Below are 55,301 nucleotides of genomic sequence, written 5' to 3'. Positions count from 1 at the left end.
TGGGTGGCGTCCGCCGTCCACTTCCAGGCCGAGGAGGTCGGGTCCTCGTTGTTCCAGTCCTGCCAGTAACCCTCGATCTGCTTGAAGCCGGGGATGTTCGCCGACGCGACCATCGACTCGCCGCCGACCGTGTTCCAGCTGCACCCGCCCAGGTTGTAGCGGGCGATGTTCAGGCCGAGTCCGGGCAGCGAAGTGCCGTTGTAGGTCGTCGACTTGGTGGTGAAGAAGAGGTCGGCGAAGTCGTCCCGCGCGCCGAACACGTTGGCCCACCAGGCCAGGGAGGTGCCCCAGCCCTCCCACGTGCCGTACGACGTCCCCGGGCTGACCGCGATCGTGGCGTCCGCGCGGGCGGTGCCGGTGGCCAGTGCGCTGCCGAGGAGGGTGCCTCCTGCGGCTGTCAGCAGCGTTCTGCGTCGGATCATTGCTACTCCGAACTCCGAGGGGCGACGCGGCGTCCCACCGGCGTCGTAGCCCGTCCCGTTCTTGCCACGTCGAAGCATCGGGTGTGGCCGGTGGGGTTGTCGAGAGTTCTGACATCCCTTTCTAAAACCAGTGGAAGAAGTGCGGGCATCTCGGACGTGCGGTGCCCGAGGGCCTGTACGCCCGCCTGCCTCTGGTGACTTGGCGGCGCGGCCCCTATCGTGCGGCCGCATGCGGTCCCGCATCGTGCATCACGGAACCCGCCGCCGACGCGCCCGGCGCCGCCGCGTGCTGTGGACCGGCGGCGAGGTCCTGGTGACCGTCGGGGTCGTCCTCATGCTGCTCGTCGTCCATCAGCTGTGGTGGACCAACCGCGAGGCCCGGGAGGGCGCGCGGCGGAAGGTCGAGGCGCTGGAGCGGCAGTGGGGGCAGGAGGGCGACGGCACGGCCCGCGACCCCGCGACGGGTGAGGGCGATGCCCCGGACGACGGCGGCACCGGCACCGGCGCCGACGAGGGCGGGTCCACCGCGGCGGGGTCGAGCGGCCGCTCCGGCAACTCCACCCGCTCGCAGCCGAGTTGGACGCAGGCCTACGCCATCCTCACCGTCCCCCGTCTCCACCTCCGCGTCCCCGTGGCCGAGGGTGTCGGCAAGCAGAGCGTGCTCAACAAGGGGTACGTCGGCCACTACCCCGGCACCGGACAGCCGGGCCAGGTCGGCAACTTCGCGCTCGCCGGACACCGCAACACCCATGGCGAGCCCTTCCGGTACGTCAACCGTCTGGGGCCCGGGGACACCGTCGAGGTCGAGACCCGGAGCGCGGTCTACACGTACGCCGTGGACCGGACCCTGCGCCAGACCTCGGCCCGCGACTCAGGAGTGATCCGCCCGGTCCCGCGCTCGACGGTCCATCCCTCCTACGGCTACACCGCGCCCGGTCGGTTCATCACCCTCACCACATGCACCCCCGAGTACACGTCCCGGTACCGGCTGGTGGTGTGGGGCACCTTGGTCTCGACCCGGGTGCGTTGACGGCGGCCCAGGCGGCCGCGTTCACGTGGTCACCCGTCGCCAACGCCTCCCCGTCACCGACGCCTCCCCGTCACCGAGGTCACCGGTCCCGCAGCGCCACCACGCTCGCCGCCGCCACCAGCGCCAGGCCCGCCGAGACGAGCATGGCGAGGTCCGCGCCGTGGGCCAATCCGCTCCCCGACGAGGTGGCGATCGCGATCGTCAGGGCGACTCCGGCACAGGAACCGATGTACCGGAACGTCTGCTGGGCCCCCGAGCCCATCGCCGCCCGGGCCGCCGGGACGGACTCCACCGCGAGCAGCGGGAGCGCCGCGTTCAGCAGGCCGCTGCCGACGCCGGCGATCACCAGGCCGGGCAGCAGCCGTACCCAGGAGCCCGCGTCGAGCGAGCCCAGCATGGTCAGGACGCCGGCCGCGTGCAGCAGGAAGCCGAGGGCGAGCTGCCACCGCGGCGGTACCCGGCCCGCCAGCCGCCTGACCTGGAGCGCCACCGCGAAGGACAGGCCGGACCAGAGCAGGAAGAGCCAGGCGGTGTCCATCGCGGACAGGCCCACGGTCTGCTGGAGGAGGGCCGGAAGGAAGCTGAACAGGCCGATGACCGCGAGACCGGTGAACAGGCCGGACGAGGACGAGGCGAGGAAAAGGCGGTGGCGGAGCAGGCCCAGGTCGATCATCGGGGTCGCCGACCGCCGCTCGACCACGGCGAACAGGGCCAGCAGGACGGCGAAGGCCAGCAACAGCAGGGCCACCGGCGCCCGTAGCCAGCCGTCCCGGCCCAGCGTGAGCGCCGCGACCAGGGCGACCAGAGCGAGCCCGAAGGTCACGGCTCCGGGGAGGTCGGGGCGCCCGCCGCGCGGGGCCCGGGACTCCGACAACAGGCGGGCGGACAGGGCGGCCACGAGGACGGCGGCGGCGCCGAGAACGCCGTACGACACTCTCCAGCTCGGCATCGCGCCGCTCAGCAGCGGGCCGACCGCGATGCCGCCGCTCACGAACGCGCCCCAGACGCCGGTCGCGTGCAGCTGGCCCCGCGGTGAGGGGAACGCGTGCACGATCAGGCCGAGGCTGCTCGCCAGGAGTGCCGCGCTGGCCGCGCCCTGGGCGATCCGGGCCAGGGTGAACAGCCAGGTGGAGGAGGTCAGCGCGCCGAGGGCCGTGGTCAGGCCGAGGGCCAGGGTGCCCGCGACGAAGATCCGGCGGCGGCCGTAGTCGTCGGCGAGGGAGCCGGCGACCAGCAGGAGGGCGGCCAGGCCGAGCGGGGTGCCGTTGAGGAGCCAGGCCTGGGCGGAGAGCGGGGTGTGCAGGTCGGCGGCGACGTCGGGGAGCGTGACCATCGGCGCGGTGTACGTCATCAGGGCCACGGCGGTCGCGGCACTGGTCAGCGCGAGGGTGGCGCGGGGGCGGGACGAGGACTCCGGGGCCGGGGCGGGCGGCGCCGGCTGCTTCACCGCTGTGCGAGTTCGTTCATTGAACCTTGGCATGCGGACGACCGTAGCAGAGTAGGTTCGGTCATTGAACCCAGTCGGGGTAAATGGTTACAGTGGGCGTCATGGCACTGGGCAAGGACTACGTGACGCAGCAATGCTCGATCGCCCGCGCACTGGAGATCGTCGGCGAACGCTGGACCCTGCTCGTCGTCCGCGACGCCCTCTACGGCGTCCGCCGCTACAACGACTTCCTGGTCCACCTCGGCATTCCGCGCGCGGTCCTGGCCGCCCGCCTCCAGATGCTCACCGAGGAGGGCATCCTCGAGAAGCGCCGGTACCAGGAGTCGCCGCCGCGCGACGAGTACGTCCCCACCGACCGCGGCGCCGCCCTGTGGCCGACCCTGCGCGCCCTCAGCCGCTGGGGCCGCGAGCACCACGGCGACAGCGCGCTCCTCGTCTTCCAGCACGCCGACTGCGGCACCGACCTCGGCCCGTACGGCGAATGCCCGGCCTGCGGGACCGCCGTACCGGTCGAGGACGTCCTCATGCTTCCGGGCCCCGGCCTCGACCCCGACCCCGTGAACCCGGTCAGCCGGGCCCTGCGCAAGCCGAAGAGGCTCATGGAGCCGCTCGTGGTCGATCAGGTATAACCGGAGGAGGGCGCGTGCCGCCGCCGACCGAGGCGGCACGGAAGAGGCCGTGGCCGTGCCGGGAGAGGGGGAGTCGCCGTGAACCGCAGCTGGACCGCAGCGCGTCCCACCGTGAGCCGCGGCTGGACCGCAGCGCGTCCCACCGTGAGCCGCGGCTGGACCCCAGCGCGTCCCGCCGCCGTGCTGCTGCTCCTCGTCCTCGACCTCCTGCTGCTCGACACCGGCAGCCTCTCCGCCGCCGTCGCGCTCGCCGCGACCGCCGCGGCCGGCTCCGCCTTCGCCGCCTGCTCGCTGCTCGCCTCGCGCTGCGCGCCCGCCGTGCCGCCCACCCGGGTCCGTACGGCCATCCGCGACCGGGACCGCCGTACGGCCTTCCTCCCGCAGCGCGACCCCGACGCCAAGGGCCGCCCCCGCCCCCGAGCCCCCGGTCACGCCCTCCGGACGACCACCGCGTAGGGCTTCACCTCCACTGCAGTGCACCCCGCGCGGGTCGTCATGCCGCCTTCACCGCTTCCGGCACGACGAGACCCTCGGAGGGCTCACCCATGTCTGTCTTCGCCGACCTGGTCCAGCACCTGGCCGACCTGCTCCACCCTCTCTTCGGCGCCACCGCGGCCGCCGCCGCGATCGTCCTGTTCACCGCGTTCGTACGACTGCTCGTGCACCCCCTGTCCCGCGCCGCAGCCCGCGGTCAGAAGGCCCGCACCAGGCTCCAGCCGAAGATCGCCGAGCTGCGCAAGAAGCACAAGGACAGTCCCGACCAGCTCCAGAAGGCCGTGCTGGAACTGCACGCCGAGGAAAAGGTCTCACCGCTCTCCGGCTGTCTGCCCGGCCTCCTCCAGATGCCTGCCTTCTTCCTGCTGTACCACCTCTTCTCCAACACCACGATCGGCGGCCGCACCAACGCGCTGCTGGGCCACGAACTCTTCGCCGCGCCGCTCGGCGGACGCTGGGCGGACGCGCTCGGCGACGGCGGGGTGTTCGGGGGAGCGGGGCTCGTCTACGTCTGCCTGTTCGTGTTCGTGATCCTGGTGGCCACCTTCAACTACCGCCGTACCAAGCGGATGATGGCCGCGAATCAGGTCGTGCCGGTGACCGACGGGCAGCCGGTGCCCGGCACCGCCGCGGTGAGCCGGCTCATGCCGTACATGTCCTTCTTCACCCTCTTCACCGTGGCGGTGGTGCCGCTCGCGGCCGCGCTGTACGTGGTGACCAGCTCGACGTGGGCGGCGGTGGAGCGGGCGGTGCTGTATCGCTGAGCGGTGCGGTGGATCTCCGGTCGGTCCAGTCCGTGTCCAGCCCAGTCCAGTCCGTGTCCAGTCCAGTCCGTGAACCAGGTATTGCGGACTGGACGGCGACCTTGGACGATCGACCAGTCATCCGATGGCTGCACCCGTCGGAGGGCGCCCCGCGATCGAGGGAGAAAGTCATCATGAAGCTGCTGCGAGTCGGAACGGCGGGAACGGAGACGCCCGCGCTGCTCGACGCCGACGGGGTCCTGCGGGACCTGTCCGGTGTCGTGGACGACATCGACGGGACGCTGCTCGCCGACGACGCGGCACTCGGCCGGGTCCGCGCGGCCGCGGAGTCCGGGGAACTCCCGGAGCTCGACGCGACCGGACTGCGGGTCGGGCCGCCGCTCGCCCGGATCGGGAAGATCGTCTGCATCGGGCTCAACTACCACGACCACGCCCGCGAGACCGGCGCCGAGCCGCCCACCGAGCCGGTGATCTTCTTCAAGGCCGCGGACACGGTGGTCGGGCCGTACGACACCGTCCTGGTGCCCCGGAAGTCGGAGAAGACCGACTGGGAGGTCGAGCTGGCGGTCGTCATCGGGCGTACGGCCCGCTACCTGGACTCCGCTGAGGAGGCGCTCGCCCATGTCGCCGGGTACGCGGTCGCGCACGACGTGTCCGAGCGGGAGTTCCAGATCGAGCGCGGCGGGACCTGGGACAAGGGGAAGAACTGCGAGACGTTCAACCCCTTGGGCCCGTGGCTGGTGACGGCGGACGAGGTGGGCGATCCCCAGGACCTCGCGCTGAAGCTGTGGGTCAACGGCGACTTGAAGCAGAACGGCACGACCGCGAACCAGATCTTCCCCGTGGGTGAAGTGGTGCGTTACGTCAGCCAGTTCATGACCCTGTACCCCGGTGACGTCATCAACACCGGTACGCCGGCGGGCGTCGCGCTGGGAGAGCCCGAGCCCAAGCCGTACCTGCGGGCGGGGGATGTCGTGGAGCTGGAGATCTCGGGGCTGGGGCGTCAGCGGCAAGAGTTCAAGGATGCCTAAGGGGCGGTGAACGGCGGTTGTTCGGCGCGTGCGGCCCCGTCGTGGCTTGTCCCGCATGAAAACCTCAGGCCAGCAAGGATGCGAGCCTGCGCCAGGCCTCCCGCGGAAGGCTGTAGCGCGGCCCTCCGTCCACCACCTGGAGCGCCACATGGTCCGCGCCCGCCGCGAGGTACTCGTGGATGCGGGCGCGGATCCCGTCCTCGGAGCCCCACGCGAAGACCCCGTCGACCAGACGGTCGCTGCCGCCGTCCTTCAGGTCGTCCTCCGTGAAGCCGTTGCGCAGGAAGTTGTTGGTGTAGTTGGGCAGGCCTAGGTAGACGGCCAGGGAGTCGCGGGCCAGGGCGCGGGCGCGGGTCGGGTCGCTCTCCAGCACCACCTTCAGCTCCGGGGCCAACAGGGGCTGCTCGCCGAGGAGTTCGCGGGACTTCGCGGTCTGCTCCGCGGTGACCAGGTACGGGATGGAGCCGGCTGAACGGTTCCGGGCGAGCTCGATGGTCCTGGGGCCCAGGGCGGCCAGGACCCGGGCCCCGGCCGGGACTCCCGCCGCGTCCAGGGCGTCCAGGTAGGCGACCAGCGCCGAGTACGGACGGCGGTACTGCTCCGCCAACTTGGCGTGGCTGACGCCCAGGCCCAGGGTGAAGCGGCCGGGGTGGGCGGTGTTCAGCTCGGTGAAGCTCGCGGCGGCGGCCTTGGGTTCGTGGTCCCAGATGCTCTGGACGCTGGTGCCGACGACCAGCCGGGAGGTCGCTTCGAGGAGCGGGGCGGCGTTGGCGGCGGAGCTGCTGCCGCCGAGCCAGATCGCGCCGAACCCGAGTTCCTCCAACTCGGCGGCGGCCTCCATGCGTTCACCGTGGAGGGCCGGGTCCTCCCCGCGCAGACCGCCGCCGTTCCAGATGCCGTACGTTCCGATGGTCTTCTTCATGGCAGGTGCCAACGTGGGAGGGCCCGGCGATAATCCCCGCTCGGGCGACCGCTCGGCCGACGCTCGGCCAGCCCCTTGCCGCTAGCGGTCCTTGCCCAGGAACTCCTCCAGCGCCTCCACGACGAAACGGTGGTCCTGGAGCTGGGGCAGCCCCGACACCGTGACCGTGCCGACGACGCCCACGCCCTCGACCGTGACGGGGAACGAGCCGCCGTGGGCCGCGTACACGTCGGGGTCCAGGCGCGAGGACTCCTCGAAGGTGCTGCCCTTGGCGCGGAAGCGGGCGCCGACCAGGTAGGAGGCGGAGCCGTAGCGCTCCACGACCCGGCGCTTGCGGTCGATCCAGGCGTCGTTGTCCGGGGTGGAGCCCGGCAGGGCCGCGTGGAAGAGCTGCTGGCCGCCGCGGTGGATGTCGATGGCCACCGGTGCCTGCCGCTCCCGGGCCATGTCGACCAGGAGCGAGCCCAGCGCCCACGCGTCCTCGTGGGTGAACTGCCGGAAGACCAGGCGCCGTTCCTGCGCCTCCAGCTCCTCCAGGGGAGGGGTGAGTTCCGGGTGGAACTTCGGGGTCAACTCGGTGTTGTGGGTCACAGCTCCACCGCCACTCCGTCGCGGGCCGAACGGCGCGCCGCCTCCAGTACGTCGAGGGCGGCGGCCGCCTCCAGCGCGGTTACCGGGTTGGTGCCGCCCTCGGAAAGGGCCCTGGCCACGGCCGCATAGTAAGCCGGGTAGTCGCCGGGCAGGGTGGGGACGGGGCTGCCGCCGCCGGTCACGGGGGATTCACCGGCACCGAGCCGGCCCCACAGCGACTCGGGCTCGCGGCCCCACTCGGCCGACGTCCCGGGTCGCTCGCCCTCCCTGAGTGCCGCCTCCTGCGGGTCGAGGCCGTACTTCACATAGCCGGCCTTCGAGCCCAGCACCCGGAAACGGGGGCCGAGTTGGGCGGTGGTGGCGGAGACGTAGAGGTGGCTGCGGACCCCGCTCGCGTGGGTGACCGCGAGGAACGTGTCGTCGTCGATGGAGGCGCCCGGGCGGCGGATGTCCGTCTCGGCGTAGACGGTGGCGGCGGGGCCGAAGAGGGTGAGCGCCTGGTCGACGACATGGCTGCCGAGGTCGTAGAGCAGACCTCCGATCTCTGCGGGGTCGCCGGACTCCCGCCAGCCGCCCTTGGGCTGCGGCCGCCAGCGCTCGAAACGGGACTCGAAGCGCCATACGTCGCCGAGTTCGCCCTCGTCGAGCAGCTTGCGCAGGGTCAGGAAGTCGTTGTCCCAGCGGCGGTTCTGGAAGACGGAGAGCAGCAGGCCGCGCTCCTCGGCGAGGGCGGCGAGCTCGCGGGCCTCGGCCGCCGTGCCCGCGACCGGCTTGTCGACCACGACGGGCAGGCCGGCCTTCAGGGCGGTCGTGGCGAGCGGCACGTGCGTCCTGTTGGGCGATGCGATGACGATCAGGTCCAGGTCGGCGGCGCGGGCGAAGAGCTCGTCGGTGTCGGCGACGGTACGGACGTCCGGGTGCTCGGCGCGGGCCTGTTCCTGCCGCTCGGGGTTCGAGGTGACCACCGTGTCGAGAACGAGGCCCTCGGTGGCGGCGATCAGCGGGGCATGGAAGACGGAACCCGCGAGGCCGTAGCCGACGAGGCCCACGCGGAGGTCAGCAGCAGTCATACCACCCACTTTCGCAACGCTGTTGCCAAAGTGCAAGCGCGGAGGAGAATGGACGACGTGAGCGGGATGAGCGGAGAGCGGACGGGTGGTGGGGTGCGGGTCGCCGGTGAGGGGGCGCGGAAGCTGGGCGAGGCCCGGAAGGCGGGCGAGGTCCGGGCGGCGGTCGGTGCGGGTGGCGCGGGTGTCAATCTGCCGGCTCTGCGCAGCCACAACACCGCGCTTGTGCTGGACCTGCTGCGGCGGGCCGGCGTCGAGGGGATCAGCCGGCTGGAGCTCGCCGAACGCACAAGGCTGACCCCCCAGGCCGTCAGCAAGATCACCGGGCGGTTGCGGGACGCGGGGCTCGCGGCCGAGGCGGGACGCCGGGCCTCGACGGGCGGCAAGCCGCGGACCGTACTGCGCCTGGTACCGGAGGCGGGCCACGCGGTCGGCGTCCACCTGGACCGAGACGCCCTGCGCCTGGTGCTGGTGGACCTCGCGGGCACGGTGGTGGGGGAGCGGTGCACCGAACTGGACCTCGGCGCGGGCACTGAGGCGGTGGTCGCGGCGGTCGCGGGGGAGGTGGAGGCGCTGGTGGACGGGTGGGCCCGGGGCGGCGGGGGGCCTCTCCTCGGAGTCGGCGTGGCCCTCCCCGGACCCCTCGATCACACCCGGGGCGTGCTGCATCGGGTCACCGGGTTCGCCGAGTGGGACGGGTTTCCGCTGCGGGACGCGCTCGGGGAGCGGCTCGGGGTGCCGGTGGCCGTGGACAAGGACACCAACGCCGCGGCGCTGGGGCTCGCCGTCGCCGGGGAGCGGGGCTCGTTCGCGTATCTGCATCTCGGTACCGGCCTCGGCGCAGGACTCGTGATCGACGGAGTCGTGCGGCGGGGCGCGAGGACCGCGGCCGGGGAGTTCGGGCACCAGGTCGTCCAGCTCGACGGCCCGCCCTGCGACTGCGGCGACCGCGGCTGTGTCGAGGCGCTCTGCCTCACGGCGGTGTCCCGCGGCGACCTCGCCGAGGCGGCCCGCGTCCTCGGCATCGCGGCCGGCAACCTCGTCGCCCTGCTCGACATCGACGTGGTCCTGCTGGGCGGCCGTACCGTCACCGGCGCCCCCGAGGTGTTCCTACGGGGCGTCGAAGCCGTCCTCGACGAGCGCGCCCGGCGCGCGGGCGAGCCGCCGGTCCCCGTGCGGACCGTGCCCGGAGACATCGCCGAGGGCGCGGCCCAGCTGGTCCTGGCCCCCCTCTTCGGCCGGGCGGACGCCTGAGGGCGGGCCCGGTCGGCCGATCGGGCGGTCTGCGGGGACCGTTCGAGGGCACCCGCCGGAATGGTGCCGCGCAGAGGCGATCCCGTCCGGCATGGTCATGTGTTCATGCGACTGTCCACTTCCGCCCACCTCGGTCTCGCGGCGGCAGCCGCCCTCCTCCTGCCCACGCCCCCCGCGCCCGCGGACCCCGGATCCGGCCGCGGCGACTTCCCGATCACCACCCGTGTCCACGGCGGCCCCGACACCTACGTGGCCGGCGGCGGCTTCGGCACCTGGTACCTGGACCTCACCAACACCACCGCCCGCACCTGGAGCGACATCCACCCCGTCGTCGTCCTCGTCGACGACCGCCGCGCGCTGCGACCCGCCCAGCCCCGGATGGAGTTCTACGACGGCGAGCGCGCCCACCCCGTCCGCTTCGAGAAGACCGACGCCGAGGAACTCGTCGGCGCCTTCGACGACGGCTTCCCCGGCTTCACCGTCGCCCCCGGCAAGACCCTCACGGTGCGGATCCGCCTGGCCCTCACCGCAGACACCGCTCCCGACGACGTCACCGTCAACGCGGCCGTCGTCCAGCGCCACGACGACGACGGCGACTGGGTGGGCCAGTCCAACGACTACCGCTTCGGCGTCGAGAGCGAAGCCGGGGACGCCGAGACCCCCGGGACCGGAACCGCGACCGGCGACGCGCGGCTCCCCTTCGCCGACGAACTCGCCCGCACCGGCCTCGGCTCCGTCACCGGCGTCGCCCTCGCCGCCACCGTGGCGCTCCTGGCCACCGGCGGCGCGATCCTGCTTACCCGCAGACGCCGGTGACGGTCGGCACGGCGGCCACGGCGGCCATCGCGGACACGGCGGTCAGATGCGGTCGACCAGGTCCGCGATGGAGTCCACGACCTTCGTCGGCCGGTACGGGTAGCGGTCGATGTCCCCCTTGCCCGTCAGCCCGGTCAGCACGAGGAAGGTCTCCATGCCCGCCTCCAGACCGGCCAGGACGTCCGTGTCCATCCGGTCGCCGATCATCGCGCTGGTCTCCGAGTGCGCGCCGATGGTGTTCAGCGCGGTCCGCATCATCAGCGGGTTGGGCTTGCCGATGAAGTACGGCTCCTTGCCGGTCGCCTTGGTGATCAGCGCGGCCACGGACCCGGTCGCCGGAAGCGCGCCCTCGGGGGAGGGCCCGGTGTTGTCGGGGTTGGTGGCGATGAACCGGGCCCCGTCGTTGATCAGCCGGATGGCCTTGGTCAGCGCCTCGAAGGAGTACGTCCGGGTCTCCCCGAGAATCACGAAGTCGGGGTCGGAATCGGTGAGGACGTATCCGGTGTCGTGCAGTGCCGTGGTCAGGCCCGCCTCCCCGATCACGTACGCGGTCCCGCCGGGGTGCTGGTTGTCCAGGAAGCTGGCGGTGGCCAGGGCGGAGGTCCAGATGTTCTCCGTCGGCACGTCGAGGCCGATCCGGCTCAGCCGGGCGTGCAGATCACGCGCGGTGTAGATCGAGTTGTTCGTCAGCACCAGGAACGGCCGACCCGAGTCCCGCAGCTTCTTGATGAAGGCGTCCGCGCCGGGCACCGGGATGCCCTCGTGCATCAGCACCCCGTCCATGTCGGTGAGCCACGATTCGATGGGCTTGCGCTCTGTCATGGGCGGGGACTCCTGCGTGCGGTGAACGGGTGAGACGACCATGCTATGCAGCCGCCCCGCGACGGCAACGAACGTCCTCCGGCGTCTCGCTCCCCGGTCACCGCCCGACCGTCCCGGATCCCTCGTTTCCGCTGCTCCGAGGCGTCGGCCGTCCCCCATCCGGAGCAGTGACCGGGCACCCCGGGATGCGGGCCAGGCCGCCCCGCGGGACGCTCCAGACATCTGGAGGTTCACGATGGGTTCCCTACGTCTCACTCTCTGTGGCGCGGCCCTGGCCGTCGCCGCCCTCACCCCGGTCGCCCAGGCGGCGGACGGCGGCAGCGTCTCGGTCACCCCCTCGACCCCCGCCCCCGGCGCCGACCTCGCCCTGCGGGTGAAGGGCTGCGCGGGGAAGACGGCGACCGCCGTCTCGGCCGCGTTCGTCGCCGACGCCCGGCTGACCGGGTCGGGCGGCAGCCTCGCCGGCGAGACCCGGGTCCGCTCCTCGATCAAGCCCGGCGCCTACGACGTGAAGATCACCTGCGTCGACTTCGAGGTGAAGGGCCGCATCACGGTCGTAGCGGCGAAGGGAGGGGGCACCGCCCCCTCGGCCACGGCACCGGCGTCCCCCGCCGCCCCCGTCGACGCGGGCGGCGGCTGGAGCGCCACCCACCTCTCCGCCATGCAGCCCCGCGCCACCGGACCCGGCACCGGGCACGCGGTGACCGGGCTGGTGCTCGCCGGGGTCGCGGCGGTGGCCGTCGTGCTGCGGAGCACCCGCCGGAGCCGCAGGGCGGACTGACCGGCGATGTCCGACCGACGCACCGAACGCTTCGCCGACCAGGGCGACACCCCCGGACGGGTCCGCGGCTCCGGCTCCGGCCGGCTGCTGACCGGTGTGGCCTGGGCGATGCTGCTGCTCGGCCTGTGGTTGTGGGGGCGCGAGGTGACCGACGTACCGCCCGGTCTGACCGCGCTCGCCAGCGGTGACGTGGCCGGGGTCGGCCGCCCGCCCGGATCCGCCGACCTGCCGCCCGCCGCGAAGCCCCTGAAGGGGGCGCGGCCCCAGCGCCTGGACATCCCGGACCTGGGCGTGCAGGCACCGGTGGTGGCCCGCGGCCTCGACGCGCGGGGCGCCCTCGAACCACCGCCCTTCGACCAGCCCGGGATCGTCGGCTGGTACGGGGCCGGGGCGAAACCGGGGGCCGCCGGGACCGCCCTGATGGTGGGGCACGTCGACACCGAGACCCGGCCCGCCGTCTTCTACAAGCTCAGCACCCTCGAGCCCGGCGAGAGGATCCGGGTGGTCCGCGACGACGGCCGCGTCGCCGAGTTCACCGTCGACGACGTCCAGGTCATCACCCGGGACGACTTCGACGCCCACCGGGCCTACGGCCCCCGCGAGCCGGGCCGCGCCGAACTGCGCCTGATCACCTGCGGCGGCACCTTCGACCGGGCCAGCCGCAGCTACACGGCGAACGTGGTCGTCTCGGCGTATCTGACCGGCACCGGCCCCTAGGAATCGGGGCCGGGCGGAACCCGGCCCGGTCGGCGACCCGCTCCCCCGAAGTCGCCGACCGGGCTGGTCCTCGACCGCGCGCGCTCGGGCTGCGGGAGTAACCCGGCGACGGCGCGGGAGGCCTGCGAGGCGCGGTGGGTGCTGACTGCGGCCAGGGGCTGGGGCCGAATCACTACCGAAAGACTCTAGAACGGATGAGCGCCCGGGCCTAGAGCCCGGTCGACGGCAGGCCCTGGCCCTCCGTCCGCACCCTGGTGGCTCCCGGACAAGGTTCGGACGACCCCGTGGGCGGCGCCGCCCGATGTGTCACGATTGAGACTTGCCACAGTGCACCCAGGGGGGAATTGGATGTACGTCAGCAGGCGGGCCAGGACGGCCACCCGCGCAGGGGCCGGTGCGGCGGTGCTGGGGGCGGCACTGCTGCTGGCCGCGTGTTCCACGTCGGACGGCGGGCAGGAGGGGGACGAGGGCGACAAGCCCGGTGCGGGCATCACCCAGCAGCCCAAGGAGGCCGACCCGTTCTGGGTCAACCCGGACGGCAACGCGGCCAGGCAGGTCGCCGCGTACGAGAAGAGCGGCAAGGGCGCCGAGGCCGAGCAGATCCGCAAGATCGCCCAGCAGCCCACCGGCGAGTGGGTCGGCGTGGAGCAACCCGAGCAGGAGGCACGCGGCTTCACCGAGGCCGCGGACAAGGCGGGCCGCAGAGCCCTGCTGGTCCTCTACAACATCCCGCACCGCGACTGCGGCCAGTACTCCCAGGGCGGCGCCGCCGACGGCAACGCCTACCGGGCCTGGATCGACGGCGTGGCGGCGGGCATCGGCGACCGCGCGGCCACGGTGATCCTCGAACCGGACGCCGTACTGCACCTGGTCGACGGCTGCACGAAGGACGAGTTCCACGAGGAGCGCTACAACCTCCTCAGCGGGGCCGTCGAGAAGCTCAAGTCCCTGAAGAACACGAAGGTCTACCTGGACGCGGGCAACGCGGGCTGGGGCCACCCCGACCAGATCTACGAGCCCCTCAAGCGGGCGGGCATCGCCAAGGCCGACGGCTTCTCGGTGAACGTCTCCAACTTCTACTCCACCGAGGACTCCATCGCCTACGGCAAGCAGCTCTCCTCGAAGGTCGGCGACAAGCACTTCGTCATCGACACCAGCCGCAACGGCAACGGCCCGTACAAGTCCGGTGACGAGAAGGAGCGTTGGTGCAACCCACCGGGCAGGGCCCTGGGGGAGACACCGACGATCAAGACGGCGGACCCGCTGGTCGACGCCTACTTGTGGGTCAAGCGCCCAGGAGAGTCGGACGGCGAGTGCAAGGGCGGCCCGAAGGCGGGGGAGTGGTGGTCGACCTACGCATTGACACTGGCGCGAGCTTCAACACCCTAGGGGCGCGGGGCTGTATCGATGTGCGGCTCCGCCGCGTGGGCGCGACCAGCCACAACGCTCCCGCACCCGAATGACAAAGGTGCGGGAGCGTTCCTTGGCTTTACGGCACCCGAACCCACTGAGCCTTGGACGGCGTCCCCTGATCGTCATCGACGAACAGCATGTACCACCCCGACTGCACCAGGTTCCTGTTCTGAGGCATCGTCACCTTCACCTTGTCCCCCGACACGGTGAACTTCATTTCGACGGACCGCTGATCCACATCCGTCACATGAGTCGACGCACTTGGCCGGATCAACCGCACCTTCTTGATCACAGAAGCCTGCGGAGAGGTGAACGTCCCGGACGCACCCCGCGCGATCGTCTGCGGCCCCCCGGACAGCGAAGGACGCGAATCCCGGTACAGATAAGGCGGCGTGTAGATCTCGATCCGCTGCTCGAACACCCCCGGCTTCGTGTTCGCCGCATCCCCGTACAGGGAGTCCGAGCCGAAGAACATCACCCGCCCGTCCGGCAGCAGCAGCGACCCGGAGTGGTAGTTCCGCCCCACGAGGGGATCGGCCACCGACTCGAACGTGTTCGTGTCCGGGTGGTACAGCCGTGCCTGGAGGATGTTGGAGTTCCCGCGCCCGCGGTAGTCCTCCGACCCCCCGGACACCAGCACGCTGTCGTCGGGAAGGATCGACGCCTGCGGATACCGCGTCCCCTTCTCCAGCGCCGGCCCGTCGACGAAGCGCGGGCTGTCCGCCTTCAGGTCGACGATCCGCGTCCGGTTGCTGGACTGCGCGGACTCACCGACCCCGCCCCCGCCGATCACCATGAACTTCTCGTCCTGGGCCGGAGGCAGCAGAACCGTGCCGGAGGTCTCCATCTCCTTGGCGTCGCTGAGCCCCGGGATCTTCGTGAAGCTGTTGCCGGCCACGTCCCAGATCCCGGGGTCACGGCCCACGTTGTCCGGCCCGTACCCTGCGTTCGACCCCGAGTAGAAGATCTTGCCGTTCTGCATGAGGAACAGCGCTGGGTAGGTCGGGAACTGCCGGATCTTCGACGTGTACGTCCACTTCTTCGTCTTCGGGTCGAAGACCTCGTTCTTGCCCGGCACCAGCTGACCGATGTCGTCGAGCCCGGAGACGCTGAGGATCCTCCCGTCGCTCAGGGTGGTGAGCGTCGGGTACCAGCGGGCCTCCTTCATCGGGTCGACCTTGATGTACTTCTCGGCGACCGGGTCGAACTCGAAGGCGTCCCGGATCCCCTGGAAGTCCTTCTTGTCGAGGGCCAGTTTCTGCGCGATGCCGTAGGTGTTGCGCGCGTCCGCCCCGGTCAGCCCGTGGATCCGGTAGTTGTCCTGGGTGCCGGTCTCGTACTTGCGCCCGCTCTTCTGCGCCTCGACGTAGATCCGCCCGAGCCCGGGGTCGTTGCGCAGGAACTTCCCGGTCTTCCTGTCGAAGACCTTCGTGGCCCGCTCGACGACGACCGGGTCCTTGGAGACGAAGGTCTTGCCGCCCTCCTTGCCGGTGAATCTGGTGCCCGCGGGCAGGGTGATCGGCTTGTCCGGGTTCTCGTTGTGGACGATCATCAGGCCGCCGGCCTTCGTCACGTCCCCCTTGAGCTTCTCGTAGCGCTTGGTGCCACCGGCGATCAGCAGATTGCCGTTCGCGAGCTGGGTGTGCCCGGTGCAGAACAGGTCGCTCGGCGTCGGCACCTTCTTGATCGTGCCCTTGACCGGGTCCCAGATCCGGGTGTCGAACCTCTTCGCGTCGAAGTTGTCCTGGTTGTTGCCGGACCCCGCCACCAGCAGCACCTTGCCGGTGCGCAGCAGCGCCGCGTGGATGGTGTTCTGCCGGTACTCCTTCGGGAACTCGACGATCTCCCACTTGCCGTTCGCGGCTTTGTACTCGGGCTTGTTGATTTGGTACTGGTGGTATTTCGCCGTCCCGAAGCGGTACAGCCACGGGCCGTTCATCCCGGCCAGCGCCAAGACCACCGCCGTACCGATCGCGAGACGACGGGCGCGGCGGCGGCCTGCACGGTCGTTCATTCCTTACGTCCCCCGAATCCACCGAGGGCGATCTGCATCGTCTGGTCCTTGCCCTCGTCCTGCGTGTGCGTCTCCGCCCAGCTCGGCTTCTGCGCCGGAGCGTGCGGGGCGGCGGGCCGTGGCTGCGCTTGCGCCTGCGGCTGGTGGTACGGCGTCCGCGCCTCGGCGTGTGCCGGCAGCTGGGCCGGGACCACTGTCTGCGGCGGTGATGCGGCGGACCTCTTGCGGGTCTGCCGCAGCATGTGCCGCCAGGTGAGGATCGGTGTCGCCGTGATCAGCATGGCGAAGGTGGCCCAGATGATCATCGCGGGGTGCGAGTGCCCCAGGGCGACGCCGGCGCCGATCGAGCCGCCGAAGATCGCGATGAAGTACCAGTGGTAGCGGAAGGTGCCGAACCACCGGTCGGGGCTGGCCGAGTCGCCCTTGGGCGTGACCACGAACTTGCTCTTGCGTCGCAGCACCGCGTCGACCAGCGCCTTCGCGTACAGCGGGGCGGACAGCGCCGACATCACCATGCCCGCGACGCCGCCGGATCCCTCGGGCTCGTGCGGGGAGACGTTGTGGCGGCGGTTCCAGATGTACAGGCCGATCTGGAGCGCGGAGGCGTTGCCGTAGAGCATCAGCCACACGGTGGGGTCGATGTTCACACCCGAGGCGCCCAGGCCCAGGAACAGCGCGCAGCTCAGGGCGGCGAGGATCCAGTTGAGGGCGGACATCGGGTAGAAGATGATCATCATCGTGTAGTTGAAGAGCTTGGTCGGCGGCAGCGAGTACCAGCCCTTCCAGTACTGCTTGAGGATCGTCTCGTACGTCCCTCGCGACCAGCGCATCTGCTGGGTGAAGAAGTCCGTCCAGGCACTCGGGCCCTCACCGACCGCGAGCACGTCCGGGGTGTAGACCGAGCGCCACTTCCTCCCGGTGGCCGGGTTCTTGTGGCGGTGCATCTCGAACCCGGTCGCCATGTCCTCGGTGATCGAGTCGTACAGCCCGCCGATCTGCTTGAGCGCGCTGATCCGTACGGCGTTGGAGGTGCCCACGAACATGGGGGCGCCGTACTTGTTGCCGGCCCGCTGGATCAGGGCGTGGAAGAGGAACTGCTGGGACTCGGCGGCCTTGGTGACGAAGTTGTCGTAGTTGCCGTAGACCTGCGGGCCGATCACGAAGCCGACGTCCGGGTCGCGGAAGAAGCCGAGCATCCGCTCCAGGTAGTTGGGCAGCGGCACGTGGTCGGTGTCGACCGAGGCGAAGAAGTCGTACTGGTCGCCGTGCGCGTCCAGCCAGGCGTTGTAGTTGCCGTGCTTGGTCCTGGCCCGGTGCGCGCCCTTGGGCTGGTTCCACTTCTCGACGCCCTTGCGGGAGAAGTGGTGCACACCGAGGCGCGCGCAGACCTCCTTGACCGCCGGGTCGTCGCCCTCGTCCAGGAGCCAGACGTGCATGAGGCCGCGGTGGCGGATCCTGACCGCGGCTTCCAGGGTCTTCGTCACCATCTCCAGCGGCTCCTTGCCGGGCACGAAGGAGGTGAGGAAGGCGACTCTGGTGCCGGTCTCGGGGACCACCGGGATCGGGTCCCGGGCGACCAATGTGGCGTGCGCGTTGGACAGGACGTTCATGCAGCGGAAGAACTCGATCAGGCCGATCGAGACGAGCATGACGATGTCCAGGGCCGGCAGCCACGAGAAGGCCGGGTAGTCGCGCTCGGTCCAGTGTTCGGGCTGGAGCAGCCAGCCCAGCAGGACCAGGGAGAGCAGCGGGGCCGCGGCGAGCATCAGTGCGACTCTGATGCGGTGCGGCTCCTGTGAGATCAGCGAGCGGTACTGGACCCTGTAGGGCTTGCCCGGGTCGGGCTGGGTGAGAGGACCTGCCAGTCTGCTGTAGTGCTCGTAGTCGTACTTCGGAAGCGTCCTCTCCATGTGGCGCGGAGCGCCGGTCCGATGCGAAGGCAGCCTGAACTGAGTGGTTTCGGACGGGTCGAAGTTCTGCCGGGCGCCCGTCGGCGTCGACGTCATGAGTCATCCCCCCACACGCGGACGGGGCCGCGTGTTGTCGTTTCCTTACGGCTGGTCCGGTCCCCCTCGACCTTCACAGACGTATCAGTGGTGTGCCGCAGTCACCACAATCCTCACCATGTCAGACATGTGAAAGCGGCCTTCCGGTTGCAGACGCCCCCTCCGGCATCCTCGGCAGCGGGGCCCCTTTCCCCGCAACTCTGGCAACCGTCTCCTTGCCCCCCAACTGCCGCGTATACGCAGCATCTTGAAATCCAGGGTTCTACGGTGCTCATCATGATCGCAAGATGCGAAACGCGGTGTTTACCGGTCATACGTGTTCATTGTTGCGCCTCTCGCACAAGAAGACCCACGCTTTGAGAAAGGGCCCACCGGGACCGCCACACCACGAGGAACGGTCGAATATGCGTGCGCCCCGACGCGAGATTCCCGACAACGCCGAAGGCCCCCCGTTTCCACGGAGGGCCTTCGATCATGCGTGCGCCGCCAGGGACTCGAACCCCGGACCCGCTGATGCTGCATCTCCCGGGGGATGACCCCCGGACCCCCAGCCGCCTGCAGTGGACGCAAAAAATGAAGACCCCCCGCTCTCGCGAAAGGCCTTCACTGTCGGTGCGCCGCCAGGGACTCGAACCCCGGACCCGCTGATTAAGAGTCAGCTGCTCTAACCAACTGAGCTAGCGGCGCCTGCTGACCTGCACGACTCTACCGGATGCCGGAGGGTGCTGCGGACCGGGGCGCAGGGGGGCCGTACATCATTCGGACCGTCAGCATGCGTGTCCGGGCGACAGTTGAGAAACTGGCGAACGTGCACAGTTGCGGACATTTCGACCTTCAGGGTGAGGGGCGTCGCATGGAGACTCCGGTGTTCGAGGAGATCGATCCCGAGAACGACTGCGACTGCCCCGGATGCGTCCACTGGCGCCGCGTCCTCCCCCGCCCGGCCGGCGGTCACCCCGCCGCCGCCCGAACCGTGATCCTCGCCGCCACGGCCGCCACCGCCGCCACCGCCTTCGGCGCCCTGCACGCGGCTCCCGCCTTCGCCGCCCCCCAGGCCCCCACCCGCCCCGGCGCCCCCAGGGCCGACGAGCCCGACACCCCCCAGGGCGACAAGGCCCCCCTGCACGGCCCCGGCGCCAAACCCGCCCCCATGGGGACACCCACCACCACCCGCGCCGACATCATCCGGCGGGCCAAGCAGTGGGTCGCCGCCCGGGTGCCGTACAGCATGTCCGAGTACTGGGGCGACGGTTACCGCCAGGACTGTTCCGGCTTCGTCTCCATGGCCTGGAGCCTGCCGCGCAACGAATGGACGGGCAGCCTCGCCCAGTACGGCGTCCGGATCGCCAAGGACGACCTCCAGCCCGGCGACATCCTGCTCTTCCACAACCCGTCCAACCCCGAGAACGGCTCCCACGTCGTCATCTTCGGCGGCTGGACCGACTACACGCACACCTACTACCTCGCCTACGAGGAGACCCGCCCCTACGCCCGCAAGCAGGCCACCCCCTACGCCTACTGGAGCAACTCCGACCGGTACGTCGCCTACCGGTACAAGGGTCTCGCGGCCGGCACCCCGGGCACCGAGCCGGACGGCGCCACCCCGGACGGCACGAACCCGGACCCCGCCAAGCCGCAGACCCCGGACACCGCGCCCTACCCCGGCGCCGCGTACTTCGGTCCCGGCGCCAACAACAAGTACGTCACCCAGCTCGGCCGCATGCTCGTGGCGCGCGGTGCCGCGGGCTTCTACACCTCAGGACCCGGTCCCCGCTGGTCGGACGCGGACCGCAGGGCCACCCAGGCCTTCCAGCAGGCGCAGGGCTGGCGGGGCGGGGACGCGGACGGGCTGCCGGGCGCCCAGACCTGGACCCTGCTGGTGACCGGCGGCGGCAAGGACATCGGGGCGAACGGCCAGACCGGGGCTGCGGGACCGCCCGCACCCTCCTCGCACGGGGTCCCCGGCTATCCGGGCCGCGCGATGTTCCGGCCCGGCGCCTCCAACAAGTACGTCACCCAGCTCGGCCGACAGCTCGTGAAGAAAGGATTCGGCAAGTACTACACGACCGGCCCGGGACCGCGCTGGGGCGAGCCGGACCGGCGAGGAGTGGAGGCCTTCCAGCGCGCCCAGGGCTGGCGCGGCGGCGCGGCGGACGGCTACCCGGGCCCGGAGACCTGGCGCCGGCTCTTCTCGTAGGGCCCGGCCCACTCCTCAGCAGTTGGCATCACCCGTCCGTCCCCCTTGTTGTGACGCATCTGGCGCGGAGGCTGGAGGCACTCATGAGTACGACCACTTCACACACCCCCGAGTCCGAGGGACCGTCCCGGCCGGCCCGGCTCATCCAGAACGAGGTGACCACCGAGATCCCGGTCCACCTGCTGTTCCGCGACGACCCGGACCCGGTGTCGGTCCCCCTCAAGCCCGCCGTGGTGGCCCGTAGACAGGGCACCGGCGAGCAGCCCCGTCTGCGCAGGACCGCCCAGGCCGCCCCGCGCTCCGCCCCCGACGTAGACCCTGAACTGGCCGAGCGGCCCGCGCGGGTGCTGCCGGGCGCGGCGGGCGTCCTCGCCGGCGTCTGCGGTCTGGCCGGGTGCGCGGTCACCTCGTGGTGGGCGGGAGTCGTACCGCCGCTGGTGCTGGAGGCGCTGCGGCTGCCGTCGTACACGACCGCGGGCCTCGGCCCGGTGCAGTGGGCCGCCTATGCGGGCGCCGGTGCCCTCGGGCTCTTCGGCTTCGGCGGGCTGGCCCGGGGCCGGACCGGACGGGCCTGGGTGCTCGGGCTGTTCGGCCGCTACCGGGGGACCGTCCGGCGCACCGGGCTGATGTGGGTCAACCCGCTGCTGCTGCGCCGCCGGGTCGACGTACGGCTGCGGCACTGGCGCAGCGAGCCGATGGCGGCGGCCGACGCGAGCGGGGTCGGGCTCAGGGTCGTGGTCCTCGTGGTGTGGCGGGTGCGGGACACCGCGCGGGCCACGCTCGGCGTCGACGACCACGAGACCTATCTGCGCGAGTGCGTCGAGGCCGCGCTCGCCCGGATCCCGGTGGAGGCGCCGGGCTCGGGACGCGGTTCGGCAGACGCGGCGGGGGAGGCGCTGACCCGGCTGGTGGCCGCGGAGACCGCCGCGGTCGGCGTGCAGGTGTTCTCGGTGCAGCCGCTGCGCATCGAGTACGCCCCGGAGGTCGCCGCCGCGATGCACCGCCGCCGGATCGCCGCGCTGGACGCCCAGCACCGGGCGACCGTGCTGACGTCGGTCGTGGACTCGGTGGAGGACACGGTGACCCGGCTGACCATGCGCGGCCTGGTCGAACTGGACGACTACGAACGCAAGGCGCTCGTGAAGGACCTGACGGTCGCGTTCTCCTCGGGGTGTATGGACACGGTCAACACACGGTAATACGCTGCTACTTGGTCTAGACCTGCAAGCTCAGAACTTCCCCACGTTCCCAGGAGCAGCAGCATGCGCAGAAGGACCAAGTGGTACGCCACCGCGCTCGGCCTCACCACCGCCGGCACCCTCGTCCTCTCCACCGGAGGTGCCAGCGGCCACGGCTACACCGACCTCCCCATCAGCAGGCAGAAGCTCTGCCAGAACGGCACCGTGACGAACTGCGGCGACATCCAGTGGGAGCCGCAGAGCGTCGAGGGCCCCAAGGGCTTCCCGGCCGGCGGACCCGCCGACGGCCAGATCTGCAACGGCGGCGTCAGCCGCTTCAGCCAGCTCAGCGCACCGAGGACCCCGTCGGGCGCCGCCTGGCCGGCGACCAGGGTCACGGGCGGGCAGAGCTACACGTTCCGCTGGCAGTTCACGGCCATGCACGCCACGACCGACTTCAAGTACTACGTCACCAAGGCGGGCTGGAACCAGAACCACAACCTCGCCCGCTCCGACCTCAACCTCACCCCGTTCCTGACCGTCCCCTACAACGGCCAGCGACCCCCCTCCACCCTCTCGCACAGCGGCACCCTGCCGTCCGGGCTCAGCGGACGGCACGTGATCGTCGCGGTGTGGACGATCGCCGACACGACCAACGCGTTCTACGCCTGCTCGGACGTCACGTTCTGAGCATCGCTTGAGACAGTCCAGGCTTCCCCCGGGGTAGGTTCCCCCACACGATCAAGCGATCGGTGCCTGACCTCGGGGGATCCGTCATGAGCGCCTTCTTCTATGCCATTCCCGTCCTGATCATGGCCGTGGCCCTTTCCGGTGCGTACCTCATGGTGCGGCGCTGGCTGCGGATGCGCAGAGCCTTGAGGAGCGGGCTCACCGCCGAGGCGCGGTGCCTGCGGGTGTACGCCGTGGCGCGCGGAGGCGGCGACAGCCGGGTGCGCACGAGCCTGCGGCATGTATACGAGTTCAGGACCCGCGACGGCCGGGTGGTCCGCTTCGAGGAGGAGGGCGGCCCGGGCGCCGTACTCGAGGGCGATGTCGTCACCGCGCACTACGCCGAGGGCCCCCGTATCGTGGCCACGGCCCGTCCCGGCGGCGGGCAGGGCTGCGCCGCCTTCGCAGTGGTGGCCTTCGCCGGGGTGGTCGTCCTGTTCTGTGCCGGCTTCATGGCCGCCTTCGCCGCGATGCCCTAGCCCTCCACATCTGACGCTCCGTCAACTACCGTGCGCCCTCATGGACCCCAGGAGGCATACGGTCGCGGAGCTCGTCGTCGGACGGTGGGGGGACCACCGGCCCGGACTGTGGTTCGAGGGGCGGGAGTACACCCACCACGAGGTGGCGGCCGGTGCCGCCGCGCGGTCGGCGCTCCTCGCCGACCTGCTGCCGGGGCCCGGCGCCCACATCGGCGTCCTGCTCGACAACACCCCTGAATACCCGATGTGGTTGAGCGCGGCCGCCCTCGCCCGGGCCGCCGTCGCCGGCATCAACCCCACCCGCCGGGGCCCCGAACTCGCCCGCGACATCCTGCACACCGAGTGCCGCCTGCTCGTCACCGAGCCCTCCCAACTCCCGTTGCTGCGCGGCCTCGACCTGCCCGGCGTCCGTCTCCTGGTGACCGGCTCCGAGGAGTACGACAGCCTGCTCGCGCCCTACGCCGGTGCCGAACCAGACGCCTCCCGCGCCGCCCCCGAGGACCGGCTCCTCCTCTACTTCACCTCCGGCTCCACCGGCGCTCCCAAGGCCGCGCTCTGCTCCCAGGGCCGGCTGGCCGCCGCCGGGCGTTCCCTGGCCGACCAGTTCCGGCTCGGCCCCGACGGGGTGCACTACGTCTGCATGCCGATGTTCCACGGCAACGCGGTGATCGCCGACTGGGCGCCCGCGCTGGCGACCGGTGCCGGGGTCGCGCTCAGGCGGCGGTTCTCGGCATCGGGGTTCCTGGTGGACGTGCGCGCGTACCGGGCGACGTACTTCACCTATGTCGGCCGGGCCGTCCAGTACGTCCTCGCCACCGAGCCGCGCGAGGACGACCGGGACAACCCGCTGCGGCTCGGCTTCGGCACCGAGGCAGGGGCGGTGGACGCGGCTGCCTTCGAGCGGCGGTTCGGGGTGCGGCTGGTGGAGGGGTACGGCTCCTCCGAGGGCGGCGCGGCGATCCAGTGGGCGCCGGGGACGCCCCGGGGCGCGGTCGGCCGGGCGGGGCCCGGGCTCGTCGTACTGGATCAGGAGACGGGCCGGGAGCGACCGCCCGCACGCTTCGACGCGGCCGGGCGGCTGCTGAACGGGGACGAGGCGATAGGGGAGCTGGTGAACCGGGCGCCGAACCCCTTCGAGGGGTACTGGCGCAACCCCGAGGCGGATGCCGAGCGGCGCCGGGACGGCTGGTACTGGACCGGCGACCTCTTCTACCGGGACGCCGAGGGCTACCTGTACTTCGCGGGCCGCACCGACGACAGGCTGCGCGTCGACAGTGAGAACCTGGCCGCCGCGATGATCGAGAACATCCTCGCGCGGTACGAGGGGGCGGAGGCGGTCGCCGTGTACGCGGTGCCGGATCCGGTGACCGGGGACCAGGTGATGGCGACGATCGCCGGAACCTTCGACCCCGTCGCCTTCGCGGCCTTCCTGGCGGCCCAGCCGGACCTCGGCACGAAGATGGCCCCGCGGTACGTGCGGGTCGTGGACCACATGCCGGTCACCGCCACAAACAAGATCAACCGAGCCCAGCTCAGGAGAGAGGGCCTGAACTGCAAGGACCCCGTCTGGACCAGGGAAAACGCCGAAGGGCCCTTCGCTCCCACGAAAGGCCCTTCACCGGTGCGCCGCCAGGGACTCGAACCCCGGACCCGCTGATGCTGTATCTCCTGGGGGATAACCCCCAGACCCCCAGCCGCTGCTGACGGCACCCGAAAACACGCCGAAGGGCCTCTCGCTCCCACGAAAGGCCCTTCACCGGTGCGCCGCCAGGGACTCGAACCCCGGACCCGCTGATTAAGAGTCAGCTGCTCTAACCAACTGAGCTAGCGGCGCATGACTCTCGCCGACCACCTCTCGGCGGCTGGCAACAGAGAAAATACTACCCGGTCGGAAGGGGTGCTTCTGACCACCGGCGAGTGAGCCGACCTAGGGGCGCGGGGAACTGCGCGACCAGCCCCCACCGACCCGCAGTCGACTGACGACCTTCCGTGCTGCTCCTAGATCGCCAGCGACAAGAGAACCGGCGCCGCCCCCCGATTCAACCGCTCCGTGGCCCGCCGCAGGCGATGCGCCTGCTCGACCGGCAGCGACAGCGCGAGGCATCCCACCATCGACCCCGCCGTGATCGGCACCGCCGCGCAGACCGTGCCCACCGCGTACTCCTGGAGATCGAGGTGGGGAACCGTCGGGGGCTGGGTCTCCAGACGGGAGAGCAGCAGCTTGTCGCTGGTGATCGTGCGGGACGTGAGCCGGGTCATCCGGTGCCGGGAGAGATGGTCCCGCCGGCCGTTGTGGTCGAGCTGGCTCAGCAGGCTCTTGCCCACCGCCGTCGCATGCGCGGAGGAGCGGAAGTCCACCCACTCGTTGACCGCCGGGGTCGCGGGCCCGTCGGCGTACTGGTCGACGGAGATCTCACCGTCGACGTACCGGCTGATGTAGACCGCCGCGCCGATCGAGTCGCGCAGCTCGTCGAGGGTGCGCTGGAGCTGGTCGCGCAGCCCCTCTTCGCGGTCCCGGACGGAGGTCAGCCTGGTCAGGGCGTCCCCCGTCACATACGCGCCGTCCGCCACCTGCTCGACGTACCCCTCACGGCGCAGCATCCTCAGGAGCGCGGTCAGTCGCTCCGGGTCGAGGCCGGTCGTGCGGGCGAGTTCGGTGTCGGTGACTCCGGCGGTGTGCCGTGCCACGGTCTCCAGGACGCGCAGTGCGTCCTGGGCCGAGTGGTACGGCGCGGTCGGTTCGTGCTTCAGCGCCACGGTGTTCCCCCTGCGCTCGCTCGGTCGCACTACTACTGGGCCGTAATCCAGACAGCGATCCCCTCCACGATAGCCGCCAAAAGGCTTGTAGTGAGCGGCTGTTGACGAGATTCCGTCCCCGGGTCGGCCCCCTCAGCAGGGGCGCTGGCTCGGTGGCATATGCCAGAGACATGACCCGGGTCCGGGACCTCGAAGGTTGAACTCTGTTCACTTCCTGCGGTCAGAGAACCGCGCTGAGAAATTCCCGGGTGCGGTCCTGCTCGGGCTCGCTGAACATCTTCTCCGGCGGCCCCGACTCGATGATCCGGCCCGCGTCGAACATCAGGACCTGGTCGGAGATGTCCCGGGCGAAGCCCATCTCGTGGGTCACACAGAGCATCGTGATGTCGGTGGTGCGGGCGATGTCCCGCAGCACGTCGAGGACACCCGCCACCAGCTCCGGGTCCAGCGCCGAGGTCACCTCGTCGAGCAGCAGCACCCGCGGCCGCATGGCCAGCGCCCGTGCGATCGCCACCCGCTGCTGCTGCCCGCCGGACAGCTGGGTCGGCCGTGCCCCGGCCTTGTCGGCGAGCCCCACCAGGTCGAGCAGCTCACGCGCGCGTGCCTCCGCCTCGTCCTTGGACATGCCGAGGACGGTGACGGGCGCCTCGGTGATGTTCCTGAGGACCGACATGTTCGGGAACAGGTTGAACTGCTGGAAGACCATCCCGATCTTCTTGCGCACCTCGCGCAGCTGCTTCTCCGGCGCCGGGAACAGCTTCTCCCCGTCGACGCTGACCGTCCCCTCGTCGGGCTTGGTCAGGGTCATCAGCATCCGCAGGATCGTGGTCTTGCCGGAGCCGGAGGGGCCGATCAGCGTCACGTGCTTGCCGGAGTCGACCGAGAAGTTCAGCCGGTCCAGGACGGTGTTCGACCCGAAGCGCTTGGTGACGTCCTCGAAGCGGATCAGCTCGCTGCCGTCCACCGGCGGGTTGGTGTGGGCGTCGGGCTCTTTCATCAGGGGAGTGTCAGCGGACAAGACGTCGCTCCAGGGATCGCAGGAGAAGGGAGGCCAGATAGGAGATGACGATGAAGGCCACGCCGATCACGGTCAGCGGCTCGGTGAACTGGAAGTGCTCCTGCGCGAACAGCCGCGCCTCGCCGAGCATCTCCAGGACCGTGATCACCATCAGCATCGGGGTGTCCTTGAGCATCGAGATCACGTAGTTGCCGAGGGCCGGCACGACCCGGCGGATCGCCTGCGGCAGGATCACCACCTGCCAGGTCCTGATCCTCGGCAGGTTCAGCGCCGTCGCCGCCTCCCACTGGCCGGCGGGCACCGCCTCGATACCGGCCCGGTAGACCTGCATCGTGTACGTCGAGTAGTGCAGCCCGATCCCGATGACACCGGTGGCCAGCGCGGACAGGGTCACGCCCCACTCGGGCAGCACGTAGAAGAGGAAGAACAGCTGCACCAGCAGCGGGGTGTTGCGCACGAACTCCGTGACCACCCCGACCGGCCAGCGCACGAACCGCGAGGGCGCGCGCATCAGCAGCGCCCACACCAGGCCCAGCACGAAGGAGATCAGCGAGCCGAGCGCGAGGGCCTGAAGGGTGACCAGCAGACCGTCCCAGAACTGCGGCATGAAGTCGCTTACGGCACTCCAGTCCCACGTCATGCGACACGACCTCCTACGCCCGTGGTCCGGCCCCGCTTCAGCTCGGTCTCGGTGTCGAGGCCGCGCTGGGGCTCCTTGCCGACCCCTGCCTTCAACTTCGTCTCCAGCCCCCGCATCAGCCGGGTGAGCAGGAAGGCGATCACGAAGTAGATGAGCAGCAGATACGTGTAGATCCCGGCGCTCTCCTGGAGCGCGAGCCGCACCAGGTTGCCGCTGAAGGCCAGGTCACCCATGCCCATCACGGACACCAGCGCGGTGCCCTTGAGCAGTTCGACCAGCAGGTTGGAGAACGGCGGGATCATCTCCGGCACCGCCTGCGGCAGCAGGATCAGCCGCAGCCGCTGCCAGGGCGTGAAGCTCAGCGCGATCCCGCCCTCCTGCTGGGCCGGGTCGACCGCCTTGAGCGCCCCGCGCACGATCTCGGAGCCGTACGCACCGTAGGTCAGGCCGAGCGCGAGCGTGCCCGCCCACATGGGCACGAGCTGCCAGCCGAAGGCCGGGGGCAGCACGAAGAACACCCAGAAGATCATCACCAGCGCCGAGGTCCCGCGGAACACCTCGGTGTAGAAGCCCGCGAGGAAGCGGACGATCCACAGCCGGTGGGTGCGCAGCACACCGACGACGAAGGAGACGGCGGCGGCCAGCAGCGAGCTGAACACCAGCAGCTGGACGGTCGTCCAGACGCCCTTGAGCACCAGTTCCCAGAGTCCGGAGGTCATCCGCCGCAGAGCTCCTTCGCGGTCAGGTCCGTCATCTCGGCCTGCGTGAACCCGAAGGGCTTGAGGATCCGGAACAGCTCCCCGCTCTTCTTCAGCTTCCGCAGCTCGACGTTGAAGGCGTCCCGCAGGTTCGTCTCGGTGCGGCGGAACGCGAAGGCGCCCCCGTCGACGTGCGGCTTGCCGCCCACGGTCGGGGTGAAGGCCTTCGTCGCCTCCGCCTTGGCCGACTTCTTCACCACCTCACGGGTGGTCAGCGCGGTCCCGGCGAACACGTCGACGCGTCCGGCCTCCACCGCGTTCAGCCCCGCGACCTGGTCCGGCACGATCAGGATGTCGCTCTCCTTGTACCCCGCCTCGACGGCGTACTGGATCTCCGCGTATCCGGTGCCGGTGGCGAACTTCGCCTTCTTCTCGACGACGTCCTTGTAGTTGTGAAGACCTTTTGGATTTCCCTTGCGCACGATGAAGGAATCGAGCATCTGATAGTCGGGATCCGCGAAGATCACCTGTTCGCAGCGTTCCGGGGTGACATACATGCCGGCCGCCACGACATCGAACTGCTGTGAATTCAGGCCGGGAATGAGCGATCCGAACTCGGTGGGCACCGGCTGCACCTTTTCCACGCCCAGCCGCTTGAAGACGACCCGCGCGAGTTCGGGTGCCTCGCCGGTCAGGTCGCCGTTCTTGTCGATGTAACCGAAGGGGATCTCACCGGCGATTCCCAGCCGTACGACCCCGGTCGCCCGCAGCCGGTCGAGCAGCTCGCCGCCTCCCTCGGTCGAGGCGGTGGCCACGCGCGAGCAGCCCGCGGCGCCCAGCGCGCCGAGCGCCGCCACCCCCGCGAGCAGCGATCGGCGGGTGGTTCCGGATATGTGTTCGCCATGTTCCATGTGTTCGCCATGTTCCAGTGGTGGAGCCATGGCGGCGCGGCTACCCGACCGGATGCGACCTATGCGGATTTATTCGAGCCCCGTTTTCGTGGAGGCCCTCTTGACCGGCGGGGGACCATGGAGTGCATGGCTGACCGTTACATCGAAGTCTCGCTGGTCAAGCGCGGGATCACCGCCACGGCAAAGCTCCTCGACGACCGGGCGCCGCTCACGTGCGCGGCCGTATGGAGTGCCCTTCCGCTCGCCGGTGACGTCTATCACGCGAAGTACGCGCGCAATGAGGTCTACGCCCTCTTCGCACCGTTCGCGGAAAACGAACCGCCTCTGGAAAACCCGACAGTCACCCCCATTCCCGGAGATCTCTGCTATTTCTCCTTCGCGGGCACCCAGCTCGGGACGCCGTCCCACGGCTACGACCGGGAGGTCCGCCCGGACACGACCGTCGTCGACCTCGCCCTCTTCTACGAACGCAACAACCTGCTCCTGAACGGGGACGTGGGCTGGGTGCCGGGCACCGTGTGGGGCGAGGTGACCGAGAACCTGGACGCCCTCGCCGAGGCCTGCAACGACCTCTGGCGCGCAGGCGCCCTGGGCGAATCCCTCCGCTTCAGCCGGGCCTAGCCCCCACCGCCGACCGGATCCGGAGCCCAACGCCCGCCGCCGGATCCGGATCCCCGCCGCCCGCCGCCTGTCGGGGCCAGCGCTCGCCGCCCTCGGGCGCGGCGCCTGCCGCCAGCTGGATCCGGAGTTCACCGCCCGGCGGATCCAGTGCGCGCCGCCCGGCGGATCCGGTGCTCGCCGCTGGCCGGGCCCGGAGCTCACCGCCCGCCGGGCCCGGCGTTCGCTTCGCCCGGCCGGATCCCTGCCGCCCCCCGCCTGTCGGGGCCAGCGCTCGCAGCCCTCGGGCGCGGCGCCTGCCGCCAGCTGGAGCCGGTACTCACCGCCCGGCGGATCCAGTGCGCGCCGCCCGGCGGATCCGGTGCTCGCCGCCCGCCGGGCCCGGAGCTCACCGCCCTCCGGGCCCGGCGCCCGCCTCACCCGGCCGGATCCCCGCCGCCCCCGCCTCGTACAGCGCGTGTGCCGCCCTCAGTGCCAAGTCGTCCCGGTGTCGGGCGGCGATGATCTGGAGGCCCACCGGCAGGCCGTCGGCGTCCGTGCCGACGGGAACGCTTGCTGCCGGCTGCTGGGTCATGTTGAAGGGGTAGGTGAACGGCGTCCAGCCGGTCCAGCGCTGGTGGCCCGAGCCCTTCGGGACCTCGCTGCCCGCCTCGAACGCGGTGAGGGGCAGCGTCGGGGTGACGAGGAGGTCGTAGGAGTCGTGGAAGCGGCCCATGCGGCGGCCGAGTTCCATGCGGACGTCCACCGCGGTGAGGTAGTCGAGCGCGCTCATCCGGCCGCCCAGCGCGCGGATCTCCCGCAGCCCGGGGTCCAGCAACTCCCGCTGGTGCGGCCCCAGATGCTGGGTCACCCGGGCCGCCCCGCTGAACCACAGGGTGTGGAAGGCCTCCACCGGGTCGGCGAAGTCGGGGTCCGCCTCGGTGACGTACGCGCCGAGTCCGGCCAGCCGCTCCACGGCCCGCCGTACCGCCGCGGCGACCCCGGGCTGGACCGCCACCTGGCCGCCGAGGGACGGCGAGTACGCGATCCGCAGCCCCCGCACCCCGCCCCGCAGGGCCGCGGAGTACGAGCCCGCCGCGGGTCCGAGTGCCGACCAGTCGCGGGAGTCCGGCACCCCGATCACATCGAGCAGCAGGGCCGCGTCGGCCGCGTCCCGGGTCATCGGGCCGACATGGGCGAGGGTGCCGAAGGCGCTCGCCGGGTACAGCGGCACCCGGCCGTACGTCGGCTTCAGGGCGAAGATCCCGCAGAACGCGGCCGGGATACGGACACTGCCGCCGCCGTCCGTGCCGAGCGCGAGCGGCCCCGCGCCGAGCGCCACGGCCGCCGCGGCGCCCCCGCTGGAGCCGCCCGCGGTGCGCGTCGGGTCGTACGGATTGCGGGTCACGCCCGACAGCGGCGAGTCCGTGACACCCTTCCAGCCGAACTCCGGTGTCGTGGTCTTGCCGAGGAACACCGCGCCGCTCTCCCGCAGCCGGGCCACCGAAGGCGCGTCCTCGTCCCACCTCCCGTGCTCCGCGACGGTCCTGGAGCCCTTGAGCGTCGGTGTCCCGCGCATCAGCAGGATGTCCTTCACCGTGACCGGTACGCCGTCCACCGCGCCCGACGGCTCCCCGCGCCGCCAGCGGTCCGCCGACGCCCGCGCCTGCGCGAGGGCCTCCTCCCCGGTCAGGCGCACGAAGGCGTTCACCTCCGGCTGGATCTCCGCGGCCCGGTCGAGAGCCGCCCGGGTCGCCTCGACGGGGCTGAACTCCCCCTTGCGGTACCCCTCGACGAGTTGTACGGCGGTCAGTCCGGTGAGGTCCTGCATGTGCTGCCCCTCCGCTCGGCGTTCAGTGCCCTGGCACGTACCCGCGCTTCTTGTCGACCACGTTGGTCAGAGATCTGCCCGCGTCCCAGCGCTCGTACATCTCCACGAACTGCGCGGAGAGTTCGTCCCGCCAGCCGACGGTGTCGCCGCTCATGTGCGGGGACACGATCAGACCGGGGACGTGCCACAACGGGCTGTCCGGCGGCAGCGGTTCGGAGTCGAAGACGTCAAGGGCCGCGCCCGCGATCCACCGCTTGGTGAGCGCCTCCACCAGCGCCTGCTCCACGACCAGTTGGCCCCGGCCGATGTTGATGAACCGCGCGGAGGGCTGCATCATCCCGAAGCGGCGGGCGTCGAACATGCCCCGGGTCTCGGCCGTGAGCGGGGCGGCCGCGATCACCCAGTCCGCGCGGGCCATCAGCCGGCCGAGGTCGTCGGGGCCGTGGATCCCGGTGCGGGAACGGCGGCCCACCAGCGCGGTGGTGATGCCGAGCGCCTTGAGGGCGGCGACGATCGCCCGGCCGATGGGCCCGGAACCGACCACGCACGCGCGCGTGCCCGCCACCCGCTGCGACTCCCGGTGCCGCCACACGCCCTCGCGCTGCAACTCGAGGGTCCGCGGCAGGTCCTTGGCCATCGTCAGGACCAGCGCGGCCACGTACTCGGCGATCGGCTGGTCGAAGACCCCGCGCGCGTTGGTCACCACCGTGTCGGAGTCGGCGAGTTCGGGACACATCAGGTGGTCGACGCCCGCGCTCGCCGTGTGCACCCAGCGCGGCCGCGGGCCCTCGCCCGGCCACGCGTCACGCACCGCGGTCGAGGTGAAGTCCCAGACCAGCAGCACATCGGCCAACGGCAGCCGCTCGGCGAGCGTGGTCGCGTCCGCGTGCTCGACACGGGCCCGGCCGGTGAGCCTGCCGAGGCGCGGAAGCGGGTCGGCGTCGAGGACGAGAAGGGTGGGGACGGACATCGAGGCACCGTTTCTGCGGGGCGCCGCGCGGGTCCGGGAGGGCCGCACGGGCGGTTTCTGCACGTTCATGAGGACCGGCCGACCTTTTTCCGCCGCTTTCCGCGGCGCGGCCGAGCGTCTGACGTGGGCGGAAACACCGGGGGTGGGTCAGGTGTGACGTGAGCGTGACATGGGCGGATTGACCACGCTCGCACCCGAACCTACCTTCGTCAACACGGGCGTTGCGCACGTTCCGCTGTCCCCCCGTCTCTCAGCGTGAGGCCGGTCATCGCCATGGACGTCTCCTTTCTCGGTGGTCCGCGCCCGCAGCGCGGTGTCGGTGTCGTCGCCCCCTTCGACTTCGCGCTCGACCGCGAACTGTGGCGCTGGGTCCCCGAGGAGGTCTCGCTCCATCTGACCCGCACCCCGTACGTCCCCGTCGAGGTCAGCCTCGACCTGGCCCGGCTGGTCAGCGAGCACGAGACGCTGCACGACGCCGTGCGCACGCTCCACGCCATCGCCCCCGAGGTGGTGGCCTACGCCTGCACCTCCGGCAGCTTCGTCGGCGGGGTCGCGGGGGAGCGGGCCATGTGCGCGGCGATGACCAGGGCCGGCGCGGTGCCCTCCCTGACCACCTCCGGCGCCCTCCTGGCCGCCCTCGCCGAGCTCGGCGTGACCCGGGTCGCCCTGGTGACGCCGTACACCGAGTCGGTGACCAGGGCGCTCGAGGAGTACGTCGCCGAGGCGGGCGTCTCGGTCACCGGGTGCGCCTACATGGGCCTGACCCGGCACATCTGGAAGGTGCCCTACCGCGAGGTCTCCGAGATGGCCCACAAGGCCGTACGGCCCGACGCCCAGGCCCTGTTCATCAGCTGCACCAACCTGGCGACCTACGACGTCATCCCGCAACTGGAGGCGGAACTGCGCATACCGGTGATCTCGGCCAACCAGGTGACCATGTGGGCGGCGTTGCGCCGACTGGGTACCCGAGCCGTGGGACCGTACCAGGCGCTGATCGATCCGGCGGCCAGGAGCGGCCCCGCGCGCCCGGAGATCCCGGGTCTGCCGGACGTCCGGGAACTGCCGGACGGAGAACAGCAGCAGGAAGGCTGGACATGACCGCTCTCGGATTCCTCTACCCGGGCCACTCCGCGGAGGACGACTATCCGCGCATCGAACAGCTCCTGGGCAGCGACATCCGCCTGGACGTCGTCCACACCGACATCGGCACCGACGCCCACCGCGTGGACGCCCTCCTGGAGATGGGCTCGGCCGGGCGGCTCGCCGCGGGCGTCGAGCAACTGCGCCTGTCGGGCGCCGAGTCCGTCGTCTGGGCCTGCACCAGCGGCAGCTTCGTGTACGGCTGGGAGGGCGCCCACGAGCAGGTCCGCACCCTCGCGGTCACCGCCGGCATGGCCGCCTCCTCGACGTCCTTCGCCTTCGTGCACGCGGCGCAGGAGATCGGCGCCGGGCGGGTGGCGATCGCGGCGACCTACCCGGACGACGTGGCGGGACTGTTCGCCGAGTTCCTGCGGGCGGGCGGGATCGAGGTCCTCCAGGTCCGCGGCGCCGGGATCATCACCGCGGCCGAGGTCGGCACCTGGGGCGAGGAGGAGGTCTTCGCGCTGGCCCGGGAGGCCGACTCACCGGACGCGGAGGCGGTCCTGCTCCCGGACACGGCCCTGCACACCGCCACCCACATCCCGGCCCTGGAGAAGGAGCTCGGCAAGCCGGTCCTCACCGCCAACCAGGTCACCGTCTGGGAGGCCCTCCGGCTGACCGACCGCAGGGTCAACGCACCGTCGCTGGGAACGCTGTTCACCAAGGAACCACTCGTCCAGGCGTGAGGGACCGGCAGAGGGGACCTGCCGTTCTGGCGTGAGCCACCGTAGGCGGAGGGGGCCGGCCGTCCTGGCGCAAACCCGCCGTCGGCCGAGGGCACCGGCCGTCCCCCGGGGGCGGCCGGGCTCCGGCTCCCGTCACATCCGGGTCCGGCGGCGCACCGCGCGCAGCCGCATCGTCAGGCCGATGGCCAGCATGATCAGCGCGGCGGCGCAGTAGGCCCACGAGCCGCTGCCCCGCACGGCGTCGACGGAGGCCAGGACGACCCACAGGCCGGCCACCACGCTCAGCGCGGTCCAGGCGATGTCGGCGATACGGATGGACAGCTGGGCCTCCTGCCGGGTCCCGGGCTCCAGCGGCCCGATCTCCCCATCCCGTGAAGTGCTCTCCCTAGTCATGGGCGATCCCTCCGGTCCGTGAGGTGGTGCGCTCTGGGTACCCGTGGGCCCGTGCGGCAAGCGGCCGGGCGCCGGACGGGATGTGGAAGCCGGGGCTCCGTGGACGAGGGGCCGGCGGCGGGGACGGCCGGCGCCCGGGAATAACCGGGGACAGTCCCCTGTTGTCGCCACGACGACAGCGCACGGCTGACGACAGCGCACGGCTGACGACAGCGCACGGCTCATGAGCAGGAGGCACCCCACCGTGGCGGAAGACGAGATCCGAGGTACTGCCGAGGGCACCGCCCCCGTACCCCTCTCGGTCCTGGACCTGGTCACCGTCGGCGCCGGCCGCACGGCCACCGACGCCCTGCGCACCAGCGTCGCCATCGCCGGGCTCGCGGAGTCCCGCGGCTTCCACCGCTACTGGGTCGCCGAGCACCACTCCATGCCCGGCGTGGCGTCCTCGTCCCCCGCGGTGATCCTCGCCCACCTCGCCGCCCACACGTCCCGCATCCGGCTCGGCTCGGGCGGAGTCATGCTGCCCAACCACGCCCCGCTGGTCATCGCGGAGCAGTTCGGCACGCTGGAGGCCATGGCCCCCGGCCGGGTCGACCTCGGCCTCGGTCGCGCCCCGGGTACCGACGGCGCCACCGCCGCCGCCCTGCGCCGCACCGAACGCCTCCACGAGGGCGCCGACGACTTCCCCGAGCAGCTCATGGAGCTCACCCGCTTCCTGGACGACGACTTCCCCGACGGCCACCCCTACCGCCGTATCCACGCGGTCCCCGGCCCCGTCCAGGCCACCTCGCCCGGCGGCGTCCAGTCCCCGCACCGCCCGCCGATCTGGCTCCTTGGCTCCTCCGGCTTCAGTGCCCGCCTGGCCGGCTCCCTCGGGCTGCCCTTCGCCTTCGCGCACCACTTCTCGGCGCAGAACACCATCCCGGCCCTGGACCTGTACCGCGAGTCCTTCCGGCCCTCCGCGGTCCTCGACGAGCCGTACGCGCTCATCGGCGTCTCCGCCCTCGCCACCGACGACGAGCGGGAGGCCCGCCGCCAGGTCCGTGCCGCCGCGCTCAACATGATCCGGCTGCGCACCGGCCGCCCCGGCCTGGTCCCCACCCCGGAGGAGGCGGAGGCCTACGAGTTCAGCCCGATGGAGGAGGAGTTCGCGAATTCCTGGAACGCCAACGTCATCCACGGCACCGCCGACGAGGTCCGCTCCGGCCTCGACGACCTCCACAAGCGCACCGGCGCCGACGAGCTGATGCTCACCGGCAACGCGCACAGCGGCGACGTACGCTTGCGCTCGTACGAACTCATCGCCGACGCCTACGGGTTGCCGACGGCCTGACCCTGAGCCGGTCAGACCCTCAGACCTGGGCGCCCATCAGCCCGGAGATACGATCCGGCGACACCGGCCGCGAGTACAGCCAGCCCTGGCCGGTGTCGCAGCCGATGCGGCGCAGCCGGGTCGCCTGGGCCGAGGTCTCGACGCACTCCGCGGTGACGGTGAGGCCGAGGCGGTGGGCCAGCTGGATCATCGCCTCCACGACGACCTCGTCGGCCGGGTTCGGCGGGACGCCCTCGCCCTCGTACTGGAATCCGCGCACGAAGGAGCCGTCCAGCTTCAGCACCGACACCGGCAGCCGGCTGAGGTAGGCCAGGTTCGAGTAGCCCGTGCCGAAGTCGTCGATGGCGATGCCGACGCCCATGTCGCTCAGCGCCTGGAGGGCCTGGAGCGGGCGGCCCGCCGAGCCCATCACCGCGGACTCGGTGAGTTCGATCTGGAGCAGATGCGGGGCGAGGCCGGTCTCGGCGAGGGTCTGCGCCACGTCCGCGACCAGGTCGGAGTCCCACACCTGGCGGACCGCCACGTTGACGCTGACGAAGATCGGCGGCTCGTCGGGGTGGTCCAGCTGCCACTGCCGGGCCTGTCGGCACGCGGTGGCGAGGATCCAGCGGCCCAGCGGGACGATCGAGCCGTCCTCCTCGGCCAGTGCGATGAACCGATTCGGCGTCAGCATGCCGAACTGCGGGTGGTCCCAGCGCACCAGTGCCTCGACCCCGCGCAGCCGCCCGTCCTCCATGCCGACCAGCGGCTGGTACTCCAGCTTGAACTCGCCGCGCTCGATGGCCGGGCGCAGCGTGGAGGCCAGTGCTTGGCGGGTCATGCGGTGGGCGTTGCGCTCGGGGTCGAACAGCGTCCAGCGGTCCCGGCCGTCCGCCTTCGCCCAGTACAGGGTGGTGTCGGCGGCCTGCATAAGACCCGTCGCCGAGGTGCCCTCCGCCCGCCGCTCCACCACCCCGATCGACGCCGACACCGACATCCGGTGCCCGGAGACGTCGAAGGGCGCCTGGATCGCCTTCAGCAGCGCCTCGGCGAGGTCGGCGAGCTGCTCGGTGCCGGTGGAGTCCTCCACCAGCAGCGCGAACTCGTCGCCGCCCAGCCGGGCCACCAGGGGAGCGGTCGCCCGGCCCTGTCCGGCCTCGTCCGCGCAGCGGGTGAGCCGCTCGGCGACGGCGGCCAGCAGCCGGTCGCCGACCCGGTGGCCGAGGGTGTCGTTGACGGCCTGGAACCCGTCGAGGTCCAGGTAGCACAGCCCGATCCGGCCGGTGCCGCCCTGTTCGTACGACTCCGGCTCCAGCGCGGCCGTCAGCCGCTCGAAGAACAGGGTGCGGTTGGGCAGCCGGGTCACCGGGTCGTGCATCTGCAAGTGCCGCAGCCGGGCCTGGAGTTCTCGCCGGGCGGTGATGTCGGCGACGGAGAGCAGGACACCCGGCGCCCCGTCGGCCAGGGGCGTGATGGTGATCTGCGCCCACATGGAGTGCCCGTCGGGATGCTTCAGCCGCCGCTTGCAGCGCAGCTTCGCCTGCCGCCCGCGCAGCACCTCGCGGTAGGAGTGCCAGGTGCGCGCGTCCGAGCCCAGGTCCACCAGGTCGGCGGCCAGGGCCCCGGTCACCTCGTTCGGTACGGCGCCGAGCAGCTCGCCGAAGGCGGGATTGGCGTCGACGACCGTGCCGTCGCGGTCCACCACCGCCATGGCCAGTGGCGCGGCGGCGAAGGCCGCACGGTGCGACGGCGGCTCGGTACAAGTAGCTGTTGTGATGTTACTCTCTGTTACGGTCGACCCGTCGAGGTCTGCCGCGGGCGCCGGCCCTTCGGACGTTTCGTTCACCGCTAGCTCCCGCAGTGCACTCGATCGCTGTCCGCGCAGGAAAGTGTGCCGATCATAGAGGCTGCCCTGAGGCCCTTCCAGCCATTGCCCAGTCTCGCGGACCGGCAACCCCTCTTGGCAGATCGTTTCTGCCCGGGGCTGGACGGGTTCTTCGGGCCCAGGACCGGTTGTGACGTTCCGTGAGCGATTCGGGGGTGTCGCCGGGTTCGGGAGGTCACGCCAACTCACTCGTCCGGTGCAGATAAACAGGGCGTAGTGGTGCAAACCAACACAGGCTGGGTGCGGTATCCCGTGAACCGTTCCCGGAGGTCCTGTTGCCGCGCCCGTTTCCGCGCACTCTCCCGCGCCCCCGACTGCGCAGCACCGCCGCCGTGTTCACCACCATGGCGGCCCTCGCCGCCACCTCCCTCGTCACCGGCCACTCCGCGGCCGAACCCTTCTCCTCCGCGCCCTGCACCCTGGAACGCACCGAGGCCCACCACTCGGAGGGCCTGGACACCTGGAACAGCGCCTATCCGCGCCCGGCCCGCGCCCTCGACGCGGTCATGGTCTTCCTCTCCTTCCCGGACGCCCGGCCCCTGACCAGCCCCGCCGAGCTGACCGCCGATCACTTCCCGGCCACCACCCGCTACTTCGAGCAGGCCTCCTACGGCCGCTTCACCCTGCGCCCGCACTCGCTGCGGCACTGGATCCGGATGCCGCGCCCGTCGACGTCGTACGCCATACAGCGCGACTGGAGCGCCCCGGACCGGGCCGCCTACCTCCGGGACGCCCTCGCCGCGGCCGACCCCCAGGTCGACTTCTCGCGCTACGACGTCGTCTACTTCGTCGCCGACCCGGACGCGCCCGGCGTGGACTCGGACGCCACGAAGGTCGTCAACCTGGACGTGCCGCTGCGGGCGGACGGCACGGACATCCGCCGGGTGGTCACCGTCTTCGAGAAGCACCCGCCCGACCGGCTGGTGCTGGCCCACGAGACCGGGCACGTCTTCGACCTGCCGGACCTCTACCACCGGCCCGCGGACGGCAAGGGCGACTGGGACACCTACGTCGGCGACTGGGACCTGATGGGCAGCCAGTTCGGTCTCGCCCCGGACCTGTTCGCCTGGCACAAGTGGAAGCTGGGCTGGCTGGAGCGGCGGCAGGTGGTGTGCGTACGGGGGCCCGGGCCGAAACGGCTGACGCTGGAGCCGCTGGAGACCGGCCCCGGCAACGCCGGAATCTTCGGCCCGGGGCGCGGCACCAAGCTCGCGGTGGTCCGCACCGGGGACGACAGCGTGCTCGCCTTCGAGGCGCGCGGGGCGGTGGGCCCCGACGCGGCGGTCTGCCGGCAGGGCGTCCTGATCTACCGCGTCCACAGCGGCACCGCGTCCGGCACGGGCCCCGTCCAGGTCATCGACGCCCACCCCCGCACCGAGGCCTGCTGGGAGAACTCCGTCTACCCACCCCTGGCGGACGCCCCCGTCGACACCGGCGAAACCTTCACGGTCCCGGACACCAAGGTCAAAGTAACGGTGACGGGACGAACGACGACGGGGGCGTGGAACGTGGCGATCACGGCGGGGTGACGTCTGGCCCACGGCACGGTGGCCGACGGTGGCGGGGGTGTGGGTGGCGGAGCCCCCACAACGCGCGGCGCAGCCGCGCAGAAATGACGACAGCGAGGCCGGTTCGCGCTTTCCGCGAACATGCCTCGCCGTCGATGTCGTGCGCCGCCAGGGACTCGAACCCCGGACCCGCTGATGCTGCATCCTCTGGGGGCGTTGACATTGGCGGCTCCGCCGCGGGCCCCCAGACCCCCAGCCGCTCGCGGTGGACGCAAAAAATGAAGACCCCCCGCTCTCGCGAGAGGCCTTCACTGTCGGTGCGCCGCCAGGGACTCGAACCCCGGACCCGCTGATTAAGAGTCAGCTGCTCTAACCAACTGAGCTAGCGGCGCCTGCTGACGTCGTAGACCTTAGCATCCTGATCGGCCGGGGGAAAAATCGAAATCCGCACGGCGTTCCGGGCCGCCCGGACGGCCGCCCAGACCAGGATTTCCGGGCCCGGCAGCCAGGGGTGGCGGGTGTCCGGGGCAACCAGCCAGCGGGACGTCAGTCCGGAGTGCGCGGCGCTCAGCGGGGCCGGCACGGTCACCGCGTCACCGGTGCCGTGGCACAGCAGCGGCGGGATCGCCCCCGTGCGCCCGAACTCCTCCCACCGCAGCAGCGACGGCAGCCGCTGAGCCGTACCCGGCGCCGAGAACAGCAGCATCCGCCCCCGCAGCGTCGCCACCGGCCCCGAGCCCGGCCCCTCGTCCCACAGCCGGTCCAGCATCCGGCGCCCGAAGATCGCGGGGACGCTGACCACGTCGAAGGCGGTGCCGCAGGGCAGCACCACCGGGGCGGTGGGCCGTTCCTCCCACAACGCCAGGGTGCTGCGCGGATACGTTCCTGCCGAGGCGAGCCAGGCGGCCCCGTCCGTGGTGACACCTGAGACGTCGAAGCGGTCGGAGAAGGGTTCGTCGCGTGCGCTCATGGCATCTACAGGTACCGGGCGTGAGCGCACGGTTCCCGAGGGTTGCGGGAATCCGGGACAGGGGAGGGGAAAGGGGAGTATCTTGCCCGCCTGGCATATGCCAAAGCTTTACTCAGACGGGGTCCGCGTGCCCACGGCCGCCGCCCTCCGCGCCGCGCAACAGCTCGCGACCGAACTCGACCATCTTCTTCGCGTAGTCCTCGGTCCACTCGGCCCGCTCGGCGATGTCCGCCGCGGTCAGCCGGTCGAAGCGCCGGGGGTCGGCCAGCTGGGCCGCCGCCATCGCCTGGAACTCGACCGCACGGTCCGCCGCGGCGCGGAACGCGTGCGCCAGCTCGGTGGCCCGGGTCAGCTGGGCGCGGGGGTCGTCGATCGACTCCAGATCGAAGAAGTGCTCCGGGTCGTCGGCCACCTGTGCGGGCTCGAACAGCAGGGGCGCGGGGCGTAGCCGCGGCTCGTTCCGACGCGGCGTGGGCTCCGCCATGTCTTCGTCCTCCTCGTACCTCGTACCTCGTCCGTACCGGCGGCCCGACTGCGCAGGGGCCACCGTCCATTGTCCCGCGCCCGTGCAAGAGGGCGGGACGCCTCCGGCGGTACCAAGGCCCACGACCCCGACGATGTTCCCGCTCACGGACTCCGGACGACGTGCCCGGTCATGGTCGCCACGTCACCCGGTGTTCCGCCAGCCGGGCCAGTACCGCGTGGTTCGCCTCCCAGCCGTCCGGGAACTTCACCAGGGTTCCCAGCTGGACCGGCTCCGTCGACGGGTAGTCGTCGAGGAGGTCGCTCACGCCTGCCCGGCACACCACGATGCAGGCGTGGCGGTGGCGGGAGGCCAGGACGCACAGGCGGCCCGTCTCCAGGTGGAAGGCGGTGGCGTCGGGGCGGCCGGAGAGGGGATGGAGCACGACCGTGACGTCGTACTCGCGGCCCTGGAGCCGGTTCGCGGTGTCCACCGTGACGTCGGTGACACCGAGGTCCGCCAGCGCCGCGCGCACCGCCGCCGCCTGGTCCCGGTGGGCCGTGCCGACGGCGATCCGGTCGGCGGTCAGCGGCGTGGGATCCGGTGAGCGCTCCGACGTCGCCGCCCCGCCCCGGTCCAGCAGCCGCCGTACGACCGCCGCCACCGCCCGCATCGCCTCCGGGTCCGTGCGCGGAGTGTGCCGCGCGGGCAGCTCCAGCAGGCCCCAGCCCGACTCGGCCGCCGCGTCGATCACCTGGTCGGGGCCCGAGCCGTCCGAGGGGACCGCGAAGGCGAGCCGGCGGTCGTCGTGGCCGGTGCCGCTGCGGAACGGGGTGTACGGGTAGAAGGCGTCCGAGACCAGGGGCGCGGCGGAGGCCGGGAGCCGCCAGGAGACCGGGAGGCGGTGCTGGGGCAGTTCCGGGTTGTGCGCCAGCAGGGTCGTCACCGCAGAGGCCGAGGGGTCGTACGACAGCCCCGCCCACTGCTCGCTGCCCACGATCGCGAACGGATCCAGCTGCCCCGGGTCGCCCACGAACAGCGCCCGCTCGAACAGCCCCGCCACCGCAAGGAGCGAGTCGGACCGCATCTGGTACGCCTCGTCGACGATCGCGTGGGCCCATGGCTCGTCGGCCTTCACATGCCCCCACTTGGCGGCCGTCGAGATCACGACCGGCAGCCCGGTGAGATCACCCGCCTTCGCCGACTTGCGGACCTGGGGCAGGCCGTCCAGCGCCTTGTCGTACGGGTCGGCGTCACTGCTGTGCAACCGCCCGACCGACAGCTCCGGGTTCTTCTCAGCCAGTCTGAGCACGAGGTCGTCGACCTGCGCGTTGGTCTGCGCGACCACCATCAACGGGCGCCCCGCGTCGGCCAGTTCCAGCGCCGCGCGGACCACGAGGGTGGACTTGCCGGCGCCGGGCGGTGAGTCCACCACGACACCCCGGTGGGTGCCGTGCAGGGTGTCGCGGAGGATCGCCTCGGTGGCCTCGCCGGCGGCCGCTCCGGGATCGAAGACCTGGGTGCTCACAGCACGTCCTCCGGGGTCACGGGGTCGGCGGTCTCCTGCACGGCCTCACCGGGCGGACCGCCGTGCGTCCAGGGCGTGTCCTCCGGCTCGGGCAGCTTCGCGCCGCCGCGCTGCTCGTGCTCGAAGAGCGTGAAGCACACCCGGTCGCCCTTCTCCGGCACCGAACCGGTCTCCGGCTCCTTGCCGCGGCCCATCTTGTCGAGGATCTTGAGGACGATCAGGGCACCGCCCTCAGGCGGGCCGTCAGCGGAGCCCTCGGCGGAGTCCTCGTACCCCACGAACTCGGCCGACTGCGGCTTCCCGCCCAGCGAGCGGTACACCTTGGCCCGCTCGCCCAGGTGCGGCCGGTCGTCCGTCCGTACGGTGACCAGCGGGCGCGGGCTCGGCCGCTTGCCCTCGCTGTACGTCATCACGACGTCGGTGACCTCCCCGGCGAAGGCCTCCCCGGCCAGCCGCCGCCCCGCCATCACCAGCGGGTCGTCCAGTGCTTCCTGCGCCTCCAGGCGGGCCTGTTCGCGCTCGCGCGAGGCGAGTTTGTTGGCGGCGGTGACCGCGTCGTCGCGGCGCGGCTGCGGGGGCTCGCCCGCCGTGACCCGGTCGCGATGGCCGGTGAACGACCAGCGGTCGCGCGTCCACCGCTCCTCGACATGCGCTCCCGCGGGCAGTGCCCGCAGCAGGTCCAGGCCGTGCCACACCGCGTCCCAGGTGGGGCGGGTCCGGCTGAGGACGAGGGCGCGGATCTCCTGTTCGGCCGCGGTGAGCGCGCCGAGCCGGTCGTCGGCCTCCAGGCCGTCCTCGGCGGCGGAGAGGGCGGTGCGCGCGCGGTCGTAGCGCTCGAAGGCCGGGGCGAGGAGCTTGTTGTCGAACGCCGGGTCGGTGGCCGGGCCGGCCGGCGGGTGCCGCAACTGGCCCTGCTCGTCCCGGGCGAGCTCGGCCTCAAGGGCGGCCTCGGCGCCGGAGCGGCCCTCGGGCGGGTCGATCCACGCGAGCAGCGCGCCCAGGTGCTGGTCCTCCAGGGTGGACTGGCCGGTGGACCAGTGCCGGGCCAGCAGGTCCGTCATCGCCGGCAGCAGCGAGGAGCCCGGCATCCGGGCCCGCTCCCCGAAGTGGGTCAGCCACCGGCCCAGCAACGGCACCCGGGGCGGGGCCGGATAGGGCGTCTCCGGGTCCTGCTCCGCCGTGCGCCGGAAACGCATGGAGCGCCCCAGCAGCCGTACGAAATCGACGCCCGCGCGGCTCGGCACGATCAGCTGCGGGGCGTCCGCGCACAGTTCGACCTCGACCTTGACGCGTTTGCCGGTCTCCGGGTCGGTCTCGTTGCGCTCGGCGGCCTCGACCGCTTCCGCGTAGCCGTCGACGTACGGCAGCACGATGTCCGCCAGCTCGGCCAGGAACGCGAACCGGAGGTCCCGGTCCCGGGGCTGCGGTACGACCAGGAGCTGCGGGGCGTCCCGGTCGGTCCCCACGAGCGCGCCGAGCGGGGCACCGGCCTCGCCCGCGGTGGTGAGCGGGACCAGTACGAGGGGGCGGTCGGAGAGATGGCGGTGCCGGACCGTGGCGGCCGGCTGGGCGCGGCCGGTGCTGACGGCTTCCAGGCGGGCGAGGGTGGTGATCAGCGACATGCGCTCACCCCCAGGGCCTCGGCCCGCAGCTCCGCCGCTCGCCGCAGGGCCGCCACCGCCGGGTCGTCGGGGTTGCCTGTCTCGCCGCGGGCCGCCGCCAGGACGTCCTCCACCGTCGTCAGGCCGCCCAGCTCCGCGCGGACCGAACGGCCCAGGGAGGTCACCGCGCCCTCCGCGCGCGAGCGGTCGCGGCAGTGGAAGGCGAGTTCGCACGCGGACAGGCACTCGGGGGCGTAGGTCGCCGGCACCGACTCGACCGCTGCCGTCAGCTCGGCGGCGGGCAGGTCCGGGGCGAAGCAGGTGCCTTCGGGCAGGGCGTCGGCGATGTCCTCGACGCGGGTGAGGCGGGCCAGCTGGCGGGCCGTGACCGCGCGCTGCTTGCGGATGTCGACGGCGGAGGCGGTGGGGAGGTTGGAGAAGTCCTTGGGGCAGACCAGCAGGACTCGGTGGCGGACCTTCGGCGCCGGGTCCATCCGGGCCGCGACCTCCTCCAGCGCCAGCACGTACACCGCAGCCTGGCGGGCGGCCGCGCCCACCTTCGACGGGTCCGCCGAACCGTCGAGCAGCGGGAAGGACTTGATCTCCACGACGGTCCAACTGCCGTCCGGGTGCACGACCACCGCGTCCGGCTCCAGGAAGGCGGGCGAACCGGCGACGTCGAGCGCGAGCATGGGGTGGTCGAGGAGCGTCCAGGTGCCGGCGGTCGCCTCCCGCAGGGCGAGGGCGGTACGCGCGGTGCGGCCCTCGGGGCCGATCGCGGTGAGGTCGGGGACCTCGGCCCCGGTGGGCGGCTCGGCGCCGCGGTCCACGCGCTCGTGCACCAGCCGCAGCAGCTCCGCGCCGCCGTCCGCCTTGACCTTCGCCTCGAAGGCGTTGCCGCGCGTCAGGGCGAACTGCGACTGCCCGAAGGCCGAGGGGGCGCCCAGCGCGCTCGCCAGCGCCGTCTTGTTCACCCCCGCGCCGTCGAGGATCGCGCGCCGCTTGCACCCGGGGTTCGCGGCGAGGGCCGCGAGGGCGCGGGCGTCCAGCGCCTTGGCCGGTACCTCGGGGCCGCGCAGCTCAGCGAGCCGCTGCCGGAGCGCCGTCCCCCGCGTCCGTGGGAGCGGCACTCGGCTCGGCTCCGCCTGCGAACCGGGACTCACGCTGCCGTGGAATGTGCTCACCCGCCGAAGTCTGGCATCCGGCACTGACAATTGAGGGCTCTGCGTCCCGAGAGGCGACGGAGACGGTGGTGATCCTGGCCCGGACACCGGCCGTGGCGCGCTCTGCGACCCGGCTGACGTACGGGGCGAGCAGGAAGCCGAGTCCCATCACGGCCGCGCCCGCGACCGCGTCGAGGAAGTAGTGGTTCGCGGTGCCCATGACCACGATCGTGGTGATCAGCGGGTAGGCCACGGCCGCGATCCTGGTCGTACGCGTGGTGCCGTAGCGCCACAGCATCACACCGCACCACAGCGCCCAGCCGACGTGCAGGCTCGGCATGGCCGCGTACTGGTTCGTCATGCCGCCCATGCCCCGCGGGGCGCTCGCCTCGCCGCCCCACCAGCCGTACGAGCTGTACTGGGCCATGGTGTCGACGAAGCCGTGGCCCGCCGACAGCAGGCGGGGCGGGCAGGTCGGCAGCAGGGTGAACCCGATCAGGCCCATGAAGGTGGACGTCATCAGCCAGGTGCGGGCCGCCCGGTAGTGCGCGCTGCGGGAGCGGAAGAGCCAGATCAGGACGGCGGGCGTGACCAGGTAGTGCAGCGAGGCGTACCAGAAGTCCGCGGGCACACCGATCCAGGCCTCGCTGGTGAACAGCCGGTTCAACGGGTGCTCGGCGTTGATGTGCAGGAACTTCTCGATCTTCAGGATCGCGAGACCGTGGTCCACGGCACCGGAGACATCGCCCCGGGCCAGCAGCCGCCCCGCGCTGTAGCAGGCGTACACCAGCACGATCAGGGGCAGCTCGGTCCACCAGCGCAGCCGTGTGTCAGGGACTGCCTCGGTGCCTGGTGTCTCGGTCAGCGGCATCCGATCCTGTCCCCCTTCGTTTCGCGCGGCTTCCGGCGGTCGTCGTCCGGTCGGGCCACTTTACGGCGTATGTGCGGGCCCTCGTGGAGTGCCCCCACGCAGCGCCTTCGGATCTCGAAGACGCAGAGATCGCCCTTCGGGTTGCCCTCCCACAGGGTGCGCGATGATGGAGGGGTTCCGCCTCCGTTTTCCCCCGGAAAGGTTTCTTCATGGCACCGCGCATCCTGCTGGCCCGGCACGGACAGACCGAATGGTCGCTGTCCGGCAAGCACACGGGCAGGACGGACGTGCCGCTTCTCGAGGAGGGCCGGCGGGGCGCCAAGCTGCTCGGCGAACGGCTGCACCGGGCGCCGTACGACGGCCTGGCCGGGGTGGAGATCCGCACGAGCCCGCTGGCACGCGCGCGTGAGACCTGCGAGCTCGCCGGGTTCGGGGAGCGGGCGGCCACCTGGGACACGCTCATGGAGTGGGACTACGGCGCGTACGAGGGCATGACGCCGGAGGAGATCCAGGCGGTGCGGCCGGGGTGGCTGATCTGGCGGGACGGGGTTCCTTCGGGGGAGTCCCTGGGCGAGATCACCGCTCGCGCGGACGAGGTCGTCGCGTGGGCGCGCTCGTCCGACCGGGACGTGCTGGTGTTCGCCCATGGGCACGTTCTGCGGTCCATCGGGGCGAGGTGGCTCGGGCTGCCGATCGATTTCGCTGCGCGGATACGGCTTAATCCGACGTCCCTTTCGGTGCTGGGCTGGGCTTATGGGGAGCCGGCGATCGAGAGCTGGAACGACTTGGGGCATCTGGGGTAGCTGTTCGGCTTACGGCCGGTGGGGGCTGGTCGCGCAGTTCCCCGCGCCCCTAAAAGACGTGACTGGACCCACCTAGGGGCGCGGGGAACTGCGCGAGAAGCCCCCACCGGGCCGCAGTCGAACACGAACCCCCGTCACGCAGTCCTCGGCGTAGACGCATGGCGTTCCAGGAACGCCGAGACCCCCGCCGCCCTCCGATGGGGCAGCAGCACCCTCGCAGTTCCCGCCAGCATCGTCTGGATGCGGGAGGACTGGACCTCGCCCAGCAGCTCCAGGACCCGCAGTCCCGCCGCCGCCCCCTCGTCGGGCCGGCCGCCGCGGGCCAGGTCGTCGGCCAGTTCGGCGGTGTACAGCGCGATGTTGCGGGTGAAGTGCGGGTCCTGGAGGTCCGCCGCCCGGCGCGCGTGCCGGGCGGCCCGGCGCCAGTCGCCCAGCGTGGACCAGCACTGCGCCTCCAGGCCCTCCAGCTCGGCCTCGCCGTAGAAGCTCATCCACTCCGGGTCCGAGTCGCAGACACCCCGCTCGAAGTAGGCCTGCGCGCGGGCGAGGGCCTGCTCGCAGCCCGTGCGGTCGGCGAGGCCCGCCCAGCCGCCCGCCTCGCGCAGCGAGAGCAGCGACATCAGCCGGGCCGAGCCCAGTGGCCGGGCCACGCGCTGCGCGGCCTGCGCGGCCCGCACCGCCTCCCGCGGCCGGCCCGCGTCGCGCGCGAGGAAGGCCGTGTTGCAGAAGGCGTGCGCCTCCAGGGCGTCGTCACCGGTGACCCGGGCCGTCGCGAGTGCCTCCGCGTAGTGCGAGCGGGCGTCGTCGAACCGCCCCGAGTCGTGCGCCAGCCAGCCCACCGAGATGGCGAGTTCACCGGCGCCCGCGTGCAGCCGGTCGGCGGTCGTCTGCCGGGTCGCGCCCGCGTCAAGGAGCGCGTAGGCGGCGCGCAGCGGAGCAGCCGCGCGCCGGTACAGACCGTCCGCGCCGTGCCGGTCGTCCAGCAACCGGATCCTGCGGACGGCTTCCTCCAGGGCGCCCGCCTCGCTCGCCCCGGCGCGGCGCACCGGCCGCCCGGCAGCGGCGGCGTCGGCGGCGAGCCCGAGGGGGCCCAGCGAGGCGGCGGCCACCGTGGCGCCCCCGCCGGTCATGAATGCGCGACGCAGCACGTCGCTCTCCTCGTAGTTGTCGTACGTCTCGTCGGGGTCCTGCGTGTCTTGCGTGTCATACGGCTCGTACGCCCCCCGCGTCTCAGACGCGTCCCGTGACCTGCGCCCCCGTACGGTCGCGCGCGGTGCGAAGCCCAGGTCGGTGAGCGTGCGGCCGGGGAACATGTGCAGGAACACCCGTTCGTACGCGTAGTTGGGGCAGCGGATCTCGCCCGCCTCGACGCGGCCCACGTAGCGCGCGTCGCAGCTGACCAGCTCGCCGATCTCGCGCGCGGCCCGCCGTACCGCCGCGGCGAACTCGGCCGGCGAGCGCTGACCGCGCAGGCGCCGGAACGCGAGGTTCGGCCGCGGTGGCATGGGGGACTGGGACGAGGTCACCTGTGACGACGCCATGGCCGGGTCCTCTCGTGCGAACCGTCGAACCATGCCGGAGGTGGGGCGAGTTGACTGGTTTGTCAGTGTGACGCCCTGTTTCCGGCGGGCAAGAACGTACCGGCTGTGTCCGGGTCGCCACGCGGGGTTTGGCTACAAACCGGATATCTCATCCGAGATCTGCCATGAACTGCCATCCTTTGCGGCGGACTTCCGCCGTAGCCGTTGACGCGGGCGCGCGTTGAACCCCGTGGAGTCGGACGAGGGTTCCTTGATGGAGGCCGCGATGGAGATCAGCTGTGACGTGGTCACGGTACCGACGCGACACGGCCTGGAGGCCGTCGACATCCTGCGTCGGGGGGTGGGCGAGGGGGTCGGCCCCGTACTGCACGACGACGGCGGCGAGACGCTGGGCTTCCTGGTGCCGCCGGGCACGGCGGCGGGCTGGGACGTGCCGGGCAGTACGTGCACGGAGACGGACGGGCGGGGGCTGCGACTGGCTCCGGAGCCGCCGGTGGAGGGCTCGGACTGGCTGCTGCCGCCGGGAGACGCCGACCTTGCGACGGATCCGGCGGTGCTGCGGGCGGCCTTGGGCGAGGCGGCACGACTGATCGAGGCCGCGGACAACTGCCAGTGACCGCACCCACCTCATAAGGGGCGCGGGGCTGTATCGACATGCGGCTCCGCCGCCGGGCGCGACCAGCCCCCACCGGCCCGCGGACGCGCTGCGACCGGCTGACCCCGATAATGGCGGAGTGGGAAAGTCCAGAAGGTCCGCCGACCCCGTCGTGGAACCAGTCGACGGCGGCCTCGCCGAGCTCATCCCCGACCGTGAACGCCCGCGCGCGTGGACCCTGCTCATCGACGGCGCCCCCCAGTCCCACGTGGACCTCGACGACCCGCGCCACCTCTCCTTCGAGTACCAGCGCCGCCTGGGCCACGTCATCGACCTCGCCGCGCCCGCCAACAAGCCCGTGCACGCCGTCCACCTCGGCGGCGGCGCCCTCACCCTCGCCCGCTACCTCGCCGCCACCCGCCCCCGCTCCACCCAGCAGGTGGTCGAACGCGACGCGGCCCTCGTGCAACTGGTCCGCCGACAGCTCCCGTTGGACCAGAACGCCCGGATACGCGTGCGGTCCGTCGACGCCCGCGAGGGCCTCGCCAAGGTCGCCGACGGCTGGGCGGACCTCGTGATCGCCGATGTGTTCAGCGGTGCCAGAACCCCCGCGCACCTCACCTCGACGGAGTTCCTCGACGAGGTCCGCAGGGCCCTCAGGCCGGGCGGCCTCTATGCCGCGAACCTCGCCGACGGGCCGCCGCTCAGCCACCTCCGCGGCCAGATCGCCACCGCCGCCGCCCGGTTCGCCGAACTCGCCCTGGTCGCCGACCCGACCGTGCTGCGCGGCAAGCGCTTCGGCAACGCCGTCCTGGTCGCCTCCGACACCCCGTTGCCGGTCGCCGAACTGACCCGCCGGGCCGCCTCCGACCCGCACCCGGGCCGCGTCGAACACGGCAGGGCGCTCCTCGACTTCACCGGCGGCGCCGTCCCCGTGACGGACGCGAAGGCCGTGGCCTCCCCGGCGCCACCGCCCTCGGTGTTCCGCTGACTCAGTACGTCCCGATCTCCACCCGCGGCGGGCCGTCGTGCCAGGTGCAGAACACCGACACCCGGTCCGCGCCCGAGGAGAACTCCACCCGGATCCACGACTCCGTCTTCCACACCTGCATCGACCAGCCCGTGCCCGGAGTCGCGGACACCAGGGTCGCCGAAGTCCTCCCGAGGTCGAACACCGCCCGGCCGCCGTCGGTGTCGTAGCTCCTGACCTGGCCGGAGGCGGTGGGGGACGGGCTCGGGCTCCGCGAGGGGGTCGGCCGGGCGGTCGTGGCGCTCGGCGTCGGCGACGGGCTCTCCGAGGGGGGCGCGGTCCTCACCGGGTTCGGCGTCGGGGACGTCGGCGGGTTCGGCTCCTGCTTCGCCTCGGCCGCGATGGGCAGGGCGCGGGGCGGGTCGTAGGCCGTGCCCGCCATCACCGTGTGGACACCCCACCACGACAGCGTGACCGCCGCGCCCGTGGCGAGCAGCCAGGCCAGTACGTGTACGAGTCCTCTGCGCATCGCCCGACATACTGCCTCACGCGCCTCACACGTCGCACCCGGACTGAGTTGTCCACAGGCCCAGACCGGGTCCGCCCGAATCGCGTACGGTGCGGCGCATGGCAAGTGTGCTCGTGGTCGAGGACGACCAGTTCGTTCGTTCGGCGCTCATCCGGCACCTGACCGACGCGGCACACACCGTGCGCAGTGTCGGGACGGCGCTGGAGGCGCTGCGCGAGGTCGCCCATTTCCGTTTCGACGTGGTGATCCTGGACCTCGGACTGCCCGATCTGGACGGCTCCGAGGCCCTGAAGATGCTGCGCGGGATCACCGACGTCCCGGTCATCGTCGCCACCGCGCGGGACGACGAGACGGAGATCGTCCGCCTGCTCAACGCCGGGGCGGACGACTACCTCACCAAGCCCTTCTCCGTCGAACACCTCTCCGCCCGCATGTCCGCCGTCCTCCGCCGGTCCCGCGCCGCCGGCGGTGACGCTTCGCCGGAGACCGTGCTGCGCGTCGGCGGCCTGAGCGTGGACCCACTGCGCCGCCAGGCGGAGCTGGACGGCCTCCGACTCGACCTCACCCGCCGGGAGTTCGACCTGCTCGCCTTCCTCGCCGCCCGCCCCGGCGTGGTCGTCCCCCGCAAGGAACTCCTCGCGGAGGTCTGGCAGCAGTCCTACGGCGACGACCAGACCATCGACGTCCATCTCTCCTGGCTCCGGCGGAAGTTGGGGGAGACCGCCGCGCAGCCCCGCTATCTCCACACCCTGCGGGGCGTCGGGGTCAAGCTGGAGCCGCCGCTATGAGATGGGCCCTGGTCAAGGTCTGCCTGGCGGTCACCACCATGGTCGTGGTGGCCTTCGCGATCCCGCTCGGGCTCGTCATCAAGGAGATGGCCCGGGACCGCGCCTTCTCCAACGCCGAGCGCCAGGCCGCCGCCGTCGCCCCGGCCCTGTCCATCACCACCGACCGGGACCAGCTGGAGCGGGTCGTCGCCTCGGCGGGCTCGGACTCCGGGATGGCCGTCCACCTGCCGGCCGCCGACGGCCCCGGAAACGACCAGAAGGCCCTCGACATCGGACGGCAGCGGGCCGCCGCCGACGACATCGCCACCGTGCGCAAGCTCGGCCGCGCCTCCACCACCGAGGTCTCCGGCGGCTCGACCCTGCTCCAGCCGGTCGCGCTCAGCTCCGGCCGGATCGCCGTCGTCGAGGTGTACGTCCCCGAGTCCGAGGTGAGCAACGGGGTCGCCACCGCCTGGGCGGTGCTCGCGGGCGTCGGCATCGCGCTCGTCGTCGGCTCGGTCGCGGTCGCCGACCGGCTCGGCGTACGGATGGTGCGGCCCGCGCGGAAGCTCGTCGAGGGCGCCCACGAACTGGGGGAGGGGAAGCTGGGCGCGAGGGTGCCGGAGGAGGGACCGACCGAACTCAGGCTCGCGGCCGTCGCGTTCAACTCCATGGCCGACCAGGTCGTCCAACTGCTCGCGAACGAGAGAGAGCTGGCCGCCGATCTGTCCCACCGGCTGCGCACCCCGCTGACCGTGCTGCGGCTGAACGCGGCCTCGCTCGGGGAGGGGCCGGCCGCCGAGCAGACCCGGGCCGCGGTCGCACAGCTGGAGCGCGAGGTCGACACCATCATCCGCACCGCGCGCGAGGCCAAGCCGCAGACCGCGGCGGCCGGGCCCGGCGCCGGGTGCGACGCGGCCGAGGTGGTCAGGGAGCGGATGGGGTTCTGGTCGGCGCTCGCCGAGGACGAGGGCCGCAAGTGGCGGGTCGCCGGCACCGAGCGTCCGGTCCGCATACCCGTGGCCCGGGCGGACCTCGTGGCCGCGCTGGACGCCCTGCTCGGCAATGTCTTCCGGCACACCGCGGAGGGCACCGCCTTCGCGGTCGACGTGCACAACGGCGAGGACGCCGTGATCGTGCTCGTCTCCGACGCCGGGCCCGGCATTCGCGACCCCGAGGCCGCGATGGCGCGCGGCCGGGGTTCCGGCAGCGCCGGGTCGACCGGGCTCGGGCTCGACATCGTGCGCCGGCTCGCCGAGTCGACCGGCGGGGACGTCCGCATCGGTTCGTCGGTGCTGGGCGGCACCGAGGTGCGGATCTGGATCCAGCTGGGCGGGCGGGAGCCGGTGCGCCGGGGACACCGCGTGCGCCGACGCCGTACGGGCGGGCTGGTCCCGCCCTTCCACCGGTCCCGCACCGTGCGGGGGCGGCGCGACGAACTACGCTGACGCCACCCGGAGCCCTTCGGGAAGCCGTCGTTTTCTCGAAGGTGTTCGCCGCCTGCCACTGACGATTCCATGGGAGCTGCGGAGGCGAGCCAACGTGTCGGTCACGTTTCGACAAATGGGACCCGGAGGGTATTGACGGTTGACCGGACATACGGCTGTCATTGCGCCACCGTGTTCGGTCAAGTTGATTTCTGGTTGATTACGGCCGGTCTTCGAATCCCTCCGTGCCCGAACCCTGCCTTCAGGAGCCGTCCATGCGTGATCTCTCGTCTTCTCTCCCTTCCCCCAGCCGTCGTGGTCTGCTCAAGGGGGTGGGCGGCGCCGCCCTTCTCGGGGCGGGTATCCCGTTGCTGTCCGCCTGTGGCAGCAGTGGCAGTTCCAGCGACCCGAAGACGGTGAGCCTGGGGTCGAACGCGTCGGACGCGGTGCCGAAGAAGGCGTTTGCCGAGATCTACGCGGCCTTCCAGAAGCAGTCCGGGATCACGGTCGACGTGAACACCAAGGACCACAACACGTTCCAGGAGCAGATCAACTCGTATCTGCAGGGCACGCCGGACGACGTGTTCAACTGGTTCGCCGGGTACCGGATGCAGTTCTTCGCGCAGAAGGGGCTGGCCTCCCCGATCGACGACGTGTGGGAGAAGATCGGGGGGAACTTCCCGGACGCGATGAAGAAGCTGTCCAAGGGCGCGGACGGCAAGTACTACTTCGTGCCGCTGTACACGTACCCGTGGGCGATCTTCTACCGCAAGAGCGTCTTCCAGCAGCACGGCTACCAGGTGCCGACCACGTGGGACCAGCTGGTCGCGCTGTCCAAGCAGATGAAGAAGGACGGTCTGGTCCCGATCGCGTTCGGTGACAAGGACGCGTGGCCGGCGATGGGTACGTTCGACCAGATCAACTTCCGTCTGAACGGCTATGACTTCCATGTCGAGCTGATGGCGGGCAAGGCCGCGTGGACCGACGCGAAGGTCAAGGCCGTCTTCGACCACTGGGCGGAGCTGCTGCCGTATCACCAGGACGGTTTCATGGGCCGGACCTGGCAGGACGCGGCGCAGACGCTGGTGTCGAAGAAGGCGGGCATGTATCTGCTGGGCACGTTCGTGGCGCAGCAGTTCAGCAACAAGGCGGACCTGGACGACCTGGACTTCTTCGCCTTCCCGGAGATCAACCCCGCCTACGGGCAGGACACCGTCGAGGCGCCGACCGACGGGTTCATGGTCTCCAAGTCGCCGAAGAACAAGGCGGGTGTGAGCAAGCTGCTGGAGTACCTGGGCACCCCGGCGGCGGAGGAGATCTACCTCAAGTCGGACCCGAGTGTGGTCGCGGCCTCCAGCAAGGCGTCGACGGCGTCGTACTCGCCGCTGCAGAAGAAGGCGTACGAGATGATCTCGGGGGCGAAGAGCCTGACGCAGTTCATGGACCGTGACTCGCGTCCGGACTTCACCTCGACGGTGATGCAGCCCTCGCTGCAGAAGTTCCTGCAGAACCCCAAGGGCGTCGACAGTCTGCTGTCCTCGATCGAACGCCAGAAGAAGACGATCTTCGCGTCCTCCTGAGCTGAGCTGAGCGGCTAAATGACTACCGACACAACTTCTCCCCAGAGCCCGGAGGCGGCCGTGGTGCCGCCTTCGGGCCCTGCCCCGTCCAAGCGCATGGCGCAGGGTCACAAGCGGCTGCTGACCCGCCGTGATCGCATCACGCTCGCCTTCATGGCGGGCGTGCCGACCGTGTTGCATGTGCTGCTGGTGTGGGTGACCGCGCTGGCCTCGATCGCGCTGGCGTTCACGAGCTGGGACGGGATCGGCTTCGACTCGATCAAGTGGGTCGGCCTGGACAACTTCCGTCAGCTGTTCACGGACAACCCGCAGTTCTGGCCGGCCCTTGAGCACAACGTGATCTGGTTCGTGGTGCTCATCGCGATCCCGACCCCGTTCGGCCTGTTCCTGGCCGTCCAGCTGGACAAGAAGATCCGCTTCTCCCGCGTCTACCAGACCGCGTTCTTCCTGCCCGTGGTGGTCTCCCTCGCGGTGACCGGGTTCGTGTGGCAGCTGGTCTACAACCCCGACACCGGCCTGATCAACAGCCTCATCGGGGCCAACAAGCCCGGCCACTACATCGACTGGATCGGCGACCCGAAGCTCAACCTGTGGGCCGTGCTGATCGCCGCGTCCTGGCGCCACACCGGCTACATGATGATCCTCTACCTCGCCGGCCTCAAGGGCGTGGACCCCTCCCTGCGCGAGGCGTCCTCACTGGACGGGGCCAACGAGTGGCAGACGTTCAAGAACGTCATCTTCCCCACCCTGCGCCCCACCAACACCGTCGTCCTGGTCGTCACCATCATCGAAGCCCTGCGCGCCTTCGACCTGGTCTTCGTCTTCAACAAGGGCGCCCAGGGCACCGAACTGCTGTCCATCCTGATCACCAACAACATCATCGGAGAGTCCAGCCGGATCGGCTACGGCTCCGCGATCGCCGTGGTCCTGCTGGTCATCTCCCTCGTCGTGATCATCCCCTACCTGATCGCGACCTTCCGCAAGGAGCGGCAGGCATGAGCACCACCGCAGCGCCGCTCAAGCAGCGCACCCCCCTCCGCCCGGCCCGGATCCTGCTGCACACCTTCCTGGCCGCCACCGCACTGGCCTGGCTGGCCCCCCTGCTCTGGGCCGTCTTCGCCGCCCTGCGCCCCTATGCCGAGACCAGCAACAAGGGCTACGTGTCCTGGCCCGACAAGCTGACGTTCGAGAACTTCACCAACGCCTTCGAGCAGTCGGACATGCTCCACTACTTCAGCAACACGCTGATCATCGCCGTGCCCGCGGTGCTGCTCACCCTGCTGCTGTCCTCGATGGTCGCCTTCTACGTCTCCCGCTTCGACTTCCGCCTCAACATCTTCCTG

At 71.5% G+C, this 55,301-nt stretch carries 52 protein-coding genes, 3 tRNA genes and 1 pseudogene (1 of these 56 running past the window's edge); 28 read left to right on the top strand and 28 right to left on the bottom strand.

Going from position 1 to position 55,301, the window contains the following annotated elements; genetic code table 11:
• Positions 1 to 422: the beginning of an endo-beta-1,6-galactanase gene (locus tag H295_RS0129415; protein ID WP_020138933.1), read on the bottom strand. The gene continues 1,051 nt to the left of window position 1, outside the view; only the first 422 of its 1,473 coding nucleotides appear in the window; its start codon is at positions 420 to 422; its stop codon lies beyond the left edge, outside the window.
• A 229-nt stretch (positions 423 to 651) separates the two neighbouring features.
• On the opposite strand from H295_RS0129415, the gene H295_RS0129410 reads away from it, so the two are divergent.
• Positions 652 to 1,452, top strand: a complete 801-nt coding sequence (locus tag H295_RS0129410) for a class E sortase (RefSeq protein WP_028809859.1) — start codon at positions 652 to 654, stop codon at positions 1,450 to 1,452.
• A gap of 79 nt (positions 1,453 to 1,531) precedes the next feature.
• Here the strand turns inward: H295_RS0129410 and H295_RS0129405 are convergent, their stop codons facing one another.
• Positions 1,532 to 2,932, bottom strand: a complete 1,401-nt coding sequence (locus H295_RS0129405; protein WP_028809858.1) for an MFS transporter — start codon at positions 2,930 to 2,932, stop codon at positions 1,532 to 1,534.
• Positions 2,933 to 3,000: 68 nt separating this feature from the next.
• On the opposite strand from H295_RS0129405, the gene H295_RS0129400 reads away from it, so the two are divergent.
• The 4 genes from H295_RS0129400 to H295_RS0129385 all read left to right on the top strand — a co-directional run bounded on the left by H295_RS0129400 (position 3,001) and on the right by H295_RS0129385 (position 5,818).
• Positions 3,001 to 3,528, top strand: coding sequence for a winged helix-turn-helix transcriptional regulator (locus H295_RS0129400; protein ID WP_020138930.1), 528 nt, complete (start codon positions 3,001 to 3,003; stop codon positions 3,526 to 3,528).
• Between the two features lie 144 nt (positions 3,529 to 3,672).
• Entirely contained in the window at positions 3,673 to 3,984 is a 312-nt protein-coding gene (locus H295_RS0129395) for a DUF6412 domain-containing protein (RefSeq protein ID WP_028809857.1), read from the top strand.
• An 89-nt stretch (positions 3,985 to 4,073) separates the two neighbouring features.
• Positions 4,074 to 4,787, top strand: coding sequence for a YidC/Oxa1 family membrane protein insertase (locus tag H295_RS0129390; RefSeq protein WP_020138928.1), 714 nt, complete (start codon positions 4,074 to 4,076; stop codon positions 4,785 to 4,787).
• Positions 4,788 to 4,960: 173 nt separating this feature from the next.
• The gene (locus tag H295_RS0129385; protein WP_020138927.1) at positions 4,961 to 5,818 is read left to right on the top strand and encodes a fumarylacetoacetate hydrolase family protein; all 858 of its coding nucleotides are present in this window, start codon (positions 4,961 to 4,963) and stop codon (positions 5,816 to 5,818) included.
• A 64-nt stretch (positions 5,819 to 5,882) separates the two neighbouring features.
• Here the strand turns inward: H295_RS0129385 and H295_RS0129380 are convergent, their stop codons facing one another.
• The 3 genes from H295_RS0129380 to H295_RS0129370 all read right to left on the bottom strand — a co-directional run bounded on the left by H295_RS0129380 (position 5,883) and on the right by H295_RS0129370 (position 8,401).
• Positions 5,883 to 6,740 carry an LLM class F420-dependent oxidoreductase gene (locus tag H295_RS0129380; RefSeq protein ID WP_020138926.1) on the bottom strand — a complete coding sequence of 286 codons (858 nt, stop codon included), beginning with the start codon at positions 6,738 to 6,740 and terminating at the stop codon, positions 5,883 to 5,885.
• A gap of 81 nt (positions 6,741 to 6,821) precedes the next feature.
• Positions 6,822 to 7,331, bottom strand: a complete 510-nt coding sequence (locus tag H295_RS0129375) for a heme-degrading domain-containing protein (RefSeq protein ID WP_020138925.1) — start codon at positions 7,329 to 7,331, stop codon at positions 6,822 to 6,824.
• The gene (locus H295_RS0129370; protein WP_043218146.1) at positions 7,328 to 8,401 is read right to left on the bottom strand and encodes a Gfo/Idh/MocA family oxidoreductase; all 1,074 of its coding nucleotides are present in this window, start codon (positions 8,399 to 8,401) and stop codon (positions 7,328 to 7,330) included. Before H295_RS0129370 ends, H295_RS0129375 begins: the two co-directional genes overlap by 4 nt.
• Positions 8,402 to 8,467: 66 nt before the next feature.
• Here H295_RS0129370 and H295_RS0129365 point away from each other — a divergent pair, with 66 nt between their 5' ends.
• Both H295_RS0129365 and H295_RS0129360 read left to right on the top strand, forming a co-directional pair.
• Positions 8,468 to 9,652 (top strand): ROK family transcriptional regulator, encoded by a 1,185-nt coding sequence (locus H295_RS0129365; RefSeq protein ID WP_051135631.1) that lies wholly within the window; start codon positions 8,468 to 8,470, stop codon positions 9,650 to 9,652.
• Between the two features lie 99 nt (positions 9,653 to 9,751).
• A complete protein-coding gene (locus H295_RS0129360; protein ID WP_020138922.1) occupies positions 9,752 to 10,468 on the top strand; it encodes a hypothetical protein in 717 nt (238 codons plus the stop codon).
• 42 nt (positions 10,469 to 10,510) lie between these two features.
• Here H295_RS0129360 and H295_RS0129355 read toward each other — a convergent pair whose 3' ends face one another.
• Complete coding sequence (locus tag H295_RS0129355; RefSeq protein WP_020138921.1) at positions 10,511 to 11,290, bottom strand: HAD-IIA family hydrolase; 780 nt, start codon at positions 11,288 to 11,290, stop codon at positions 10,511 to 10,513.
• A 235-nt stretch (positions 11,291 to 11,525) separates the two neighbouring features.
• Between H295_RS0129355 and H295_RS0129350 the strand changes: the two genes are divergently transcribed.
• From H295_RS0129350 to H295_RS0129340, 3 genes are all read left to right on the top strand, one after another.
• On the top strand, positions 11,526 to 12,071 hold the full coding sequence (locus tag H295_RS0129350; RefSeq protein WP_020138920.1) for a hypothetical protein: 546 nt from the start codon (positions 11,526 to 11,528) through the stop codon (positions 12,069 to 12,071).
• A gap of 6 nt (positions 12,072 to 12,077) precedes the next feature.
• Positions 12,078 to 12,788, top strand: coding sequence for a class F sortase (locus tag H295_RS0129345; RefSeq protein WP_020138919.1), 711 nt, complete (start codon positions 12,078 to 12,080; stop codon positions 12,786 to 12,788).
• Between the two features lie 348 nt (positions 12,789 to 13,136).
• The gene (locus H295_RS0129340; RefSeq protein ID WP_020138918.1) at positions 13,137 to 14,177 is read left to right on the top strand and encodes a glycoside hydrolase family 6 protein; all 1,041 of its coding nucleotides are present in this window, start codon (positions 13,137 to 13,139) and stop codon (positions 14,175 to 14,177) included.
• A gap of 100 nt (positions 14,178 to 14,277) precedes the next feature.
• Here H295_RS0129340 and H295_RS0129335 read toward each other — a convergent pair whose 3' ends face one another.
• The 3 genes from H295_RS0129335 to H295_RS0129325 form a co-directional block, all read right to left on the bottom strand.
• Positions 14,278 to 16,215: a kelch motif-containing protein gene (locus tag H295_RS0129335; protein WP_020138917.1), complete on the bottom strand. Its 1,938-nt coding sequence runs from the start codon at positions 16,213 to 16,215 to the stop codon at positions 14,278 to 14,280.
• Positions 16,212 to 18,221, bottom strand: coding sequence for a glycosyltransferase family 2 protein (locus H295_RS0129330; protein WP_020138916.1), 2,010 nt, complete (start codon positions 18,219 to 18,221; stop codon positions 16,212 to 16,214). The genes H295_RS0129335 and H295_RS0129330 overlap by 4 nt, the downstream gene beginning before the upstream one ends.
• Positions 18,222 to 18,834: 613 nt before the next feature.
• Positions 18,835 to 18,908, bottom strand: a tRNA-Lys gene (locus tag H295_RS0129325).
• Between the two features lie 166 nt (positions 18,909 to 19,074).
• On the opposite strand from H295_RS0129325, the gene H295_RS0129320 reads away from it, so the two are divergent.
• The 5 genes from H295_RS0129320 to H295_RS0129300 all read left to right on the top strand — a co-directional run bounded on the left by H295_RS0129320 (position 19,075) and on the right by H295_RS0129300 (position 24,461).
• Complete coding sequence (locus H295_RS0129320) at positions 19,075 to 20,418, top strand: peptidoglycan-binding protein (protein WP_028809855.1); 1,344 nt, start codon at positions 19,075 to 19,077, stop codon at positions 20,416 to 20,418.
• Between the two features lie 83 nt (positions 20,419 to 20,501).
• A complete protein-coding gene (locus H295_RS0129315) occupies positions 20,502 to 21,617 on the top strand; it encodes an SPFH domain-containing protein (RefSeq protein WP_020138914.1) in 1,116 nt (371 codons plus the stop codon).
• A 63-nt stretch (positions 21,618 to 21,680) separates the two neighbouring features.
• On the top strand, positions 21,681 to 22,286 hold the full coding sequence (locus H295_RS0129310) for a lytic polysaccharide monooxygenase auxiliary activity family 9 protein (RefSeq protein ID WP_020138913.1): 606 nt from the start codon (positions 21,681 to 21,683) through the stop codon (positions 22,284 to 22,286).
• 86 nt (positions 22,287 to 22,372) lie between these two features.
• Positions 22,373 to 22,804, top strand: a complete 432-nt coding sequence (locus H295_RS0129305; protein WP_020138912.1) for a DUF3592 domain-containing protein — start codon at positions 22,373 to 22,375, stop codon at positions 22,802 to 22,804.
• Positions 22,805 to 22,844: 40 nt separating this feature from the next.
• A complete protein-coding gene (locus tag H295_RS0129300; RefSeq protein ID WP_020138911.1) occupies positions 22,845 to 24,461 on the top strand; it encodes a long-chain-fatty-acid--CoA ligase in 1,617 nt (538 codons plus the stop codon).
• 103 nt (positions 24,462 to 24,564) lie between these two features.
• Here the strand turns inward: H295_RS0129300 and H295_RS0129295 are convergent.
• From H295_RS0129295 to ehuB, 6 genes are all read right to left on the bottom strand, one after another.
• Positions 24,565 to 24,638 (bottom strand) — tRNA-Lys (locus H295_RS0129295).
• Positions 24,639 to 24,802: 164 nt separating this feature from the next.
• Positions 24,803 to 25,561, bottom strand: a complete 759-nt coding sequence (locus H295_RS0129290) for an IclR family transcriptional regulator (protein ID WP_020138910.1) — start codon at positions 25,559 to 25,561, stop codon at positions 24,803 to 24,805.
• Between the two features lie 220 nt (positions 25,562 to 25,781).
• Positions 25,782 to 26,558: an ectoine/hydroxyectoine ABC transporter ATP-binding protein EhuA gene (ehuA, locus tag H295_RS0129285; RefSeq protein WP_020138909.1), complete on the bottom strand. Its 777-nt coding sequence runs from the start codon at positions 26,556 to 26,558 to the stop codon at positions 25,782 to 25,784.
• 10 nt (positions 26,559 to 26,568) lie between these two features.
• Positions 26,569 to 27,219 carry an ectoine/hydroxyectoine ABC transporter permease subunit EhuD gene (gene ehuD, locus H295_RS0129280; protein ID WP_020138908.1) on the bottom strand — a complete coding sequence of 217 codons (651 nt, stop codon included), beginning with the start codon at positions 27,217 to 27,219 and terminating at the stop codon, positions 26,569 to 26,571.
• Positions 27,216 to 27,938, bottom strand: a complete 723-nt coding sequence (gene ehuC / locus H295_RS0129275; RefSeq protein WP_020138907.1) for an ectoine/hydroxyectoine ABC transporter permease subunit EhuC — start codon at positions 27,936 to 27,938, stop codon at positions 27,216 to 27,218. The genes ehuD and ehuC overlap by 4 nt, the downstream gene beginning before the upstream one ends.
• Positions 27,935 to 28,828, bottom strand: a complete 894-nt coding sequence (gene ehuB / locus H295_RS0129270) for an ectoine/hydroxyectoine ABC transporter substrate-binding protein EhuB (RefSeq protein WP_051135626.1) — start codon at positions 28,826 to 28,828, stop codon at positions 27,935 to 27,937. The genes ehuC and ehuB overlap by 4 nt, the downstream gene beginning before the upstream one ends.
• Positions 28,829 to 28,954: 126 nt before the next feature.
• On the opposite strand from ehuB, the gene H295_RS0129265 reads away from it, so the two are divergent.
• Positions 28,955 to 29,449, top strand: coding sequence for a DUF3830 family protein (locus H295_RS0129265; RefSeq protein WP_020138905.1), 495 nt, complete (start codon positions 28,955 to 28,957; stop codon positions 29,447 to 29,449).
• Between the two features lie 385 nt (positions 29,450 to 29,834).
• On the opposite strand, the gene H295_RS0129260 is transcribed toward H295_RS0129265, so the two are convergent.
• Together H295_RS0129260 and H295_RS0129255 are read right to left on the bottom strand one after the other, a co-directional pair.
• Positions 29,835 to 31,256 (bottom strand): amidase, encoded by a 1,422-nt coding sequence (locus H295_RS0129260; protein WP_020138904.1) that lies wholly within the window; start codon positions 31,254 to 31,256, stop codon positions 29,835 to 29,837.
• A gap of 22 nt (positions 31,257 to 31,278) precedes the next feature.
• The gene (locus tag H295_RS0129255) at positions 31,279 to 32,226 is read right to left on the bottom strand and encodes a D-2-hydroxyacid dehydrogenase (RefSeq protein ID WP_028809854.1); all 948 of its coding nucleotides are present in this window, start codon (positions 32,224 to 32,226) and stop codon (positions 31,279 to 31,281) included.
• A gap of 273 nt (positions 32,227 to 32,499) precedes the next feature.
• Here H295_RS0129255 and H295_RS0129250 point away from each other — a divergent pair, with 273 nt between their 5' ends.
• A complete protein-coding gene (locus H295_RS0129250; RefSeq protein ID WP_020138902.1) occupies positions 32,500 to 33,324 on the top strand; it encodes an aspartate/glutamate racemase family protein in 825 nt (274 codons plus the stop codon).
• Positions 33,321 to 34,052, top strand: coding sequence for an aspartate/glutamate racemase family protein (locus H295_RS0129245; RefSeq protein WP_020138901.1), 732 nt, complete (start codon positions 33,321 to 33,323; stop codon positions 34,050 to 34,052). Before H295_RS0129250 ends, H295_RS0129245 begins: the two co-directional genes overlap by 4 nt.
• Positions 34,053 to 34,184: 132 nt before the next feature.
• Here the strand turns inward: H295_RS0129245 and H295_RS0129240 are convergent, their stop codons facing one another.
• The gene (locus H295_RS0129240; RefSeq protein WP_020138900.1) at positions 34,185 to 34,445 is read right to left on the bottom strand and encodes a hypothetical protein; all 261 of its coding nucleotides are present in this window, start codon (positions 34,443 to 34,445) and stop codon (positions 34,185 to 34,187) included.
• Positions 34,446 to 34,668: 223 nt separating this feature from the next.
• On the opposite strand from H295_RS0129240, the gene H295_RS0129235 reads away from it, so the two are divergent.
• Complete coding sequence (locus H295_RS0129235; RefSeq protein WP_043218142.1) at positions 34,669 to 35,778, top strand: LLM class flavin-dependent oxidoreductase; 1,110 nt, start codon at positions 34,669 to 34,671, stop codon at positions 35,776 to 35,778.
• Between the two features lie 19 nt (positions 35,779 to 35,797).
• On the opposite strand, the gene H295_RS0129230 is transcribed toward H295_RS0129235, so the two are convergent.
• A complete protein-coding gene (locus H295_RS0129230) occupies positions 35,798 to 37,603 on the bottom strand; it encodes a putative bifunctional diguanylate cyclase/phosphodiesterase (RefSeq protein WP_028809852.1) in 1,806 nt (601 codons plus the stop codon).
• A 314-nt stretch (positions 37,604 to 37,917) separates the two neighbouring features.
• Here H295_RS0129230 and H295_RS0129225 point away from each other — a divergent pair, with 314 nt between their 5' ends.
• Positions 37,918 to 39,171 carry a M6 family metalloprotease domain-containing protein gene (locus H295_RS0129225; RefSeq protein ID WP_020138897.1) on the top strand — a complete coding sequence of 418 codons (1,254 nt, stop codon included), beginning with the start codon at positions 37,918 to 37,920 and terminating at the stop codon, positions 39,169 to 39,171.
• A gap of 297 nt (positions 39,172 to 39,468) precedes the next feature.
• Here the strand turns inward: H295_RS0129225 and H295_RS0129220 are convergent.
• The 7 genes from H295_RS0129220 to H295_RS0129190 all read right to left on the bottom strand — a co-directional run bounded on the left by H295_RS0129220 (position 39,469) and on the right by H295_RS0129190 (position 45,746).
• Positions 39,469 to 39,542, bottom strand: a tRNA-Lys gene (locus H295_RS0129220).
• Positions 39,533 to 40,120, bottom strand: coding sequence for a bifunctional DNA primase/polymerase (locus H295_RS45025; RefSeq protein WP_028809851.1), 588 nt, complete (start codon positions 40,118 to 40,120; stop codon positions 39,533 to 39,535). Before H295_RS45025 ends, H295_RS0129220 begins: the two co-directional genes overlap by 10 nt.
• Positions 40,121 to 40,232: 112 nt before the next feature.
• Positions 40,233 to 40,604: a hypothetical protein gene (locus H295_RS0129210; protein WP_020138896.1), complete on the bottom strand. Its 372-nt coding sequence runs from the start codon at positions 40,602 to 40,604 to the stop codon at positions 40,233 to 40,235.
• Between the two features lie 169 nt (positions 40,605 to 40,773).
• Positions 40,774 to 42,111 carry an AAA domain-containing protein gene (locus H295_RS0129205; protein WP_020138895.1) on the bottom strand — a complete coding sequence of 446 codons (1,338 nt, stop codon included), beginning with the start codon at positions 42,109 to 42,111 and terminating at the stop codon, positions 40,774 to 40,776.
• Entirely contained in the window at positions 42,108 to 43,733 is a 1,626-nt protein-coding gene (locus H295_RS0129200; protein WP_020138894.1) for a hypothetical protein, read from the bottom strand. Before H295_RS0129200 ends, H295_RS0129205 begins: the two co-directional genes overlap by 4 nt.
• Positions 43,724 to 44,842 (bottom strand): hypothetical protein, encoded by a 1,119-nt coding sequence (locus H295_RS0129195; RefSeq protein ID WP_020138893.1) that lies wholly within the window; start codon positions 44,840 to 44,842, stop codon positions 43,724 to 43,726. Before H295_RS0129195 ends, H295_RS0129200 begins: the two co-directional genes overlap by 10 nt.
• Positions 44,793 to 45,746: a phosphatase PAP2 family protein gene (locus tag H295_RS0129190; protein ID WP_020138892.1), complete on the bottom strand. Its 954-nt coding sequence runs from the start codon at positions 45,744 to 45,746 to the stop codon at positions 44,793 to 44,795. Before H295_RS0129190 ends, H295_RS0129195 begins: the two co-directional genes overlap by 50 nt.
• A 209-nt stretch (positions 45,747 to 45,955) precedes the next feature.
• Here H295_RS0129190 and H295_RS0129185 point away from each other — a divergent pair, with 209 nt between their 5' ends.
• The gene (locus tag H295_RS0129185) at positions 45,956 to 46,549 is read left to right on the top strand and encodes a histidine phosphatase family protein (protein ID WP_020138891.1); all 594 of its coding nucleotides are present in this window, start codon (positions 45,956 to 45,958) and stop codon (positions 46,547 to 46,549) included.
• A gap of 134 nt (positions 46,550 to 46,683) precedes the next feature.
• Here the strand turns inward: H295_RS0129185 and H295_RS0129180 are convergent, their stop codons facing one another.
• On the bottom strand, positions 46,684 to 48,090 hold the full coding sequence (locus H295_RS0129180; RefSeq protein WP_020138890.1) for a tetratricopeptide repeat protein: 1,407 nt from the start codon (positions 48,088 to 48,090) through the stop codon (positions 46,684 to 46,686).
• A gap of 265 nt (positions 48,091 to 48,355) precedes the next feature.
• On the opposite strand from H295_RS0129180, the gene H295_RS0129175 reads away from it, so the two are divergent.
• Entirely contained in the window at positions 48,356 to 48,706 is a 351-nt protein-coding gene (locus tag H295_RS0129175; RefSeq protein ID WP_199788630.1) for a hypothetical protein, read from the top strand.
• A gap of 118 nt (positions 48,707 to 48,824) precedes the next feature.
• Positions 48,825 to 49,676, top strand: coding sequence for a spermidine synthase (locus tag H295_RS0129170; protein WP_028809849.1), 852 nt, complete (start codon positions 48,825 to 48,827; stop codon positions 49,674 to 49,676).
• A gap of 1 nt (position 49,677) precedes the next feature.
• Here H295_RS0129170 and H295_RS0129165 read toward each other — a convergent pair whose 3' ends face one another.
• Positions 49,678 to 50,184 carry a hypothetical protein gene (locus H295_RS0129165; protein WP_020138887.1) on the bottom strand — a complete coding sequence of 169 codons (507 nt, stop codon included), beginning with the start codon at positions 50,182 to 50,184 and terminating at the stop codon, positions 49,678 to 49,680.
• Between the two features lie 98 nt (positions 50,185 to 50,282).
• Between H295_RS0129165 and H295_RS0129160 the strand changes: the two genes are divergently transcribed.
• From H295_RS0129160 to H295_RS0129140, 5 genes and pseudogenes are all read left to right on the top strand, one after another.
• Entirely contained in the window at positions 50,283 to 50,972 is a 690-nt protein-coding gene (locus tag H295_RS0129160) for a response regulator transcription factor (RefSeq protein WP_020138886.1), read from the top strand.
• Entirely contained in the window at positions 50,969 to 52,399 is a 1,431-nt protein-coding gene (locus H295_RS0129155) for a sensor histidine kinase (protein WP_020138885.1), read from the top strand. Before H295_RS0129160 ends, H295_RS0129155 begins: the two co-directional genes overlap by 4 nt.
• A 254-nt stretch (positions 52,400 to 52,653) precedes the next feature.
• A complete protein-coding gene (locus H295_RS0129150; protein WP_028809782.1) occupies positions 52,654 to 53,958 on the top strand; it encodes an ABC transporter substrate-binding protein in 1,305 nt (434 codons plus the stop codon).
• Positions 53,959 to 53,976: 18 nt separating this feature from the next.
• On the top strand, positions 53,977 to 54,957 hold the full coding sequence (locus H295_RS0129145; protein WP_028809781.1) for a carbohydrate ABC transporter permease: 981 nt from the start codon (positions 53,977 to 53,979) through the stop codon (positions 54,955 to 54,957).
• A pseudogene (locus H295_RS0129140) lies at positions 54,954 to 55,301 on the top strand (carbohydrate ABC transporter permease); the annotation flags it as partial. The gene H295_RS0129145 and the pseudogene H295_RS0129140, both read left to right, overlap by 4 nt.

The sequence above is a fragment of the Streptomyces sp. 351MFTsu5.1 genome (assembly GCF_000383655.1).
GTDB classification, from domain to species: Bacteria; Actinomycetota; Actinomycetes; order Streptomycetales; family Streptomycetaceae; genus Streptomyces; species Streptomyces griseorubiginosus.
Note: the sequence above shows the minus strand (reverse complement) of the source record. Positions and strands in the feature narration are given on the sequence as shown.

Bases quoted from the DNA above. Each gene is read 5' to 3' on its own strand.
- H295_RS0129350 (WP_020138920.1), top strand. From the start codon at position 11,526: ATGGGTTCCCTACGTCTCACTCTCTGTGGCGCGGCCCTGGCCGTCGCC.
- H295_RS0129300 (WP_020138911.1), top strand. From the start codon at position 22,845: ATGGACCCCAGGAGGCATACGGTCGCGGAGCTCGTCGTCGGACGGTGG.
- ehuC (WP_020138907.1), bottom strand. From the start codon at position 27,938: ATGACCTCCGGACTCTGGGAACTGGTGCTCAAGGGCGTCTGGACGACC.
- ehuA (WP_020138909.1), bottom strand. From the start codon at position 26,558: ATGAAAGAGCCCGACGCCCACACCAACCCGCCGGTGGACGGCAGCGAG.
- H295_RS0129380 (WP_020138926.1), bottom strand. From the start codon at position 6,740: ATGAAGAAGACCATCGGAACGTACGGCATCTGGAACGGCGGCGGTCTG.
- H295_RS0129330 (WP_020138916.1), bottom strand. From the start codon at position 18,221: ATGACGTCGACGCCGACGGGCGCCCGGCAGAACTTCGACCCGTCCGAA.
- H295_RS0129250 (WP_020138902.1), top strand. From the start codon at position 32,500: ATGGACGTCTCCTTTCTCGGTGGTCCGCGCCCGCAGCGCGGTGTCGGT.
- H295_RS0129390 (WP_020138928.1), top strand. From the start codon at position 4,074: ATGTCTGTCTTCGCCGACCTGGTCCAGCACCTGGCCGACCTGCTCCAC.
- H295_RS0129245 (WP_020138901.1), top strand. From the start codon at position 33,321: ATGACCGCTCTCGGATTCCTCTACCCGGGCCACTCCGCGGAGGACGAC.
- H295_RS0129265 (WP_020138905.1), top strand. From the start codon at position 28,955: ATGGCTGACCGTTACATCGAAGTCTCGCTGGTCAAGCGCGGGATCACC.
- H295_RS0129175 (WP_199788630.1), top strand. From the start codon at position 48,356: ATGGAGATCAGCTGTGACGTGGTCACGGTACCGACGCGACACGGCCTG.
- H295_RS0129260 (WP_020138904.1), bottom strand. From the start codon at position 31,256: ATGCAGGACCTCACCGGACTGACCGCCGTACAACTCGTCGAGGGGTAC.
- H295_RS0129370 (WP_043218146.1), bottom strand. From the start codon at position 8,401: ATGACTGCTGCTGACCTCCGCGTGGGCCTCGTCGGCTACGGCCTCGCG.
- H295_RS0129410 (WP_028809859.1), top strand. From the start codon at position 652: ATGCGGTCCCGCATCGTGCATCACGGAACCCGCCGCCGACGCGCCCGG.
- H295_RS0129180 (WP_020138890.1), bottom strand. From the start codon at position 48,090: ATGGCGTCGTCACAGGTGACCTCGTCCCAGTCCCCCATGCCACCGCGG.
- H295_RS0129235 (WP_043218142.1), top strand. From the start codon at position 34,669: ATGAGCAGGAGGCACCCCACCGTGGCGGAAGACGAGATCCGAGGTACT.
- H295_RS0129155 (WP_020138885.1), top strand. From the start codon at position 50,969: ATGAGATGGGCCCTGGTCAAGGTCTGCCTGGCGGTCACCACCATGGTC.
- H295_RS0129345 (WP_020138919.1), top strand. From the start codon at position 12,078: ATGTCCGACCGACGCACCGAACGCTTCGCCGACCAGGGCGACACCCCC.
- H295_RS0129320 (WP_028809855.1), top strand. From the start codon at position 19,075: ATGGAGACTCCGGTGTTCGAGGAGATCGATCCCGAGAACGACTGCGAC.
- H295_RS0129145 (WP_028809781.1), top strand. From the start codon at position 53,977: ATGACTACCGACACAACTTCTCCCCAGAGCCCGGAGGCGGCCGTGGTG.
- H295_RS0129335 (WP_020138917.1), bottom strand. From the start codon at position 16,215: ATGAACGACCGTGCAGGCCGCCGCCGCGCCCGTCGTCTCGCGATCGGT.
- H295_RS0129365 (WP_051135631.1), top strand. From the start codon at position 8,468: ATGAGCGGAGAGCGGACGGGTGGTGGGGTGCGGGTCGCCGGTGAGGGG.
- H295_RS0129255 (WP_028809854.1), bottom strand. From the start codon at position 32,226: ATGTCCGTCCCCACCCTTCTCGTCCTCGACGCCGACCCGCTTCCGCGC.
- H295_RS0129190 (WP_020138892.1), bottom strand. From the start codon at position 45,746: ATGCCGCTGACCGAGACACCAGGCACCGAGGCAGTCCCTGACACACGG.
- H295_RS0129340 (WP_020138918.1), top strand. From the start codon at position 13,137: ATGTACGTCAGCAGGCGGGCCAGGACGGCCACCCGCGCAGGGGCCGGT.
- H295_RS0129405 (WP_028809858.1), bottom strand. From the start codon at position 2,932: ATGCCAAGGTTCAATGAACGAACTCGCACAGCGGTGAAGCAGCCGGCG.
- H295_RS0129150 (WP_028809782.1), top strand. From the start codon at position 52,654: ATGCGTGATCTCTCGTCTTCTCTCCCTTCCCCCAGCCGTCGTGGTCTG.
- ehuD (WP_020138908.1), bottom strand. From the start codon at position 27,219: ATGACGTGGGACTGGAGTGCCGTAAGCGACTTCATGCCGCAGTTCTGG.
- H295_RS0129385 (WP_020138927.1), top strand. From the start codon at position 4,961: ATGAAGCTGCTGCGAGTCGGAACGGCGGGAACGGAGACGCCCGCGCTG.
- H295_RS0129200 (WP_020138894.1), bottom strand. From the start codon at position 43,733: ATGTCGCTGATCACCACCCTCGCCCGCCTGGAAGCCGTCAGCACCGGC.
- H295_RS0129310 (WP_020138913.1), top strand. From the start codon at position 21,681: ATGCGCAGAAGGACCAAGTGGTACGCCACCGCGCTCGGCCTCACCACC.
- H295_RS0129240 (WP_020138900.1), bottom strand. From the start codon at position 34,445: ATGACTAGGGAGAGCACTTCACGGGATGGGGAGATCGGGCCGCTGGAG.
- H295_RS0129210 (WP_020138896.1), bottom strand. From the start codon at position 40,604: ATGGCGGAGCCCACGCCGCGTCGGAACGAGCCGCGGCTACGCCCCGCG.
- H295_RS45025 (WP_028809851.1), bottom strand. From the start codon at position 40,120: ATGAGCGCACGCGACGAACCCTTCTCCGACCGCTTCGACGTCTCAGGT.
- H295_RS0129400 (WP_020138930.1), top strand. From the start codon at position 3,001: ATGGCACTGGGCAAGGACTACGTGACGCAGCAATGCTCGATCGCCCGC.
- H295_RS0129355 (WP_020138921.1), bottom strand. From the start codon at position 11,290: ATGACAGAGCGCAAGCCCATCGAATCGTGGCTCACCGACATGGACGGG.
- H295_RS0129305 (WP_020138912.1), top strand. From the start codon at position 22,373: ATGAGCGCCTTCTTCTATGCCATTCCCGTCCTGATCATGGCCGTGGCC.
- H295_RS0129185 (WP_020138891.1), top strand. From the start codon at position 45,956: ATGGCACCGCGCATCCTGCTGGCCCGGCACGGACAGACCGAATGGTCG.
- H295_RS0129160 (WP_020138886.1), top strand. From the start codon at position 50,283: ATGGCAAGTGTGCTCGTGGTCGAGGACGACCAGTTCGTTCGTTCGGCG.
- H295_RS0129165 (WP_020138887.1), bottom strand. From the start codon at position 50,184: ATGCGCAGAGGACTCGTACACGTACTGGCCTGGCTGCTCGCCACGGGC.
- ehuB (WP_051135626.1), bottom strand. From the start codon at position 28,828: ATGGAACATGGCGAACACATATCCGGAACCACCCGCCGATCGCTGCTC.
- H295_RS0129315 (WP_020138914.1), top strand. From the start codon at position 20,502: ATGAGTACGACCACTTCACACACCCCCGAGTCCGAGGGACCGTCCCGG.